At 41.3% G+C, this 57,671-nt stretch carries 44 protein-coding genes and 2 tRNA genes; 21 read left to right on the forward strand and 25 right to left on the reverse strand.

What is annotated here, in order from left to right:
- Positions 1–257: 257 nt before the first annotated feature.
- Positions 258–1,031: a queuosine precursor transporter gene (locus L0B18_RS00005; RefSeq protein ID WP_234567032.1), complete on the reverse strand. Its 774-nt coding sequence runs from the start codon at positions 1,029–1,031 to the stop codon at positions 258–260.
- Positions 1,032–1,111: 80 nt separating this feature from the next.
- Here L0B18_RS00005 and L0B18_RS00010 point away from each other — a divergent pair, with 80 nt between their 5' ends.
- Positions 1,112–1,777 (forward strand): hypothetical protein, encoded by a 666-nt coding sequence (locus L0B18_RS00010; RefSeq protein WP_234567033.1) that lies wholly within the window; start codon positions 1,112–1,114, stop codon positions 1,775–1,777.
- Between the two features lie 5 nt (positions 1,778–1,782).
- Positions 1,783–3,087, forward strand: coding sequence for an ABC1 kinase family protein (locus L0B18_RS00015; RefSeq protein WP_234567034.1), 1,305 nt, complete (start codon positions 1,783–1,785; stop codon positions 3,085–3,087).
- A 122-nt stretch (positions 3,088–3,209) separates the two neighbouring features.
- Here L0B18_RS00015 and L0B18_RS00020 read toward each other — a convergent pair whose 3' ends face one another.
- The 17 genes from L0B18_RS00020 to L0B18_RS00100 all read right to left on the reverse strand — a co-directional run bounded on the left by L0B18_RS00020 (position 3,210) and on the right by L0B18_RS00100 (position 31,569).
- Positions 3,210–4,685, reverse strand: coding sequence for a SusD/RagB family nutrient-binding outer membrane lipoprotein (locus L0B18_RS00020; protein ID WP_234567035.1), 1,476 nt, complete (start codon positions 4,683–4,685; stop codon positions 3,210–3,212).
- Positions 4,686–4,705: 20 nt separating this feature from the next.
- Positions 4,706–7,849 carry a SusC/RagA family TonB-linked outer membrane protein gene (locus L0B18_RS00025; protein WP_234567036.1) on the reverse strand — a complete coding sequence of 1,048 codons (3,144 nt, stop codon included), beginning with the start codon at positions 7,847–7,849 and terminating at the stop codon, positions 4,706–4,708.
- A 599-nt stretch (positions 7,850–8,448) separates the two neighbouring features.
- A complete protein-coding gene (locus L0B18_RS00030; protein WP_234567037.1) occupies positions 8,449–9,951 on the reverse strand; it encodes a hypothetical protein in 1,503 nt (500 codons plus the stop codon).
- A 2-nt stretch (positions 9,952–9,953) separates the two neighbouring features.
- On the reverse strand, positions 9,954–12,806 hold the full coding sequence (locus L0B18_RS00035) for a TonB-dependent receptor (RefSeq protein ID WP_234567038.1): 2,853 nt from the start codon (positions 12,804–12,806) through the stop codon (positions 9,954–9,956).
- A 116-nt stretch (positions 12,807–12,922) separates the two neighbouring features.
- On the reverse strand, positions 12,923–13,411 hold the full coding sequence (locus L0B18_RS00040) for a hypothetical protein (RefSeq protein ID WP_234567039.1): 489 nt from the start codon (positions 13,409–13,411) through the stop codon (positions 12,923–12,925).
- Between the two features lie 332 nt (positions 13,412–13,743).
- A complete protein-coding gene (locus L0B18_RS00045; RefSeq protein ID WP_234567040.1) occupies positions 13,744–15,489 on the reverse strand; it encodes a hypothetical protein in 1,746 nt (581 codons plus the stop codon).
- A gap of 21 nt (positions 15,490–15,510) precedes the next feature.
- A complete protein-coding gene (locus L0B18_RS00050; RefSeq protein ID WP_234567041.1) occupies positions 15,511–18,600 on the reverse strand; it encodes a SusC/RagA family TonB-linked outer membrane protein in 3,090 nt (1,029 codons plus the stop codon).
- A gap of 927 nt (positions 18,601–19,527) precedes the next feature.
- Positions 19,528–20,991: a SusD/RagB family nutrient-binding outer membrane lipoprotein gene (locus L0B18_RS00055; protein ID WP_234567042.1), complete on the reverse strand. Its 1,464-nt coding sequence runs from the start codon at positions 20,989–20,991 to the stop codon at positions 19,528–19,530.
- 41 nt (positions 20,992–21,032) lie between these two features.
- A complete protein-coding gene (locus L0B18_RS00060) occupies positions 21,033–23,384 on the reverse strand; it encodes a hypothetical protein (RefSeq protein WP_234567043.1) in 2,352 nt (783 codons plus the stop codon).
- A complete protein-coding gene (locus L0B18_RS00065) occupies positions 23,317–24,318 on the reverse strand; it encodes a carboxypeptidase-like regulatory domain-containing protein (protein WP_234567044.1) in 1,002 nt (333 codons plus the stop codon). The genes L0B18_RS00060 and L0B18_RS00065 overlap by 68 nt, the downstream gene beginning before the upstream one ends.
- Before the next feature lie 494 nt (positions 24,319–24,812).
- Complete coding sequence (gene alr / locus L0B18_RS00070; protein WP_234567045.1) at positions 24,813–25,988, reverse strand: alanine racemase; 1,176 nt, start codon at positions 25,986–25,988, stop codon at positions 24,813–24,815.
- Between the two features lie 90 nt (positions 25,989–26,078).
- Entirely contained in the window at positions 26,079–27,218 is a 1,140-nt protein-coding gene (locus L0B18_RS00075) for an amidohydrolase (RefSeq protein ID WP_234567046.1), read from the reverse strand.
- Between the two features lie 41 nt (positions 27,219–27,259).
- A complete protein-coding gene (locus tag L0B18_RS00080; RefSeq protein WP_234567047.1) occupies positions 27,260–27,760 on the reverse strand; it encodes a DinB family protein in 501 nt (166 codons plus the stop codon).
- 47 nt (positions 27,761–27,807) lie between these two features.
- Positions 27,808–28,452 (reverse strand): peptidoglycan DD-metalloendopeptidase family protein, encoded by a 645-nt coding sequence (locus L0B18_RS00085; protein WP_234567049.1) that lies wholly within the window; start codon positions 28,450–28,452, stop codon positions 27,808–27,810.
- Positions 28,453–28,458: 6 nt separating this feature from the next.
- Positions 28,459–29,532, reverse strand: coding sequence for an alanine racemase (locus tag L0B18_RS00090; RefSeq protein WP_234567050.1), 1,074 nt, complete (start codon positions 29,530–29,532; stop codon positions 28,459–28,461).
- Between the two features lie 148 nt (positions 29,533–29,680).
- Complete coding sequence (locus tag L0B18_RS00095; protein ID WP_234567051.1) at positions 29,681–30,130, reverse strand: GNAT family N-acetyltransferase; 450 nt, start codon at positions 30,128–30,130, stop codon at positions 29,681–29,683.
- Positions 30,131–30,132: 2 nt separating this feature from the next.
- Positions 30,133–31,569, reverse strand: coding sequence for a sodium:solute symporter family protein (locus tag L0B18_RS00100; RefSeq protein ID WP_234567052.1), 1,437 nt, complete (start codon positions 31,567–31,569; stop codon positions 30,133–30,135).
- A gap of 490 nt (positions 31,570–32,059) precedes the next feature.
- Here L0B18_RS00100 and L0B18_RS00105 point away from each other — a divergent pair, with 490 nt between their 5' ends.
- Positions 32,060–33,667, forward strand: a complete 1,608-nt coding sequence (locus tag L0B18_RS00105; RefSeq protein ID WP_234567053.1) for a histidine kinase dimerization/phosphoacceptor domain -containing protein — start codon at positions 32,060–32,062, stop codon at positions 33,665–33,667.
- Positions 33,668–33,685: 18 nt separating this feature from the next.
- On the opposite strand, the gene L0B18_RS00110 is transcribed toward L0B18_RS00105, so the two are convergent.
- A complete protein-coding gene (locus L0B18_RS00110) occupies positions 33,686–34,393 on the reverse strand; it encodes a M48 family metallopeptidase (RefSeq protein WP_234567054.1) in 708 nt (235 codons plus the stop codon).
- Positions 34,394–34,657: 264 nt separating this feature from the next.
- Positions 34,658–34,730, reverse strand: a tRNA-Met gene (locus tag L0B18_RS00115).
- A gap of 181 nt (positions 34,731–34,911) precedes the next feature.
- On the opposite strand from L0B18_RS00115, the gene rocD reads away from it, so the two are divergent.
- The 3 genes from rocD (at position 34,912) to L0B18_RS00130 (ending at position 38,690) form a co-directional block, all read left to right on the forward strand.
- A complete protein-coding gene (gene rocD / locus L0B18_RS00120; RefSeq protein ID WP_234567055.1) occupies positions 34,912–36,147 on the forward strand; it encodes an ornithine--oxo-acid transaminase in 1,236 nt (411 codons plus the stop codon).
- A gap of 136 nt (positions 36,148–36,283) precedes the next feature.
- Complete coding sequence (gene lat / locus L0B18_RS00125) at positions 36,284–37,612, forward strand: L-lysine 6-transaminase (protein WP_370647514.1); 1,329 nt, start codon at positions 36,284–36,286, stop codon at positions 37,610–37,612.
- A gap of 178 nt (positions 37,613–37,790) precedes the next feature.
- Positions 37,791–38,690: a c-type cytochrome gene (locus L0B18_RS00130; RefSeq protein WP_234567057.1), complete on the forward strand. Its 900-nt coding sequence runs from the start codon at positions 37,791–37,793 to the stop codon at positions 38,688–38,690.
- A gap of 100 nt (positions 38,691–38,790) precedes the next feature.
- Here L0B18_RS00130 and purL read toward each other — a convergent pair whose 3' ends face one another.
- Positions 38,791–41,028: a phosphoribosylformylglycinamidine synthase subunit PurL gene (purL, locus tag L0B18_RS00135; protein ID WP_234567058.1), complete on the reverse strand. Its 2,238-nt coding sequence runs from the start codon at positions 41,026–41,028 to the stop codon at positions 38,791–38,793.
- Between the two features lie 222 nt (positions 41,029–41,250).
- Between purL and L0B18_RS00140 the strand changes: the two genes are divergently transcribed.
- From L0B18_RS00140 to L0B18_RS00175, 8 genes are all read left to right on the forward strand, one after another.
- The gene (locus L0B18_RS00140) at positions 41,251–41,715 is read left to right on the forward strand and encodes an RrF2 family transcriptional regulator (RefSeq protein ID WP_234567059.1); all 465 of its coding nucleotides are present in this window, start codon (positions 41,251–41,253) and stop codon (positions 41,713–41,715) included.
- A 2-nt stretch (positions 41,716–41,717) separates the two neighbouring features.
- Entirely contained in the window at positions 41,718–44,180 is a 2,463-nt protein-coding gene (locus L0B18_RS00145) for a heavy metal translocating P-type ATPase (RefSeq protein WP_255695581.1), read from the forward strand.
- Positions 44,171–44,359, forward strand: coding sequence for a cbb3-type cytochrome oxidase assembly protein CcoS (ccoS, locus tag L0B18_RS00150; protein ID WP_234567061.1), 189 nt, complete (start codon positions 44,171–44,173; stop codon positions 44,357–44,359). Before L0B18_RS00145 ends, ccoS begins: the two co-directional genes overlap by 10 nt.
- Complete coding sequence (ccoN, locus tag L0B18_RS00155) at positions 44,359–46,563, forward strand: cytochrome-c oxidase, cbb3-type subunit I (RefSeq protein WP_234567062.1); 2,205 nt, start codon at positions 44,359–44,361, stop codon at positions 46,561–46,563. The genes ccoS and ccoN overlap by 1 nt, the downstream gene beginning before the upstream one ends.
- A 188-nt stretch (positions 46,564–46,751) precedes the next feature.
- Complete coding sequence (locus L0B18_RS00160) at positions 46,752–47,357, forward strand: cbb3-type cytochrome c oxidase N-terminal domain-containing protein (protein WP_234567064.1); 606 nt, start codon at positions 46,752–46,754, stop codon at positions 47,355–47,357.
- Between the two features lie 79 nt (positions 47,358–47,436).
- Positions 47,437–48,909 (forward strand): cytochrome c oxidase accessory protein CcoG, encoded by a 1,473-nt coding sequence (ccoG, locus tag L0B18_RS00165; protein WP_234567065.1) that lies wholly within the window; start codon positions 47,437–47,439, stop codon positions 48,907–48,909.
- A 1-nt stretch (position 48,910) separates the two neighbouring features.
- Positions 48,911–49,360, forward strand: coding sequence for a FixH family protein (locus tag L0B18_RS00170; protein ID WP_234567066.1), 450 nt, complete (start codon positions 48,911–48,913; stop codon positions 49,358–49,360).
- A gap of 120 nt (positions 49,361–49,480) precedes the next feature.
- A complete protein-coding gene (locus L0B18_RS00175; protein ID WP_234567067.1) occupies positions 49,481–50,149 on the forward strand; it encodes a sulfite exporter TauE/SafE family protein in 669 nt (222 codons plus the stop codon).
- Here L0B18_RS00175 and L0B18_RS00180 read toward each other — a convergent pair whose 3' ends face one another.
- Complete coding sequence (locus L0B18_RS00180) at positions 50,150–50,845, reverse strand: YjjG family noncanonical pyrimidine nucleotidase (protein WP_234567068.1); 696 nt, start codon at positions 50,843–50,845, stop codon at positions 50,150–50,152.
- Positions 50,846–51,064: 219 nt separating this feature from the next.
- Here L0B18_RS00180 and L0B18_RS00185 point away from each other — a divergent pair, with 219 nt between their 5' ends.
- The 4 genes from L0B18_RS00185 (at position 51,065) to L0B18_RS00200 (ending at position 53,000) form a co-directional block, all read left to right on the forward strand.
- On the forward strand, positions 51,065–51,652 hold the full coding sequence (locus L0B18_RS00185; RefSeq protein ID WP_234567069.1) for a LemA family protein: 588 nt from the start codon (positions 51,065–51,067) through the stop codon (positions 51,650–51,652).
- An 11-nt stretch (positions 51,653–51,663) separates the two neighbouring features.
- Positions 51,664–52,116: a TPM domain-containing protein gene (locus tag L0B18_RS00190; RefSeq protein ID WP_234567070.1), complete on the forward strand. Its 453-nt coding sequence runs from the start codon at positions 51,664–51,666 to the stop codon at positions 52,114–52,116.
- Positions 52,106–52,876, forward strand: a complete 771-nt coding sequence (locus L0B18_RS00195) for a TPM domain-containing protein (protein WP_234567071.1) — start codon at positions 52,106–52,108, stop codon at positions 52,874–52,876. Before L0B18_RS00190 ends, L0B18_RS00195 begins: the two co-directional genes overlap by 11 nt.
- Positions 52,877–52,928: 52 nt before the next feature.
- Positions 52,929–53,000: transfer RNA gene (locus tag L0B18_RS00200), tRNA-Gly, on the forward strand.
- Between the two features lie 349 nt (positions 53,001–53,349).
- Here L0B18_RS00200 and L0B18_RS00205 read toward each other — a convergent pair.
- The 3 genes from L0B18_RS00205 to L0B18_RS00215 all read right to left on the reverse strand — a co-directional run bounded on the left by L0B18_RS00205 (position 53,350) and on the right by L0B18_RS00215 (position 55,469).
- Entirely contained in the window at positions 53,350–53,997 is a 648-nt protein-coding gene (locus L0B18_RS00205) for an NAD(P)-dependent oxidoreductase (protein WP_234567072.1), read from the reverse strand.
- Between the two features lie 90 nt (positions 53,998–54,087).
- Positions 54,088–54,990 carry a helix-turn-helix domain-containing protein gene (locus tag L0B18_RS00210; RefSeq protein WP_234567073.1) on the reverse strand — a complete coding sequence of 301 codons (903 nt, stop codon included), beginning with the start codon at positions 54,988–54,990 and terminating at the stop codon, positions 54,088–54,090.
- 128 nt (positions 54,991–55,118) lie between these two features.
- Positions 55,119–55,469 carry a winged helix-turn-helix transcriptional regulator gene (locus L0B18_RS00215; protein WP_234567075.1) on the reverse strand — a complete coding sequence of 117 codons (351 nt, stop codon included), beginning with the start codon at positions 55,467–55,469 and terminating at the stop codon, positions 55,119–55,121.
- 112 nt (positions 55,470–55,581) lie between these two features.
- On the opposite strand from L0B18_RS00215, the gene L0B18_RS00220 reads away from it, so the two are divergent.
- The 3 genes from L0B18_RS00220 to L0B18_RS00230 all read left to right on the forward strand — a co-directional run bounded on the left by L0B18_RS00220 (position 55,582) and on the right by L0B18_RS00230 (position 57,573).
- On the forward strand, positions 55,582–55,950 hold the full coding sequence (locus tag L0B18_RS00220; RefSeq protein WP_234567076.1) for a DoxX family protein: 369 nt from the start codon (positions 55,582–55,584) through the stop codon (positions 55,948–55,950).
- Between the two features lie 26 nt (positions 55,951–55,976).
- Positions 55,977–56,720: a pirin family protein gene (locus L0B18_RS00225; RefSeq protein ID WP_234567077.1), complete on the forward strand. Its 744-nt coding sequence runs from the start codon at positions 55,977–55,979 to the stop codon at positions 56,718–56,720.
- 301 nt (positions 56,721–57,021) lie between these two features.
- Complete coding sequence (locus L0B18_RS00230; protein ID WP_234567078.1) at positions 57,022–57,573, forward strand: TetR/AcrR family transcriptional regulator; 552 nt, start codon at positions 57,022–57,024, stop codon at positions 57,571–57,573.
- Positions 57,574–57,671 lie beyond the last annotated feature (98 nt).

A 57,671-nucleotide genomic window follows, 5' to 3' on the forward strand; every position in this document is an offset into this window, starting at 1 on the left:
TAGTACACTCTGGAAAATCCTCTACCCAGCCCACTCAAACAATCTGTTTATGTCTGTCTTTCAATATTATAAAGAACAAAAACGGACATGAATTTAACCAACAAATGTTGGCATTTCATATCCGCGAAAGGATTATAAATATAGGGGTAGTCGGTGACCAATGTCAACCATTTTTCGAAAGAAATTTCGAAAAAATCTCTCTACTTATAGGGGGCAGAAGCTAAGTGAATAATATTCGTAGTGATACCTCTTAACCCCTATGATTGATAGAGTTTATACCCCTCCGGATCCTCATCATACTCTTTAAAGAGCCATACAGCTGCATATATTATGGGAGTATCGAGCAGAGCAAATAAAAATTTAAAGATGTAGGAGTTAATGATGAGTATACCTAATAAGGAAAGAGAGGTAATATTGTCGCCCAGATTTCCCGAGAAGTAAAGAATGCTGAGAATTGCTGTGCTATCAACAAGTTGACTGAACATGGTGGAACCATTATTTCTCAACCACAAATGATTGCCTTTGGAAAATCTTTTCCAAAAATGGAAAAGCCGGACATCCACGGTTTGAGCAATCAGATAGGCAATCATACTTGAAATGGTATTGGCAATCACAAATTCATAAACACCTTCAAACAGATTCAGCCCACCGCTTACTCCATATGTATTGGGAAACCAATGACCCACGCTTATCAAAAAAAGCATATACATATTCATAAAAAAACCAATCCACACCACAGTCTGAGCTTTTTTTCTTCCGAACAATTCAGAAATAAGGTCGGTAACCAAAAAAGTAAAGGGATAAGCAAGTAACCCAACCGGAACACTCATCGTATATGTTTTTCCATCCCTTACAAGTGATGGGGTTACGGACTGTAACCAACCGGGCATCTCAAAAGAAAAAATTGTAACGAACTTGGTTGTACCCACAATATTGCCCAACACCAAGGCCGTTAGAAAAATACCTGTGAGGCTTAAAAATAAAATATCCCGCTTGTGAGGTGTGGGAGTGCGAATAGATTTTAATAACATTTGAACCTTTGCGTAGTATAATTTGGTTATAAGCTACAAAACTAAGAGCCCTGTAATGTCGTTCAAATTTGTTTAGAATTATGGATAAACAAACAAAAAAGAAAGCAAAAATTGCGGAAACTGCCGCAAAAAGATATATAGAAAATTCCCGGTTTACTATCCAATCACTTACAAAGGAACTGGACATGAAATCCGCCGAGATATTTGAACTGTTCCCAAACCGGAAATCAATCCTTCTCTTTTTTTATGAATCCAGGCTTTTGGCTTATCGGGAGCAAACCAAATCCATTCAAGAATATTCAGAATTTACCCTGAGTGAAAAACTGAGCAATCTTTTTCTCACTCTTCTGGATCAGTTTATGGAGTACAGGGAGTTTGTTCTCAACTCTTATAATCAGTTTATTTCAAAAAACCCTTCCTGTACTTCTTTTGAAAGGGAGTTTAAAGCGGAACTACAATCGATTTTCCAATCTGATCAGAATCTCTCCGGTTCTTCCAGGTTCTTTGTAAATCGGCTTTTATACACAACCATTTATTATCATTTTCATGCGCTTCTTCTTTTTTGGGAGAATGATGACAGTGAAAAATATGAACAAAGTTTTGCACTGGTTGATAAATGGTGTTCTCTCATTGAAGAGCTTTTCTACAGCAAAGTTGTGGATAAAGGATTTGATTTCGGAAAATTTCTCTTTTACAACTCCCCTTTTAAACATGCAACTTCAAGTTTTAAAAGTAACGGAGATTAATCTTAATGGATGAGTTTCCTTCCTCAAAATACCAGCGGGGAAAAATCTTCGCCAAAACAGGTTTGAAAGTTGGCAAAAACTATGCCGCTCACTATTTAAAAACATTAACCGGCCGAAAATCGGAAAAAGCTGACGTAGACAGACGAACGGCTGAACAAGTGTTTGGCGAATTTACCAATCTGCGGGGAACAGCTCTTAAAATGGCCCAAACACTCAGCATTGATCAGGGTTTTCTACCGGAAGAGTTCTCTGAAGTAATGACCCAGGCTCAATACAAAGTCCCACCCATCAACCGATCTTTGGTTCGATCGATCATTCGAAGAGAACTGGGAAAATATCCTGAACAGATTTTTGATGAGTTTGATGCCCAGGCGATGGCGGCCGCATCTATTGGCCAGGTTCATAAAGGACGACTGAAAAACGGTCAGCCGGTTGCCGTTAAAATTCAATATCCGGGCGTTCGGGATACAATCTCTACTGATATCGCGCTGGCGGGTTCTCTTTTCAAAAAATTCGTATCGAACGGTGCTCATCTGGATGATTATATCGAAGAGATAAAATCGACCTTGCTGAAAGAGACAGACTACATTGCTGAAGGACAATCCATCAACCGGTTTCATGAGCGGTTTGCTTCCGGTGATATCATTACCCCTGAATGGATTCCTGGGTTATCTACAGAAAGGGTTCTCACCATGACCTTTATTGAGGGAGTTCACCTGTCGGATTTTCTTGACAAAACTCCCTCTCAAGAAGAACGAAACCATTATGGGCAGATTTTATGGAATTTCTTCCACCATCAAATCAAAGACCGCAAAGAAATCCATGCGGACACCCACCCCGGCAATTTTATTTTCACACCGGAGGGTAAACTCGGAGTGGTTGATTTCGGTTGTGTAAAATCATTCCCACAGGAGTTCTTTATCAACTACCTGAGATTATTGCCCACACATCTGCAACAAGATGAAGAGGAAATCATCAGGCTTTACAAAGAACTTGATGTGTTAAAGGATGAGCCGGATAGCAACAAATCTGAAAAAGCTATTTATGAATTCTGCAAAAACTATGGGTATACATTTGCACTCCCCTATATCGAAGATGAGTTTAACTTTGGAGATGAAGAGTACAAGCAAATACTGGCAGGCTACACAAAGAGTGCGCCAATTTTTAACGGTCCGAGAGGCAGTAAACATTTCATTTTCACAACCCGTGTTCATCTTGGCCTTTATCATTTTTTGATGAAGTTGAAAGCCACTGTTCAAACAAAACAGTCGAGGGAGATTGTGGAAGACATCCTTTCCATGTTTCCCTGAAACTACAGGGTATTACATTTCTCCACCTTGCAGCCCTCAACTCATAAAAAAAGCCACTGACTCAACATCAGTGGCTTCTCAATAAATTTACAGATAAGAGATAAAACTCAAACTGCAGGTGGTTAGTTTTGTGAATCCCACCAAACATTTATATCCAAAGATCCATATCCAACAGGTATTCCCGTACTTGATACGCTCTCAGCATTATTCTGAAGCTCAGAAGTTGGATAAGGATATCTCACGGGAATTTCACCAGAAGGTGTATACGGATCAACAGCCGGTTCCAATTCCGGATATCCAGTTCTTCGCCAATCATTGTAATTCTCGAGGCTCAGGAAATTCGCTATGTATTTCTGAACAATGATATCTTCCAATGGATTTGCTGAAGCAGCGAGTGGACCCAGTGATGCAATGTAACTATCCGCTGCTTCCTGAGAGACACCTAATTTGCTCATTGAAGCACGAATTGCTTCTTCATAAACATCTTGAGCACTGGCAGCTCCTTGAGCAATATAGGTTGCTTCCGCTTCAATAAATTTAGCTTCAGCATAGCTCGCCCATGTAAGAGGAGAGTCTGCATCGCTGTAAAAAGCACCGATTGAAGAATAACTACCGGCTCCATCTCCTTCTGAACCGTTAACATTACCAGCATACTCAACAGTATCCGGATCAAAACCTGGAACCAATCCGCTATTGTTAACGGCTCCCACAGGTCGGGCCTGAATGGGTAATCTCGGGTCATCAAGATCTTTCAGCAGGTTGATGTAATGATCGCTCAGCTGGTCTCTAGTGTCCCACTTTCCATCAATAGCAAATTGATACCATGGGTTTTCTTCTCCAGCATTATCGTAATACTCAAAGTCGGCATCATCACTATTGCTGTCGAAACCGTTAGATAGAGCTTGAAGGGCTAAATTTGCCTGTTCGGAAGCACTATGCCCCGGTGCATTTGTGAGACGAAGTTGATAACGAGCAATAAGCGTATTTGCTAATTTCTGCCATTTTACCAGATCGCCTCCATAGAGTAAATCATCGGAACCCGGAGCTTCAGGACTTTCCGAAGAAAGGTCGACCAAAGCTGCTTCAAGCAGACTTATAACTTCTGAATACACCAGTTCCTGGCTGTCATAAGCTGGGGTTGTATTTGCCGGATCAAATGCTTCGGTATACGGAATTTCGTTCCAAAGATCTGTTAGGATAGCAAAAGACCAAGCCTGTATGACTTTAGCAATTCCACTATATGCAAGATTACCGTTTTCTTCAGCCAGGTTTTCCAGTTCTCTGGCATTATTAAGAACAACTGTGTAACTGGAGTTCCAAAAGTTATTAGGACCTGACTCATCAAAATCATAATTATCTGATGAGGGAGGGAATCCACTCCAGGCGAGTTGTTGCACCCAGCGGTTGGTTGTTCGGGCTGGTTCATTGCCAATTGTCTGGTAACTAAATACCCCTAACAATGCTGAGAGCTGAAGATCTTCAGGCACCTCCGAAGGAGCCGTCGGATCGGTATTAACATCCAGAAAACCCTCGCATGCAGCAGAGAAAAAAAGTAATCCAGACAATAAAATTGTGATTTTTAGTTTAGATAATTTCATAATCAAAATCCTTAAAATGGTTAAAATGAAACATTGAGACTCAATACAAAGCTTTTTGAAGCTGGTGTAACCATGTGATAAAAGCCTTGTGCATTTCCTGCTCCAAGCAAACTACCTTCGGGATCTTTGTAAGAGAAATCACTGTCAATCCATAAATTTCTTCCTGTACCCGTTACGGTTAATGAACGTACAGGCAATTGGTCTATAATTGACTGTGGCAGAGTATATGAAAGGCTGACTTCCCGCAGTTTCAGGAAACTGCCGTCTTCAACAAAATTCTCAAATACACTGCCGTAATGTCCCTGATAGAAAGCTTGATCGCGAACTATCTCTACATCATTTGGTGCCCCAGTATTTGCATTCACTCCATCAAATACATAGGAAGTACCACGATCTGCTGTGGATATATGGGTGCCGTAAAAAACTGCATAATATTGATCCATGTTTAGGATATCTCCACCCTGACGCTTGTCTAAGAGAGCAGAAACATTAATCCCTTTGTAACTCACACTGGTTCTTAAGTTACCTGTCCAATCCGGCATCACATTACCAATCGCGCCAAGGTCCGCAGCTACCAAAGGCAGCCCATCATCACCAATGAGGAGTTCTCCATTATCATTACGCTGATAACGATTACTCCAAATCACTCCGTAACCATTTTTCGAATCTTCTATACGAATCTGGGGATCAGTGAAGCCACCGAGGAAAATATTTTCCACACCTGGAGCAAATTCAACAATTTCTGTGGTATTCTTAGCAAAATTCACATTAACATCCCACTGAAACTCACTGGTTTGTACAGGTGTAACACCAACGGAGAGTTCCACCCCATAATTTTTAATTTCTCCTGCATTTGCCAGGCGGCTTGTATAACCCGTACCTGCTGAAGTTGGAATATTGAAGATTTGGTCATTCGTACTTCGGTCATAATATGCCGCATCAATTCTGGCGCGTCCTTCAAACAAACGCAAATCCAATCCAATTTCATATTCAGTTGAAATCTCGGGTTTTAAGTCAGGATTTCCGATCGCTGTTTCCAGTCGATAACCATTTACACCTGCGTAAGGATAAACAATCTCACCTCTAACACCATCACCTGGATCAGCCTGAGTAAAGTAAGTTGCCAGGGAATATACCGGAGCATCGTTACCAATTTGGGAGATAGAAGCCCTCAATTTACCATATGAGAAGAAAGTATCTTCAAATACATCTATGGCGTCAGTGAAAACAAATCCAAGACTGGCAGAACCGTAAAAGTAGGAATTATTGTCACTAGGCAAAGTAGATGACCAATCATTTCTACCTGTTAATGTCAAATAAACGATATCCTGATAATCGAGAGTTGCATTTGCAAAAACACTCACCAATCTTCTTTCGCTAATACTTTCACCAGGAACTGTAGAGTTGGCATTCGAAACATGGAAATATCCGGGAATGTTCAACCCAGTACCAATCACTGATTTAGAATTATAATCTCGAACGTTAATATTATTCCCTACCAGCATATCGAGGGTAAAATCTTCCGTTACATCCAGATTGGCATTGACCAACAGATCAGAATTTATTTCTGAACGATTAATAACCTGATCGAACATACTTCCGTCTGGAGTTCCCCTGGTTCCAATGTTACGCATACCTTTTCGGGTATCTGTATAAGTATCAATACCGACCCGTTCTGAAATGTTTAACCAAGGCAAAAGATTGTAAGAAACTCTACCATTTGCGATAAAACGGTCAACATCACTTGTATAACCATTATTTTCAGAAAGCCAAAAAGGATTATTGAAAGAAGTGGTGAAGTTTCTTTGTGTACCATCTTCATAAGTCGAAGGTTGAGAAAGGTCGAAATTAATGGGTGTAAAATTTAAACCAAACAAATATGCCTGTGCCCCATTACCTTCAGCCAGCCACTCATTCGAAGTATTGACATAATTCACGCTGGTCTCAACATCCAGATTTTCACTTAGAGAAGCACCAAAACGTGCCATAAGATTTGTTCTGGTAAGCTCAGTTCCAGGCACGGTTCCTTCCTGATTCGTATTACTTACAGAAGTAAAATACGTTGTGTTTTCGGAACCACCGCTGAGGCTTAAAGAATTGTTAAAAGTTAAGCCGGTTTGATAAAAATCATCCCGGGGATCGAACGTTTCAATACGATCTACTCCAAGATCATTCAGCACTTCTTGCGGCACTTCATCTTTGTGTGGTCCCCAGCTACGTGTAGTTTGCGGGTTAGTGGATGGAGCACCAGGTTGAACATATCCGCCACGATCAAGGGGCAGTCCATTGTAGTAATACCCATCTACACCACCTAAATAATCAGTTTGGAATCCATCTGTATAGGTATCGGCCCAGCCTACTGATGTATTAAAATCTACAGTGGCGGCCTGTCCTTTCGTACCACTTTTGGTCGTAATAATAATAGCTCCATTCGCAGCTCGCGATCCATAAAGAGCTGTGGCACTAGCACCTTTAAGAACAGACATTGATTCAATATTATTTGGGTTCAAATCAAGTCCACGGTTTGAAGTTCCACCGGTAAACAATGTGGATCCTTCAACATTTCCATCAGAATCGTTACTGATTGGAACACCATCAACCACAAATAATGGCTGATTATTTCCCAACATGGATGCATTACCCCGAATAATAATTCGAGATGAAGCTCCCGGCTGTCCGCTTGAACTATTGATCTGAACACCAGCTGTTCTACCTGCAAGTGCATTAACAACATTCGCTTCCTGAGATGATGCTAACACGGAGCCTTCGACTTCCTGGGCAGCATAACCTAAAGATCGCTCTCGCCGCTCTACACCCAATGCGGTAACGACAAGTTCCTCAAGCCCGATCAAATCCGCTTCAAGTGAAACATCCAGTTGGTTTTCACCAGATGCAATTTGAACAGTTATATTTTGAGATATGTATCCAATGAAAGAAAAAGTAACATTGTATTCTCCTACCGGTATTGAGCTAATAGAATATGTACCATCAGCACCGGTAACAGTGCCTCTTTCTGCATCTTGAATAAATATATTAACACCTGGCAATTCATCACCGGAGCTTGACTCTGTTACCGTACCTGTTAGTGTACCTGTCTGAGCAAATACAGAAGATACAATAGAGATACTCAGTAACACTATAAGAAGTGGTAACTTATACTTCATATAAGACCTCATTTATTATTGTTGTGATTTAAATAAAAATATGTGCAGCAAGAATATTCAATGTTTCTATCTAAGAAGAATAACTCACAAAAGATGCTTAGAATGTCTTGGTTACTCTCCTCTATAACTTTGGTAGATTTTAAAAAGTCTCTATTCGCACACGAACTATTAAATTAGCGTTTGATGGAACTGATTTCAACTAATTTGCATTTTTTTTAATTGTTTTAAGGCCAACCATACGAACTTTATACCCCAAGGTGCCTATTTATTCAGAGCTTAGGAAGCGCACCTAACTACTTTATTGGTAGTGAGCAACATTGTTCAGAGATGAGAAAAAAGTATACAAAAAAATATATCCAGACATGCAGAGAAAACCGCTTTTTAACTAACCTTGGAATATAAAATTCATTTTACAACAACATGTATTCATTCAAAAGTTTGTTTTTTTGATGAAATTGGAAACCATTTTTCAGATGAGGGTTACACCAAGTTGTGAAACCAATCGTTGTTAAAATCAACGCATATAAATGTTACGCACTTCTTTTTTTGACAGCCAGGCATAGTTTGGTTCATCATTGCGAAAATGAATAGAAACTTATTCAAAAATTATTAATGTATGTATTTCCCAGACGGTTGTTTACATCAATAAGCGGAATGGCAGATGAAAAATTACGATTGAGTGATTCGATAAATAGATTAGCTAAAAGCGCCTGCCCTTTTGAATTCAGACTATATCCATCCGCAGAAATAATTCCCCGGGAATCAAAATTCAAAGAGTAGAAAACGCCATCATAACTAATTAAGCCTTCACCCACATCATCAATCAGTTTCTCGAAATCGATCAAATGAACACGAGAATTTGAATCCACCAATCCACGAATAATACTATTAAATTCATTTCGGCGATTCGATATAATCTGAGCTTCTGTCTCAGTAATTACATATTGATCCGAGATAGGAGTTATAGTCCCGAAAAAAGTATCTGTCTCCATAGATTCCTGATGAGCAATTTCAGCATTGTACAAAAAGTAATCATTAACACGCATTTGGCGATATTTGGGGATTACCACTCCATCCGGAGTTTGGGCATCCGGAAGGTATTCATCAATAATAACCTTTGCCCGGAACGTATTCCCACCATCTATATCAAACACAATCAGGCTCCTCGCTTCGGTATAATCTACAGTTTGATTATATGACCTGACATCTACATTAAACTGCCAATAATAACCCCAATAGGGATTAGTGTTATCTTCATCCGTAATTACCAACTTACCAAGTTCTTGCTCTGTGAAATGCCACGGGAGTGTATTAAAGTAGGGAAGCTTGAAGGGATCGGGAATGGTAAACAAAAACAATTCCGCTTCTGATTCTGATAATATTCTTTCCACAGCATTAGAAAGAGATTGTTCTGCAATGGAAAGAGGGGTTAAATCACTATGTTGAATATGATTGGCCGAAGGGTTTTCCTCTCCGCTTGCTCCGGAAAAAGCATAATTAAAAATATCTGCAAAGCCGGATTCCAACATAAAAATAGTGGGATTCTTTGATAGAGCAACATCAAGCAGGCTTTGATTGCTGGGCCATTCAGTAAATCTTTGGAAATAGATATTTTCTGAAACAGCACTTGCATTATCTATTTGAAAGGATTTAATACCGGGCAAACTAAAATTGTTTTCGCCGGATACACTCCCGGAAAATGGATGAATCTCTTCTCCCTCGGTTGGCATACGAGCGGGCCATTGAATTTCGGGGGAATGGTACTGCAATTGATATTTGCCGGGTACACCAGAAAATTGGCCAGATGCTTCGATATTATAACCATTTTCACTTTCGATGGATGCATTGGAATAGATATCTATATTTAATTCTTCTCTAAAAAGCTGACCAATCTGGGCAGGATAAGCATTCATCTGCGAGACATTATAAAGTGCCCCATCCATAAATCCTGCTGAAGCAGATCCGCCTACAATTGTAAAACTATCAATATTTATATTTCCCAGCTGTGCCTCAGGTTCTTCGGGTGCATTTGGAAATTCATAGGAACAACCAAAAAGAATCAACAAAAAGACAAATACTATACTCTTTTTTGAGCCATTCATAATCACAAACTTTTTGGATTAAATGTAAACGTGGCAAATAAAATACTGCCGATTGATGGCCCACCATACATATTATAGTACTCTCCCACACCAAAATTAGTAATACCTACCTTCAGAGAGCTTTTAAGGGAAGGGATACGCGCATTAACCTGAAAATCAAAATGACCATAGTTATCTATTGGTCCGTCCATAAACGAGCTTTCCCAGAAAAATTTTGTTCGGTATCGGTAAACCATTTTAAAACCAACATTGGGGGTAATTGATCTGTGCCCCCATTCGAAATTCATCTTGAACGGTGGTGTATTGAAACCGGGGGTAATGGGATCATTCGAGCTCTGGATAAGTTTCGCATATGATGCATTTAAGCCCGCCATAAATCCACCGGATGAATAATCGATATTGAACGATGCACCCTGCACAATTAATTGATCCTCTGCATTACTGTATACATAATACCGATCATTTTCGAGGCTGTTATTTATTTGCCCTGCGGCTACAAATAAGTCCTCAGAGGGACTCGTCCGCGTTTTCATGACACGTGTAACACCGATAAAATTATTGTAGAAACTGACATAATAGTTAAGATCAAAATAGAACTGTGGTGTAAACAGATGTCTGTAGCCAGCTTCTAATGTATTTACTACTTCGGGCTTTATTTCCGTTAGTTGATTCTCCCCAATAATTCCATCTTCCAATATGGAAAGATGCTTCAATTCTGCCTGGTTCCTGTTGTAGTATTCAGGACTGGTAGCTGTACTGTTTAAATCTGCATTTACTGCTTCTCTAAAATTTTGGATTGCATCCAGGCTTATTGAATTTCCCTGAAGATCATATTGATCAACATTTTCAGATAATCCGCCGATCAGGCGAACATCTCCCAAATCGTTATTAATAAATTGTTCTCTTACCCCCGGATAGCGGAATCCATGCTGATAGGATAGATTAAAATAATGCTTGTCATTTAAATTATAATTGAAAGCAACTTGTGGACTGACTCTCGGTTTAAAATTCTCATTCTTATCAATCCGTAGCGAGGAGCTTACTGTTAGATGGTTATCAAGAAATTTATTTTCTGCGGTTATAAAACCTCCAAATTCATAATTGGTGATTTTGTTGGAGCTTGTGTCTGGAAAAATAGTGCCGTACGATTCAAGATCGTAAAACCGAAAATTCCCCCCGATTTGCATCGCTGTTTCCGGTATCAGGTTCTCTACATCATAGGTAGATTCTACATAATAAAGGCTTGAATTGTCCTGAAAAGCCACGCCGTCTTCCCCAACCGTTTCAATCAGTTGGTCTACTTTTTCCTCAAATTCAGGTGTTCCCGGCTCAAACCGCGCCTGTATATTTTTATCTAATGACAATGTGACGCCACTATCTGCAAATCCCCTCGCTATAGCCAAATCTCCTTTACGGACTCCAAAAACAGGGACTCCACTTTCAAAAGCAATTCGAAAATCTCTGTACCAATCCTCATCCGCTTTAGCATCTTGCAAAAGTCTTTGGGCCAGGTAGGAAACATCGAACGAATTCCCCGAATTTTGCCAGGTTGAGTACGCTTTTACATTCAGTTTATCCAGCTCAAATTGGGCAATGGCTTGATACATACTGAACCCATCCAGCCGAATCCTGCTGTCTCCAGTATAGAGTGAATGTGTGTATCCATACTTTCCATCCAATTTTATTTGATAAGAAGGGTTAATTTTATACTGAAGGGATGTTGCAAGTTTTGTGGTGGAGATGTCATAATCCACAAGGTTATTTTCTTGATAGCCTGTACGGGTTACGGGTCCATAATCGGCCTCCGGAAGAATAACAACCCCCGACCTTACCTCAATCAAATCTTCATCAATATAAACCTCCTCATAAACAAAGTTTTCATCCCCATACGTGTTTACACCATTATAACCCGGCTGATCTACTCGCCGGTCATGGATTCCCCCGGTTCCAATATTATCATAATTTTTTGCCTGCCAGTCTGTTCCGCTTGTTATAGAACCTGTAACTTTAAAAGCAAATTTATCCGAAAATGCTTTTGCATAGCGGGCCTGAACATCCAACATTCCATTTCCTTCAGCGGCATAAAAAGTATCCCCGCCTACATCCAAATTATTTACACCGGCTTTTGTCTCTACAGAAAATCCCTCGGTATAAAACGGATCACGGCTTGTCATTAGCATCACTCCGTTCAGTGCACTTGATCCATATTGAGTAGACGCCGGACCCGGCATGATTTCTACAGAAGCCACATCCAGATCAATGAGTCCCATTAAATTTCCGACCGGGAAATTCAAACCGGGTGCACGGTTGTCAACTCCATCGGTTAACTGAAGAAATCGTTTGTTTGCACTGGAATTAAAACCTCTGGTATTTACGGACTGCATTGTCATACTTTGTGTTGCAACGTCTACTTCACGAACTGTAGAAACCAGATCAAAAACATCAAAAGAGGCTAATTGCTGTACGTCTACCGTACTTATTTTGTAAATCGTCTCGGTTTCTTCCAACTCCTCTTCAGACACCAGTTCGGCCGTTACGACAATATCTTCGCCAGAAATACTTGTAGGATTCAATTCCACATTCATATTCTGTCCTTCTTCACGGTTGTTAATAATAATATCTCTGTTTTCATACGAAATATGGCTAAAGCGCAGACGAAAAGGATATGAATAGTTAAACGTGAATCTGAATGAACCGTCTCTATTTGTAGAGGTACCGATATTTCGGTTATCAAGATGAGGGTTCTCCACCGGCAATACCTGGATGGCTACATCTCCTATTTCTTTTCCATTCAATTCATTAACAACCGTTCCAGAAATATGAACAGACATATTCTGAGCAAAGGCAGCAGTCATACTGAAACTAAATAAAAGGAGTAGAGTAATTTTTTTCACAAATTGGTTAACTGCCATTAAAGTACTGTTAAACTCAGTTCAAGTAATCATTTGCACTGATTGCTAAAATGAGATATTTACAATGGAATAGGCCTAATTTTAGCCGGGTAATTTGAAGAAGTTTTTATATGAACTTTCGTTGAGTCTACTCGCATAAATTGAAGTTTGCCTAAAGCGTACACTAAATCCGGATTTAAGATTTTATAGGTATGGTCATGCTCCATCATCAACTGTTCCTCTTTGTTAATGTCATGCAGATACGTAGCGAGTAAATAGCCGATATTTAATGAAGGAAATGGGTTTGTGTTGTCCCTTTGGCTTTGTTGAGCACCTCTTGTAATTCTTGATGCGGGTAGCGTAAGCTTCTGCTCATTTACTTCTTCAAAAGCTTTTACATGACTGAATCTCACCCCGTCAATTTCTATCCAGTCCCCCTCTTTCAGATTTTTTACATTTAAAAAGTCAATTTCAACAGCAGCATAATCTTGGCCCTGCTGAATACAACTTGCTGTAACGACAAAAAAAATGATTGCAATACAGATATGTGGAATATTTTTTCTAAGCATAGTCTTCTCGCATTCCATAGAAAACAAATTTAACAAATAGTCGATAGCACCGTTCACGGTCAATTAAGATGATAGAAAAGATTTAGCGGACTGATGATTTGAGTGTTTGCAAGACATTATCGTGCAAGAGAATGATGTATTAGTTTCTTATACCTTAATATGATATGTATGACCTAACCCAGAAGACTTCATACATCAAACAAATACTAAGATTATCAGCTGAAGTATTTTTCCTGTAATCACTTAACTAAGGAAAAAGGAAAGCCCGGTATCTTTTCAATAGATGCCGGGCCTTTTATAACTCTCAGAGCTAATTTTTAGAAAATATACTCTTAATTATTGAGTGCTTTTTTGCCAAGTGATACAGGTGAAGGAATTCCCCCGTTTTTAACAGGCAGTAAATAGTCTCCCTGTTTTTTAGCTTTGGAATTTGCGACTCGCAAATTAACAGCGCTCGATCCAAACGCAGTTTCAGCTAAGTTTTTCCAGCTGTTGTCGCCGGAAGCCGATCCTGTCTGGCCGGCAAAATTTGGACCTCCAAATGTATAATTATCCAGCCCAAGAATTTCCAGCTCACTTCCGGGAACCGGGAACATCGTTGCGGTTCCTTCCTGGAGCATATCGTGACGTCTCATAAAAAACCACTGAATTCCAACACCACCTAACATATCCAATTCAACAGAGTATTCTCTTAACAAAGCCCACTGGAATTCGGCAAGACTTTCACTTCCGTCCATAAAATGGCCGCCGGAAAGACTATTTTGTCCAATATATCCAAGCTGTACAGCCGGTAACTGGAATCCATCAAGATCTGTCAAACCTGTACCAGCAGGTGAATCATTCAATGTCTGAGCTGCTGCACTTGCACTTCCACTCATAAGCTGAGCTTCTGCTCGCAGGTAATCCACCTCACTGGATGTCATAAATATGATTTTATATTGTGAGGGCCACCAGTCACTATTAGCGAACATTCGAGCACTAAAGTAATTCGTGAACAGGTTAGCATTCCTTGTTGGATTAAGATACCCGGGATTAGTCGTGTATTTGAAGTAGTCAATACGCGGATCATCTGTAACTGCAGGAGGATATGACGCCTCACTTGCACTTGCATTTTCAGCAGGGTAAATGACCGGATAGGATGGATCCAGCATATGAGGAATTTTAACATCAGTCGGATTATATCCCGCCCCTGTATCAAAAGTACCCGTTACTACAAAGTTCAACCAGTCAACAAAATCGTTAGTATACTCGCCAGATGAACCAATGTTTGACGCAGAAAACGTGTTGATGGAGGACTGAGAATTTGGCCCGCCCAATCCGGCTTCGGCATAAGCAAGAATACGGCCCCAATCGAGAGATGCAGCTTCGCTGGCTGTTCTGGCCTCGCCGGCAGCAATTCTTGCTGCTATGGAATTTGCGATATCCAGAAACTCAGCTTGTGTCCATGAATCTGCCGGGTTCGGCATTGAGTTGAAAACAAATGTTGATGATCCACTTGCCAAACTGATCGCTTGATCAATATCGCTCAGAGCGCCGTCAATTAATACAGTGTAAGGCTGGAATTCAGCTTCATCTGTAGTAGCGTCGAAGTTCTCATCCAAAAAATATGACTGATCATAAATCATACCCAGATATCCTCTTGAAAGGCCACGAAGGAAATAAGCCTGGGCACGGATGTCATCCGACAACTCTTCATTTGCAATGAACAAATTTGCAGTTGCTATTGCTGAGTTAAATCCACCAAAGTAAACAGAAATAGCCGTACTTGCGGAGTACGATGTGGTATTATCCAACCTTAATCTGGGCTCTTCGGAAAAGTCCCAATAATTGTTAAAGGCATTCGTGCCAGTTGACTGATCAGCAAGATTGTGAATGTGTACTCCCCAGTCGCTCACCATTGCCGTGCTTGCATCGAAAAACCCACCGGCCAAAAGTTTAACCTGGTTTGCTTCATCACTTTCCACAGCTTCTGTGGTGGGGTTATTTAAGTTATCTACCGATAGATCAGCACAACTCGAGAGTGCGAGTAACCCCGAGACCATCAGAACGAATAAATACTTGAGTTTTGAATTATTCATAGTGTTATACATTTAATTTGTTTAGAATCTTACTTGTACAGAAGCACTGTATGTTCTGAAGTTTGGATATGCAAACTCATCTATCCTGAAGTTTGTAGAGTTTGATCTCAGAGCAACTTCAGGATCGTAACCTGTGTATTCCGTGAATGTGAGCAAGTTTCTTCCTACAACGGATACTTTAATATCACGCAAATACTCTCCTAATGATCCCAGTGTTTGGTTTGTGAAAGTATAAGAGAGTGACAGTTCCCGAAGCTTCACAAATGAACCATCTTCTACGAAATGGCTTACCGCTTCGGATCCATTATACAGACCATCTATGGCAAGCAGATATTGCGGATCGTAACCTTCCTTTGTATAGTCTTCAAGGTCTTGGTGGGTGTTACGATTATACAGCAGTTCACGTGTATAATTATAAACTTTGCCCCCCTCGGACCAATCCCAAACCATAAATAATCCCAAATTCTTGTAGTTAAAATTACCGGACAGTCCAAGCTGGAAGTCAGGTTGGGTTGAGCCAATATTAACCACTTGAGGATCACCATTTTCGTCAACCAGATACATAGGACGTTCGAGTTCAGTTCCCTGATTCTCAGTAAGAACAACGTGGCCAAGACTATTCACTGTAAAATCAGCCGGGCTATAACCACCAGGAATGTTTACAACCGTTCCGTCTACTACTGTCAGTTCATCAAGGGACGAGATGAATTTGTTTCCATACATCGCACCGTATTCCACACCTTCTTCAAATCGGAACAGATCGATAGCAGCGCCTTCGTCGCCTCCAACCCCTCTGGTAAATGGAGCTATACCACCCAGATCTGTTACAACTTGTGAAGTTGTTGAGAATGACAAGTTAAAACCGGCCTGTAAGTCCCGGGTATTAACCAGATTTCCCGATAAGCCAAGTTCAAGGGTTTTATTCTCAATCTCACCAACATTCTGCCATTGATGTGAAAATGGAGATGTACCCGTAAGTGGTGCCAGTAAATAATCATTGGTAATGTTTGCAAGTGCGTAATTAGCTACGAAATTGTACTTACCAAGGAAAGCAACATCAACACCCAACTCGAGTTCAGCCACTACAGATGGCTTAATCTCTGCATTTCCAAGAACATCTGGCAGAAGTACAGTACTTCCGGCCTCGTACGTTTCATACTGAGCTTCAAATGGAGGTCGGTTCCCCGAGGTACCATAGGAAGCCCTGAGCTTTAACTCATCAATATTGTCAATCTCAATGTCTTCTGAGACACGATAAGCAAGTGACCCCCGGTAGTAGACATTGTATCTCTCATCTTCACCAAATGCAGATGACCCATCGCTTCTGACCATCCCACCTACAATAATTTTGTCTCGATAATCAAATGTAGCATCAAGAATAAGATTTTCTACCCTTTCTTCCTCAACGAGATTGCCAATATTAAATGTGGATGCATCAAGAGCTCCAAAGCTTCGAATTCCACTTACAGAATAGTTATATCCTGAAAAATTATATCGCTCATACTCTCTGTCTTCGTAGAGATATTTACCGATAAGGTTGATATTGAAATCGTCAAGTTGAAAGTTACTCGCAGCCCACAACTCCGTAATGGCAGTTCTTTGGTTAATATCTGTTCTTCCCTCATAACCATTGTTATATGCCTGACTCGGGGTCGGTGTTTGATAACCTACAGGAGTTGATACTGTATTCAACTGATAACGCTGATCAATTGACTGCCGGGCATTTAATGATAGCCAATCTGCTACCTGGTAAGAAAGGTTCAGCCCAACAATATATCGCTCACGATTGATGTCATCCTGGAAGTTCTCTGCCACGTAAAGTGGATTTTGTTCATTACTTCCCAGACTATAACCTGTCGGATCGTTTGTGTAGGTTCCATCAGCATTTCGTTCTGTAAAATCGATGGCTGGCGGTGCAGAAAGTGCAGAGTAGAAAAAGTTCGATCCCTGCCCCTGTTCGCTAATATCAGGATATTCTGTATTTACATACGAACCACTGAAAGCGAGCTTGAATTTCTCATCATATAAATAATCAGCATTGAGCCTTACTGACTGCCTGTTGTAATCATTAAGGTTTTTAACGATACCACTTTGTGTCATGTCCTCAAATGATAAGAAATAGTTAAAATTACCTGAGGAGTTGGCAACATTTATATAGTTTGTATTGTAAGGCTGCCCAGTGTATATGGCATCCGTGTTATTGTAAGTTACAGGGTAGTCGTTGTCGAAAACTCTGTCCTCGTCAAACGTACCATAACCAGGCCACGATTCAACATATTTCCCATCAGACGTCAAGACAGCATCATTAACCCAGGGATGTTTATCAGTAGTTGGAAAATCTTTCGCAATTTCAGAAAATCCATATTCAGTGCGAACCGTAAAAGTTGGCTTATCGATACTTCTGCTGGCTCTTTTTGTAATAATCTGAATTACACCATTTCCTGCAAGTGATCCATACAGGGATGATCCGGCCGCGCCTTTTACAATCTCAATGCTTTCAACGTCCTGCATATTAATATCTGAAAGGCTTCCATCTGTAATTACACCATCAACAATAATCAGGGGACTCTGGTCACCGTTTATTGATGTTGATCCTCTCAACCGAATAGAGGCAGCAACAGAAGGGTCACCCGAGGCCTTAACGATTGTTACTCCAGGTACTTTAGCCTGAAGTGCCGACCCTACATCGGGGGCTGGAACCTCTTGCAGGCTTCTTTCACCAACTTTGGAAACTGAAAAACCGAGCTTGGTTGTTTGAGTTCCTGAACCCACACCAGTTACGACCACTTCTTCAAGACCAAGAACATCTTGTTCAAGAGAAACGTCATGCGTGATGGAAGAGTTACCCACCTGAATTTGAGAAGAATAGCTTTTGTACCCAATATAAGTGACGGTAATATTATATGTACCTTCTGGTACATTTGGGATTTCGTATTCACCATCGATATCAGTAGAGGCACCCAGTTGCAAGTCCTCTATTATAACATTAACACCAGGGAGTTCTTCACCGGTCCTGGAGTCTGTTACAGTACCCGATACACTACCCTGAGCAAACGCAGAAGTTGAGTATATAAAGGCACATATTACTAATGTAAGTAGCTTATAGTTCATATAAGACCTCATTTGTTGTTGTTTTGGTTAAGTGATAAGTAAGTAGCTGTACTTAAGATGATTAATCTCAATTCTTAGAGAGTTGTCAAACCACAAAGATGCCTCTGAGAAGAGTTCCTGAGATTACAAAGATGCCAATAATGTTTTGGTTAATGTCCTAGCTGGCGATACTTGTTGACTTCAAAGCCTTCATTCGTACTTGTCGGGTTAATTTAGTGTTTGAGAGAACCCATTTCAACTAATTTGAAAATTTTTTTAAATAAGGGAGTCACATATCACTAAACACTTTAAGAGTAACAGTATATTTGTTAAAATTTTGGCGAAAAAAACCCTATAAACTTAAAAAAAATAGTTATTTTCAAAACCGCCTCGTTTTAAATTTTTTTACTTGAGTTTAATTTCAAAACAATTAATAGGCTGCTTATTGGCTAAAATATTTGAATTCCCCTTATCCCATCTTGCGCTAATACGTAAGAAAAAGCTTTTAAAAAAACGCTCCTTACTCTTGATTTAATAATGCATCTATCATTCTTAGTGAACTGACTACTTCCCTCTTATTTTTTGGCGAATAGTATATCCATTTATGTAAGAATATATTCTATAAATGAGGAATACTTGTTCTCGTCCAAATCAGGTGGTAGAGACAACAATGTCGTCTTCATTTCAAAATTGATGATTGGCTTTGTGGTACCCGTAAGCGATACTGTGTTATTGAGATAAGGCACATGCACGTCCACAAAGTATAAATAAGAATAGGAGAGCTATCTTCCGGATAAACAAAACTGGAGCTTACCCTTCATTTTCAGATCATTAGATTACGGTTATATAAAAAGTATCACATCAGATTAGACCCATCTATAAAAAAAGCCTCTCTGAAATATTTTCAAAGAGGCTTTATCAGTTTAACTATTTGTAATAGCTGGTAAATCAGTTTACATCCCACCATAAATGTCTGGAAGGAGTATCAGCTCCATTTGCAGAAATAGCCGCCTCATAATTTTCGGTGTTTATCTCCTCTTCTGAACTGGGATACATATGACGAACAGGTATTTCATTATCTGGACTAAGAGCACGATCATGTGGTTCTAATTCCGGATAATCCAATCGTCTCCATTCTGCCCAAGCTTGGTATCCATTAGGGTAGAATGCAACCCATTTTTGATTACCAATTTTTTCTTTCCAATCTGCAGAACTGTATGCAACTTCAGGTTGTGAAATAAAGGCAGTGAAATTAGTTTCATTGTAAACTTCCCACTGCATCCACGACGCTTCGATAGCCGCGTTGTAATATTCTTCAGCACTACCGGATATCCATCCTCGTTCTACAGCTTCAGCTTTTGCAAAATTTAATTCCGCAAGAGTGATAATCGGCAAAGGAGCATTTTGTATCCCAACTCCAGGACCACCTGCTCCGATTGCTGAACCGGGAAAGGAAATGGATGAGTTTAAGATATCTCCTGGGTTCGGCGAATCATAGTCCATACCAATAATTTCATCGAATGTTACCTGACCGTCATTATTGCTTGCAACTGGTGCCGGATTCGCATATTTCAAAACACGATAATCATCCAAATTCAGCATGTAGTTAGCTAAAACATCTGAAATGGCATAATCAGTACGAGTTCTGAAACGACCATACCAAGGATTTTCGTTATCAGCATCAGCAAGATATGGATACATAACATCTTCGGTGATTAATCCATCATTCACTGCGTCGGTAAATTCCTGAGCAGCAACATCCGGGTTCACATCAGCCATTCTCAGGGCGATTCTAGCGCGTAAGCTGTTAGCAAACAGTGCCCATGAAGTCATTTCTCCATCAAAAACAATATCACCAGTTGGCCCAGGACCGCTATCCATCTGGCTCACTGCTTCATTTAATTCTTTCAGAAGATCCATATAAATAGATTCTTGGGAATCATATGAGGGAGAAAAATTTTCTCTACCCTGTAACGCCTCAGAATAGGGAATGGCTCCCCATCTGTCTGTCATCATATGATAAAAGTATACCTGTAAAATGCGGGCCGCAGCAATTTGATTGGCATTACTGCCTGCTGCTGCTGCTTCCTGCATTGTGTCTTCATTTGAATTTTCTTCAATGATGGTTTGCAGGTCTTTAAGAGGACCATAGTACCAGGAGTTAAAATCAAAGGTAGCAGATGAATATCGGGAATCATCCTCGTATTGAGTTTCTGCCATCAGTTGAGTCCAGATCACCCCGGTTGTTGCTCCAACCACATCACTAATCTCACGTTCAGCATTGGTGAGCAATAAATCTGTCCTGACTTCTGAAGGGTTGTTAGAATCCACATTAAGGTTTCCGAAATCGTCGCATCCCATTACCAGGCCAAATACAGCCAGCATGAGTGCTGCTTTTTTTAGTAAAGTCATAACTTTATTTCTTTTAAATTTCATAAGTATGCCAAATTGTTTTAGAAACCGACATTAACATTAAAACCTATCGACCGTGTGGCTGGCAGGCCTCCTCCAGTCCACCATCCGAATCCATTCCCATTGTTCTGAACAATAGACGGGTCATAGCCATCTTCACTTGCATAAAGCATAAGTGCATTCTGAATATCCAAAGCGATGCTGGCATTTATAATCGGAAGTGATTCAAGAACCTGCGAAGGAATATTATAGGTCAATTTCACCTCTCGAAGCTTTATAAAGCTCGCGTCCTTAAGCCACACTTCCTTATTCTGATACTGTTCGTAGAAGAAGTCAGAGGCGTTTCTCAAATAAGCAACGTCATTTCCGTTTTCATCTACACCTTCCGTCAAAGCACCTCCTGAGTTAGATGCTGCTTCATTTAGAGGAACAGAAGTAACCTGTTCTCCACTTGAATTCAACACAGGATCACGTACAGGATTTCCAAGTGTATTGTCTCCCACAGTACCTTGAGCTAAACCTGTTGATGTGGCCCACATCTGGTCTGCGGAATAAAATTTCCCGCCTTTCTGGAATTCAACAAATGTATTGAGAGAGAAGTTTTTATAGGTTACTCCTAAATTAAATCCACCTGTCCAGTCCGGAAGGATGTTGCCAATATCTTTATTAGATTCGAGAGCATAGGATCCGTCTTCATTCACAATTCGCTTTCCGGTTCCCTCATGAATGGAATATCCGCCATAGCCACCTGTGGTAACAACATTCCCCCACTCTTCATCTTCTGTAGCATATAATGCGGCACCAAAAGACGCGCTCTCTAATATTCGGGTTGTAATTCCCTCAGCCAATTCATTCACTTCAGAATAACTTGATGCCCAGTTCAGGTCCAGCTCTACAACAAAATCCTGTGTTTGAACAGCTGTAGCGCCAAGAGCTACTTCCAATCCGGTAGTAGTAAATTTGCCTGCATTAACTATAGACTCATTAAATCCACTTGATCCGGGTACTGTTAACTCAAGAATTTCGTTCTTTCGAACAGAGTTATAGTAATTAACATCTGTTCTCAGACGTCCTCCTAAAAACCTCAAATCAATCCCAAATTCATAGTCTGAAGAAACAGAAGGTTCAATATTAGGATTATTCAAAGTGTTCGGAATAGATTGAGTCGGCTGACTGCCGTAAGGAGTCGAAGAGTCGTATGTTGTAAACACCTGATATGGATTCAGATCATTTCCAACCTGAGCAATAGAAGCACGTAATTTACCAAAGGTTAGAATATTTTGATTTCTGAAGACATCAAATTCAGTAAACACCAAACTTCCAGACAAACCGTAATAAAGGTTTGAATTATCATCTGCGGGTAATGCTGAAGACCAGTCGTTCCGCAAAGATCCATCAATGTAAATTAAATCTCTGAAACCAAATGTAGCAGTTCCGAAGAGACTATTCACCTGCTTCTCTTCATTATAGTTTGATACATCTGGTCGGTTTACAGACGCATCAATATTGAAGAAGTTTGGAGTTGAGAGCCCTCCAACAGTTTGCTGAATCAGCGCACTGTATTTCTCAGTACGAATATTACCTCCCAGATACCCGCTCAATGAAATATCACCGAAGTCTTCTTCATAGCGTGCACCGGCCTCGTAATTTATTTCTCGCCGCGAACGTTGAGCTACGTAGTACCAATCCTCTTCCAGCCCTCCGGTTGCAATACGGTCTTCTGCGGTAAAGCTATATGTATCGAGATGCAATTTACCAGTCACCTCTATGTTGGAGCTGACATTATAGCTCATAGAATAATTCCCATATATGCGATCCCGATCATCATTCGAAACGTTTTCATTTGCTGCAAAAAACGGACTATCCCAATAAAGAGGAGTCGGATCACTTGGCGAACGAATATTCCAGGTCATTGGCAGGCCTTCACTTGTTCGGTAATCCCGAAGCTTATCTATATCTAATTGGCGCTGGAACCACTGATTGAAAGATTGCACCCCATTTCCCTGGACAGCAGAATAACCAAGTGCCGGTCGGCCATCTGCACTCGTATTGACATAATTAAAGGAAATTCTTGAGGTGAATTTGTCGGAATGACTTAATGCTCCACTGAAATTAACACCATTTTTATCGAGCGTCGAATTCGGAAGCACACCACTTCGGTTTGTATTTAATAACCCTACACGATAAGAAGCATTGCTTGATCCCCCGGAAATTGAGAGGTTATTCGTCATTCTGACCCCTGTTTCAAAATAGTCTCGAACATTATCCGGATTGGCTTCTAGAGGAATTTCTGTCCCGTAATCATCCTGTCCATCACCAGTAAAGTCATGATGATACCATGACCACCAAGGACGATACATTTGCCCATCCATTCGGGGCCCCCCAGCTTTCATCAGCTGCGTAGTTTAACCCTTTAACCATTTCACCGGTTTCAGGATCTTCCCAATCTACCAAGCTCTGAGAATATCCACCTGCATACTCATCCTGATAATCGGGGAGTATAGAAACATTTTCAAAATATGTACTATTTGAAAAGTTTACCCGTATGGGTTGATTCTCGCCCATTTGCCCCTTTTTCGTTTCAATCAAAATAACACCGTCTGATGCACGGTTTCCATACAATGCTGCTGCAGCGGCACCTTTCAGAACAGATACTGATTCAACATTATTCAAATTTAAATCTGATGCCAAGTTCCCTAGATCACGACCTGTAGTAGACCCACTTTGATTTACGACAAAAGAACTATTATCAATAGGAGTACCATCTACAACAAAAAGAGGTTGTCCGTCTGAAAGACCATTCGTACCACGAATTCTAATTCGTTCTGAACCGCCAAGATTAGCGCCTGAACTACCCACAACCTGAATGCCGGCAACTTTCCCGGCAAGTGCACCAATAATGTTATCCTGGCTTACCTGAGCAATTCGGTCACCGTTAACTTCCTGGATAGAATATCCAAGCGAGCGTTCTTCCCGGTCCAAACCAAAAGCTGTTACAACAACATCATCCAATGCCGTAATGCTGGATGTTAGTTGGATATCAGCGGTTACATCTGTAGAGCCAACCTCAATTGTGGTTTCATACTGATTGTACCCTACAAAGGTAGCCATCAGTGTATAGGTACCGGGTTCAACATCCGAAATTTCGAATTCACCATCGATATCGGTTGCATCCCCTTGTTGGGTTTGTTCAATAAATACATTTACACCGGGAAGTGAATCTCCGGTATTTGCATCAGTAACTGTTCCTCGTACTGTCACCTGACCATATGCATCAAATGAAAAGAGAAAGGCAAATACTAATACAGAGAGTAGCTTATAATTCATACAAGACCTCGTTTGATGTTTTAGTTAAAGGAAATAGAAGGGCAACTCCTTAATAGAATGGAAATATTAAACTATGCAGAATAGTCACTCTTTTAAGATGCCTAAAAATGTTTAGGTTAATGCCCTCGAGAATTAATCCTTTTTTTTGGATAATCCTCTAATGTCCTGGTTGAAAGAAGGTATGCTTTGATTAAATCCATTTCAACTGTTTTATATTTTTTTTAACAAATACATCAAAAATGCATAACATTTTTTTAACGTTGACAACAATCACTAAATAAACTTTAAGAAAAAATCATAAACCAAATAAAATCAATTGTTTAATTGCTTTTTTTATTTTTTTGGAAATAGCTTTCAAAAAATGAAATTAGCCAAACACCTCGCTACTTAGCTAAAAATAAATCTTCATGATTCTTCACAACTGTGCTTGGATTTAAAAAAATCGGGTTCATTTCCCGATACTTCTAAATTTTTTACCTGGAAGAGATTGAAAATCAATTAGTTTTAGTAATTCGGGGAATCGTGGTAGGCAACCTCACAAGTACTTCATAGTTTAAATTGTTGGTCATCTCTCCAAAAGAAGCCACCGTTATTTCATCATTCCCCTGTTTTCCAATTAAAACAACTTCATCTCCTTTTCGGGCTTCTTCTATGTGGGTTACATTGATGGTAATCATATTCATATTTACAAGTCCAACCACACCCGCACGCGTTCCTCTTGTCAATACATAACCGGCATTTGTCAGGTTTCTTCCAAACCCGTGGGTATACCCGATTGGAACGGTTGCTATTTTCATTTTTTTCCCGGCGAGATATACATTTCCGTACCCGATAAAATCTCCGCTGTCAATCCACTTTATATTCATGATTTCGCTTTTCCAGGTAAGTACTCTTTTCAGCGGATCCTCTCCCTGTTTCAGATCTAAAGACTTCATATTATGCATGTATATTTCCCGGCTTGGCCAAAATCCATATTGGGCAATTCCTACTCTTGCCATGTCGTAATGCATATGGGGTTGAGATAAATAGGCGGCCGAACTGGATGCATGAATCACAGGCAAAAAACCAAGAATTTCCTGCGCAAGCTTGATAGCTTTTTTTAATTGCTTATCCTGGTTTTCAATTCGGTAATAATTGGCTACACTTTCTGCGCCGGCGTAATGCGTACAGATTCCTTCCAGGTTAATTTCTTTCGGGTGTTTTTTGACGCTTTCGAACACATGTTTCCATTTCGACTCTTCAAACCCGGTGCGGTTCATCCCCGTTTCTATCTGAAGATGAACTCTGGCTTTTTTTCCAACCTTCCCGGCACTTTTTATAGCAGAATCAAGACGGTCTAATTCAAACAGATAAAACTCAATATCATTCTCGATGGCCCATTCCAGTTCATCATCCCGAATCATTCCCATAATCATAATGTCGGTGTCGGGACGCGTTTTTCTTTTGTGTGCCAAACGTGCTTCATTCGCACTGAATACCGAAAAGTGATTCATTCCACATTCTTCTGCCATGGGCAAAAACTGGCTGATGCCGTGGCCATAGGCATTCCCTTTAATAACTGATGAAAGTTTTACGGAATTATTCGCCCTGTTTTTAAGGAACTGAATATTATTTTGAAGTGCGCCTTTGTCGAGTTCGATGACCGACGGCTGTAGAAATGATTCTTTCATAAACAATCTTAGAACTTATTTGTGACACAAATCACCTTGGCGAGCTGAGCGCTGAATACAATGGCAATTCCTGATTCGGCCTCCAAAAAACTACAATGATGAATAATAATCAACTATTCCTCGAAACATTCCGGTTCCCACCCCGATCAACCCGTCATTAAAATCATACTTTTCAGAATGCAGTGGAGGCCTGTATTCTCCGGCTCCCAAACCAAAAATCGTAATTGGAAACTGCCGGCGGAACTCTCCAAAATCCTCACTCCAGGGAAATGGCTGTTCCAGGTTTTGATATTTAAATCCTTTTTTTTCGCTAACCCATTTAACGATTTCAACTCCATCACGGCTGTTTACCGTAGCCCGAAAGGGTTCAACTTCTTCCAAAGAAATCTCCCCTTCAAAAGATTCTCGAAGGCCATCAATCATTTCCTTGATTCGATTTACTCCCTTCTCTAGAATCTTGTCTGATTCCGAACGGATTGTGAACCCAATGCTGGCACTGCCCGGACTAATGCCAAACGCCCTTTCTCCCATTTTCATGAATGTACAAACCAGCTTATTTCCCTTACGATCTGACCGAAACCACTCCATTTCCTGCTCCATTTTCTGAACCAAGTTGGCTACCGTTCCCGACGGATTCACCCCCTTTTCCGGGTAAGCTGCGTGACTAAATGAACCTTTGATGATAACCTCAATTCCAACGGAACCGGCAGCAAATGTATCCTCTTTGCAAATAATGGTTTTTTCGGGGAATCCCGGCAAATTGTGAAGCGCAAAACCATGATCGATTTCAAGGTTTTGAAATCTGGAATCCTCTAAAACTCTTGCCGCTCCCTCCCCGGTTTCTTCTGCAGGTTGAAAAAGGAGGTAGACATCAACATTCTCGGGACGATTTTCGCTCAACATTTTTGCCAGCCCGATTAAAATTGTCATATGTCCGTCATGACCGCAGCCATGCATGACATTTTCATTTTTAGACTGATAGGGCAATCCCGTCTCTTCCCGAACTGAAATGGCATCCAATTCAGCCCGAAATAAAATAGTTTTTTGGGGCTGACCGCTTTTACATCTAAAATGAGCCAAAACACCAAAACCACCAAGGTCCGTAAATATTTCATCTGGATAGAGCTTCTGAAGTTCTTCCTGGATTCGGGCTGCGGTTTTCTCCTCTTTCCCAGAAATTTCCGGATGTTGATGAATTTCTTTTCTGAAGTCAATCAGATCAGGGTTCATAAAAACGATATCTGTTCTTAAGTGATAAGATTGTTAGCAATTTAATTGCCGTTCATTTCGGCAAACAACTTTTTCAACACCTGTATTTGCCCGATGTGATACGTATCATGAGCAGCGATGCCGGTAATCAATTGTGAATATGTCCACTCTTTCTTAGACGGACAGGTATCATCCAGTTTTTGGGGCGGAAATTTTATAATCTCTTCCACCAGTATTTGATGTGTTTTTTTGAGCAGATCTTTGTCTTTCTGCCAGCTTTTTTGGGTAAGCTTTTCAGGAACCTCTGGGAAATTGGAAGGACTCCGGTCAAATCCCTTAGGAAAATCCGGATTCAACTTTCGAATGATGGAATATTTCCAGTAAGCCATGTGCAAAACCAGGTTCCAGATCGAATTGCGATCAAGCGTTGGTTTCCAGGCGGCCTGGTTCGCATCCACCCCTCTTAAGCATCCCATTAATGTAGGGCCGCCGTGCCAGGGCTGAAACCCTTTCGGCGGATCTAATAAATCGAGTACATCTTTTATGCGTGGATGAAGTTCCATGTACGAAAATAATGAATGGGTTTAGTTCAACCAATAGCGACAAAATCTCAATAAATATCTCCAAGTAAGATTCGTGGATCCGGATACTTTTCTCTCCCTTCGATCAAATCCTTTTTGGCAACAACTCCGGGCATATCGGCTTTACCGGGATCTTCAATACATAATTGATAATGAAGATGAGGCGGCCAGTTTCCATTTTCTGATTCATCACCAATCCAGCCAACTTGTTCGCCGGTTTTTCGTTTTTGGCCTACTTTAAACGTTTCAAGACTTTTTTTGGAAAGATGACCGTAAAGCGCGAATAATTCCTGTCCTTCAATGACATGTTTAAGGATGAGAGTTCCGCCGTAATTTCCTTCTTCACCAAGATATTCGGAGTAAACAATTTCTCCATTCATGACCGAATAAACCGGTTCACCCGCCTGTGCCCAAATATCAATTCCCATATGAATATTTCTCTGGTTTTGATAAAGAGGTGCCTCGTACATTATTTGCCGGGTTTCCAGGTAACCACCTACCCCCCAACCACCGGATTTAATAAAAGCGGTAAGCGAATCCCTGTCAAACCCTGAGGAGAGATCCATAATCCTGAAATCATCCGGCAAGTCCATGACCGGGTGAGTGTTCATCTTTTTAACTGCCGATTTTATAATGCTTTCGAAACCAAATGATGGCAGTTCAGACAGCTCCATAGTTCGTTAATCTTCTACTTTTTTTTCGATATAGTCGGAGCTCATCAACCCAAGCGCGCCCATATATTTAAGTTTAAACCGAATGGTGTCGCCAACTTTATACCCGTTCGGATTTGATCCTACATCCAATATAAGCATATCTGAACTGGCATCAGAGATGGTAATGTTGTCGTCTACCGGAACCAGATAATTCGGTTGGATATCGAGGACACCAATATCGATAATGGCTCTGTAAGACGTTTTACCAACATCTTCTTCAACTACTTTTGTGGTCCGTCCCTGCGGATTAACACCTAATTCGCCCATCGGCACTTTTGGTTTTTCTGACAATTCAATGATTTGGGTATAAAGTTCAAGAACCCTGTCACTCATCCCTTCAATAACGCCGTCAGTAAATAAATTCTTCCCAAAGAAAAGAGCTTCTCCAACTCTAAAGTGATTGATTCCACTCGGAAGCTGATTTCTTAACAGCAATGGAATGGTAACCGTAGTGCCGCCTGAAACCAGTGGAATTTCTTTTTTAAATCTCAGTTCGATGATCTGTTTATAAAGTGCCAGCTGAATCAATTTGTCGCCGTCGGGCATTACACCGTGCAGGCAATTCAGGTTTGTACCCAGCCCAACTACTTCAATTCCCGGCAGGCGAAAAACTTTCTCATAAAAGTTGATCAGATCCTCACGCATCACTCCTTCCCGAAGATCCCCCATTTCAATCATGATGATCACTTTATGGACTTTATCTTGCTTTTCTGCTTCTTCTGATAATTCATGAAGAGTCGCAAGTTCGGTATTCAGGCTAATGTCGGCATACTTCACCACATCTCTGACAATATCTTTTGGAGGCGGTTTGATGTAGATCGTTACCGTCTCAGGATCAATCCCTTTTATAACTTTCAGGTTACTGATCCTGGAGTCGTGCATTTCACCAATTCCCAAATCAATCACCTCATTCAGAAAAGCACGATTACCACAAAATAGCTTGGTGGTAATTCCCCATTTAATGTCATTTTCCTTAAATAGCTGATCCAGGAATTTAAAATTATGCTTTAGTTCCTCTCTGTAGAGTTTTAAATAGGCCATATTGCTTCGTCATTCAGGATGCAAGAAACAAGAGTACGGATTCAGGATGCAAGCTTTTGAATGTTCTGAAACTTGTATCCTGTAGCTTGTATCTCATACCACATGAATTGATCATTCGATTCTCATTTTTGGGTTTGTGATCGGTCCTTTATTTGCTGCTTGAATACCGCATTTCCTGGTACTTGTTGATAAAACCAAATTTTTCGTATAAAAATTTAGCCGGATTGTCCGGCTCCACGTGCAAAGCAATGTCCCCTTTCGCTGCATCAATGGTTCGTTGCATCAACTCTTTCCCTACCCCTCTTCCCCGGGTTTTCTTATGTACGGCTATGTAAACAAGAATATTTTCGGGGATATACTCGCTCATATTGGTTTTGTTGATAATGACAGCTCCCAAAATCTCGCCCTCATCATGGGCCATCAGGATAAAACCATCCTGGCCGGGATTGTCCCCATAAGCATAGCCGATACATTTTAAGATAGCGGATTTTGCATCCCCATACTGATCTAAATGCTTATGTAAAAATTCCGCTATTTCATTTCTGGAAAATGGAGAGGTTCCATCATCTTTAACTGAAAGTGTATAGTGAATGTTCATAATTATTTTTGATTTTTTTGAGTCAGCAAACTCACTGTTATAAAAAAGATTGCGGATGTAGTAATACCAAATACATTGGGATCCAGATTAAAAGGTAACCCTATCTCCAGATAGCGCAAAAAAAGCGTAGTTGTACCCCCGGAAATCATGGCGCTCATTGCCCCTGCTGATGTACTTTTCCTCCAAAACAGCGCTCCGATAACAGGTACAAACAAACCTGAGACCATGAATGAATAGGAATCAAGCATCAGTGACAACACGTTTTCCATTGCGGCAGCCAACAATAGTGCAAGCACCCCGATAATGAGCGTGACAATTTGCGACAGACCAAGAAACATACTGCTATTTGGATTGAATTTTTTAAACCGGCCAATGATATCGGTTACAACATTACCTGAGGATGCCATCAGACAACTATCGGCGGTTGAAAGAATTGCCGAGAAATAGGCGGCCATCATAGCACCTAAAAAACCTACCGGTAAAACCGTTCGCAGCAGCATCGGCAAACCCGTTTCAGGATCGGTCTGGGCAATATTTTGAGCTCCGAGGTAATCAAACATTCCCTGATCGGCAGCCACCCGTGCAAATAAACCTAACAAAACTCCAAGAAATGCCATTACCGGCCATTCAAACAAGCCGGCAATGTACCATGCTTTTTTTGCGGTTTTTTCATCTTTGCAGGCATAGACTCTCTGATAAAGGGTCATTCCCACAAACCATATTGGGATAATCGTCACCGTCCAATAAACGGCATCCTGCCAGGTAAGATTAAACAACGAAAGCATTTCGGGCGAGACCGTGCTGCGAACGGCCTCTATTCCTCCAATTTCTACGTACGCGAAAGGAACGCCAATAAAAATCAGTCCTGTCATGAGGATGCTCCATTGAATGGTATCGGTATAAATCACCGCTTTTAATCCGCCCATTACTGTGTAAATGACGGCCACAGCTCCCATAATATACAGCGCTGTGTCCAGCCCCAAGTTCGAAAACGTACCGCTCGCCAGCTTGGCGCCGGCAAGCATTTGAGAGCTTGTGAATCCCGCATAACCAACGGCAGAAATAATTGCGGCAATTAACGCAACGTTTGGACTGTAGTAATGCTCAAATAGTTGAGGAAATGTATAGGCTTTATCAAAAAACGGGTTCTGTTTTATCTTGGGGATTAAAAAAACGGCGGCAAGCCATGCGCCTATTAACCCTGTAAAAAGCATCCAGGAACCGGAAATCCCCATTGTAAAACCGAGTCCCCCTAACCCTATGGAAAAACCGCCACCCACATCTGTAGCAACCACCGAAAGGCCGATGTGATAACTACTCATATTTCTGCCCCCTACATAGTAGTCATCGCCTCCCTTGTTCTTTTTAAAAAAGAAGTACCCAAATCCGAGCAGTCCTACGATATATACTAAGAATAATCCTAGATCAATGACGTGCATGAATTAGCCGTGGCTGGATGAAGTGTTCTCGCAGGTTGTTCTTTTTGATTGATTTAGCATTTTTCAGCAGATAGTAAAGGTACAAGCTTAACTAACCAGCTTCAAACCAGATTTGGTTTTAAAACCATACAAAGGCTGTAGTTTCATGAGAGTCTTCAAATCCATTGGCGTCCTTGAGCAAATCGTATAGCTGGCGTTCATTATCGTAAACGCGCAGCAAACCTCTTTTTTGATTCTTCTAAAAACATCTGTGCATGGACTTTTGTTAAATTTTTTTAAAATTAATTGATCAAAAATCCATAGATTATTTGTATTCTTAAATATTAAGAATTTGTAATTATTATAAGATAACCTTGTTTGGACCAGTATAAATTTAGTTGGCGACCCTGACATCTTATTGATTACGATTGACTCAAATATCTTTGTGAAAATTTCGGGGGCTGAATTCACAATCCCATTTAACTATGTTAACACTTATATCTGGTAAGGTATGAGCATAAGTAATAGAAACTACTCGTGGCGGCCTGTATCGTTGGACTTTTTAACATCCAACTACAAGATCAACGATGCAAAGTTATTCGCTCCATTAATTGTCTGGCTTATTGTAATAGCCGGTTCTCTCTTTCTTACAGCCGATCTGATGAATCGGGAATGGCTTACACTTACAACGGACAGAGTTGAAATTATAAATTTCTTTATCCTGAATCCGGCTCTTATCCTTGGGATGCTTTTACTTTTTTGGTTTGGGTTTGAGTGGGGTTTTATTCCGGTTTATCTCTGTACGTTTATAGTAGCCTATATGTCTGAAATTACCGTGCTGTGGGCTTCCCTCATTGGAATGTCTTTCATTTTTGGGATGGGATTTTTTGCACTTGCATATCACAGTATTCGCATCCCTTACACTCTTCGCAGCTTTAAGAGTATTGCCGCATTTATTGTGATATCGTTCATCGCTGCACTTGCAAGCTCTATGGGATCGTTTATCTGGAGTTTCTTTTTACAGCTTTCTGCACAAGATACGCTCATTGTATGGAAAAGCTGGTGGACGGGTATCTTTTTCCAATCCATTCTGGTATTAGGACCTCTTCTATTCATTCTATCCCCTTGGGTGGAAAGAAAGAAAAGGTCAACCCTCAGTCTGCCTCCACAAAAAGAAGTATCGCCAAAATGGATCTATGGCTCTGTAGTCAGTGTGGCTTTAACACTGGCTCTTTTTATTTTCTCCGGGTATTTATTGGGAAGGCTGAATGTTCGTGAAACTGTTGGCAACAACAATATGGTATTGGTTTCTGATATCATGGGCTCTCTGGAAGCCTTTCAAATCATTACATGGACATCAATCGGCCTGATACTGGTTACTGGTTATGCGGCAATATATTTACTCCACAGTTGGAATAATAACCTTCGGGAACAGGTTGAAACCAGGACGTCTGACCTGGTTAAAAGTCGTGAGGAATTGAAGGTTTCTCTCAAAGAAAAAGATATTCTTTTTAAAGAAATTCAACATCGTGTAAAAAATAACCTTGCACAGGTTCACGGCCTCCTCGAACTCCAGGAAACAATGAGTGAAGACGAACAGGTGGCGGAATTGCTGAAGATTTCTAAATCAAGGATTCGCACGATGTCTCTGGCGCATGAGGCGCTTTACAACAACGAGAATTTCTCAAAAATCAGTCTTAAAGATTATATCGAGAATATTGCGGAGGTCACACACCGGTCCTTCAGAGACAGCAATAAAATCATCAATCTTTCCTATGAAATTGAAGACATTCATCTGGATATGGCCAAAGCCATTCCCCTGGGATTGATGATAAGTGAGATTCTGATCAACGCACACAAACATGCATTCAATAAGGCGAAGGATGGCGAAATAAAGATTTTCACATCTATTCAGGACGATAGAATGTATATGGATATCAGTGATAACGGATCGGGCCTTCCAAAAGATGTAGATCTTCGAAGAAGCAATTCACTGGGTATGACACTCGTCAATAATTTTTCAGATCAATTAAAAGCTGAATTGAAGATAGGAAGCAATAATAAGAACGGTACACGATTCGAATTCTCTATTCCGCTTCATTCCATCATAAGTGATTAGAAGAATTGTACTTCTGATTTAAGGCAATCTCTTTTTCAATTCCTCTTCCCGGTTTCTCCAATCCGGCATGTGCTTGTCCAGAAAAGACCTGAAGCGATGGTTGTGTAATCGCTCCCTCAGGTGAACCATTTCATGCAGCACCACATAGTCTAACAAATCTTCAGACCTTTTTGCCAACTCCAGATTCAGCCAAATGCGCCGGGCTTTTGTGTTACAAGTTCCCCATCGGGTTTTCATCTTTTTTACGCCCCATTCTTTTACCGCTACATCCAGTTCAGGCTCCCAACGGGCAATCAGTTGAGGAATCTTATCTTTTAACATTTCGCGATACCATTCTCTCAAAACTTTTTCTCGTTTTTCCCGGTTGCTGCCCGGCCGCACGTACAATTCCATAAACCCGTTATCCCGAAGCAATACGCCCGGTGTTCTATCTACTTCAAATAGATGTAAGCTATACTTCCGGCCTTGCACATAGTGGCTTTCTCCATTTACATATTCAAGCTTCGGCGTTCGGACTTGTGATTGAACCTTCTTGATTTTTTTCCTGATCCAATCTTCCTTTGAAATGACAAATTGCTGAAGGGATTCCGTAGAAACATTTTTTGGAGACGATAATCTTACCATTCCATCAGGTGGGCAAACCCGCAAATAAATGTTCTTAATGTTTTTCCTCTCTACCTCAACAGTAAATTCAGCAACTTTTATTTGATCTCTGGCTTTTCTCATTCACTCAACATTATGCAATCCATCACAATGATTCTCTTTCATTCTTTTTGATAACAAGATCATCATTTTTAAAACTGCCGAAATTTCATCTTCTGTACCATTTCGTTGCAATCTCTCAACTGCTTGAAGAGTATGAATAGATGGATGAAGAGATTTTAAACAGAATCAAATTGAGGGTTACGAACAACAAAGGAGAATTTATTTCAACCTGATTTTACAAAAAAAGGCCCAACTGCGAAAACAATTGAGCCTTATTCTAAATAGTGGCGGGGGCAGGATTCGAACCTGCGACCTTCGGGTTATGAGCCCGACGAGCTACCAGCTGCTCCACCCCGCGATGTGAATTTCATCAAAAACGAAATCGATTTTCAATGTCTCATTTCGTTTTCTAACGAGATTTATAATATACAACTCTTCACCTCTCCATGTCAAGAAAAAAACTTAAAATTAGTATCGAACACGGTTGGTTAAATTACTATCTTAAAAGCTTGTTTTGATAATTGAATGCATGTTTACATATGATTTCTTCTAAAGAAGCTATTGCCCTCGAAGAAAATTACGGAGCTCATAACTACCATCCCCTTCCTGTTGTGCTTGCAAAGGGTCGAGGTGTGTTCGTTTGGGACCCGGAGGGGAATCGATATTTTGATTTTCTTTCTGCCTATTCTGCCGTAAATCAGGGCCACTGCCATCCGCGTATTATCGGTGCTTTAAAAGAGCAGGCAGAAACATTAACCCTCACTTCCCGGGCTTTCTACAATGACCAACTCGGCGTTTTTGAAGAGTTTGTAACTGACTATTTTGGATTCGAAAACGTACTGCCCATGAATACCGGCGCCGAAGCTGTGGAAACGGCTATAAAGATCTGCCGAAAATGGGGATATGAGATAAAGGGAATCCCTCAAAATGAAGCCAAAGTTATTGTCTGTACAAACAACTTTCACGGGCGAACAACAACAATCATTTCGTTTTCAAGTAATCCTGAAGCGCATGACAATTTTGGCCCCTATACACCCGGCTTTATAAGCATTGAGTATAACAATCTTGATCAACTCGAATCGGCCCTGGATGATGAATCCGTAGCTGGTTTTCTTGTGGAGCCAATGCAAGGAGAAGCAGGCGTTTTGGTTCCGGACGATGGTTACCTGAAAAAAGCTTCTGAACTTTGTAAAAAGAAGAATGTGCTGTTTATTGCAGACGAAATTCAAACCGGAATTGCCCGAACCGGAAAACTTCTGGCTTGCCATTACGAGGATGTAAAACCTGATATGTTGATTTTAGGAAAAGCAATTTCCGGCGGTGTGTATCCTGTCTCTGCGGTATTGGCGGATAAACAAATTATGAATGTCATTAAACCGGGCCAGCACGGTTCAACCTTTGGGGGAAATCCCATTGCTGCCCGAGTAGCTATTGAAGCGCTAAAAGTTGTAGAAGAAGAAAACCTGACAGCAAATGCCTTTGAGCTTGGAGAACTTTTCCGGCAGGAAATGAATGAGTTGAAAACGGAATGTGCCCTCATCAAAGAGGTGAGAGGGAAAGGATTGTTGAACGCTGTGGAAATCAATGATGGACCGGACAGCTCAACCGCCTGGGATATCTGTGTTCTGTTAAAAGAGAACGGACTCCTTGCCAAACCGACTCATGGAAATATTATCCGGTTTGCCCCACCGTTGGTTATAAATAAGGAAGAGCTTGGTCAGTGCATCCAAATCATCCGAAAAACCTTTTTAAACTTTACAGTAAACAAGGAATAACATTCTATTAGAGAAGAATTTACAAGCGCAATTTTCTCTATTCATTTAAGCTATTTGCAGCCTAAAAACGTTATAGCCTATTGAGGCAATACCTCTTATTTGGTAGCTTGCAATTGAAGTAGAATAAATTGCTATGATGTCTGATAAAAAAAACATTACCCCCACTGATGTACATTCTGTATTAAGAAAGCACCTTCTGATAGATGGATATGATTTAGTTCTTGACCTTGAAGAAAGCAGCGGCGCCTACCTGCACGATTCTAAATCAGGAAATCAATATCTCGATTTCTTTACTTTTTTTGCCTCCAATCCTCTTGGGATGAACCATGAGCGAATGGCCAGTGACCCTGATTTTGTTTCCAAGCTTGGCCAGGTTGCCATCAACAAACCTTCCAATTCGGATGTTTACACCGAAGAGATGGCCCATTTTGTTGAGACTTTTTCGAGAGTGGGAATTCCGGATTATCTGCCCTATGCTTTTTTCGTTTCCGGCGGTGCACTTGCCGTAGAAAATGCACTGAAGGTAGCGTTTGACTGGAAAGTCCAAAAAAATTTCGAAAAGGGTTATAAAACTGAAAAAGGCCACAAAGTTCTGCACCTGAACAAGGCCTTTCACGGACGAAGCGGATACACACTTTCTCTCACCAATACAGATCCCAATAAAGTAAAATACTTCCCAAAATTCGACTGGCCCAGAATCGACAATCCCACCGTTCAGTTTCCTTTGACAGAAGAGCACCTTCGGGATGCTGAAGAACGTGAGAAAAAAGCACTCGCACAGGCCCGGAACTATTTTGAAGAATTTAAAGATGACATAGCCTGCATTATTCTGGAACCGATTCAGGGAGAGGGTGGCGATAATCATTTCCGGAAAGAATTTCATCAGGGGCTTCGTGATTTGGCCGATGAATTTGAAGCTCTCCTGATTTATGATGAAGTACAAACGGGCGTAGGCTTAACCGGCAAGTTTTGGGCTCATGAGTATTATGTGAAGCCGGATATCATCGCATTTGGGAAAAAAGCTCAGGTCTGTGGTATTCTTGCCGGCGAAAGAATTGACGATATCGAAACAAACTGCTTTCATGTGTCATCAAGAATCAATTCGACCTGGGGTGGCAACCTCGTGGATATGGTTCGTTTCGACCGAATTCTTGAAGTCATCGAAGAAGAAAATCTGGTAGAACATGCTGCAAAAACCGGAGCGTATCTGCAGAATCAAATTACTGAGTGGGCAGATGATTATAAAGAATTGAGTAATCCAAGAGGCAAAGGGTTGTTTTGTTCTATTGATCTTCCGGATACCAAAACCCGTGATGCACTGAAAAAAGAGTGCTTTAAAAATCAGCTCCTGATTCTTGGATGCGGAACAAAAACAATCCGGTTCCGCCCCCCACTTACCATCCAAAAAAATCACATTGATGATGGAATGGATATTCTTAAAAAGAGCCTTAAAACAATTCTCTGATTAGGGACTTCCTATTCCATCATTGGCATCCAACAACTACCTGTTAATATTGGTTATATAGACTCTCTCTAAATTACAATCCTAACCAATCCGGACACTTGTATCTTAAATTTCTTGTTGTTACTATCGTCTGAGTTTTTACTCAATTTTACAGTCAGATTATAGATGGGGTTGGATTATGAAATTACTCAAGTGGATTGGGGTAACCTTGGGGACTTTAGTGGCATTACTGCTTCTTTTTGTTGCAGTTACTTTTTTTATCACTGAACAACACTTCAACAAAGTTTATGATATTGAGCCTGAAATGGTTGAAGTTTCTACCGACTCTTCAACCATTGCGCATGGAAGGCATGTAGCTACCGTTCGTGGTTGTTTTGAGTGTCATGGAGATAACCTGGGTGGGGCTGTTTTTATAGATGATCCTGCTCTTGGTAAACTCATAGCAACAAATATTACGACTGGCCAGGGAGGCATTGGCAGCGACTATTCTGATGGCGACTTAATCCGGTCTATTCGTCACGGTGTAAAAAAAGACGGTAAGCCCGCCATGTTTATGCCGTCTCATGAATATAATCCGATTGACAAAAACGATCTGTCAGCACTCATGTCTTATATCAGAAGTGTTGAACCGGTGAATAGCAATTTACCGGAAACAGAAGTCGGGATGCTGGCACGATTCCTATATATGTACGGCGGTATGCATCTTGTTCCGGCCCGTTTGATTGATCATAACAATCCTGTTCCTGAACCGATTGAAAATCGAACGCCATTACAAGTTGGTGAATACCTCGCTGTAACCTGTACAGGCTGCCATGGAGCAGGATTTGGCGGCGGCGCTATTCCCGGTGTTCCACCAGACTGGCCGGAAGCCTCAAACCTCACCCCCGGAGGAAATCTAGCTAATTGGACAGTTGATGACTTCAAATCAACTATGCAAACCGGGGTTACCCCGGAAGGGAAAGAACTCACACAACCTTACATGCCCTGGCAAATGTTGGGATCCATGACAGACGAAGAACTTGAAGGTCTTTTCACATATTTGCGATCTCTTCCTATAAAGGAAACCGGAACACGATAGTTCGTTTTATCAACAAGAAATCTTCCCGTTCCAAAACCAACAGCATGGTGATTACAAACAAAGACTGACGGGTTTATCCTTAATGATGTACCAAAGGGAGCTACACATTCATGGCTTCAGGAATGGCTCCTTCGTACTTCTTGCTCATATCATCAATGTCTAATGAAAGGATATCGTCAATTTTAAGGGCTGAGCCTGTAACAATACCAAGTTTAGTAACAGGTATGTCTGCACTTTGGAAATGATCGATTACACTCTCAACCTGCGACGCATCACAAGAAACCACAACGCCGGATTGTGCTTCACTAAACAGAATTTCATGGATTGATCCCTCAAAAGAACCAAGGGATACTTCTGCTCCTTTCTTTCCAAAAAGAGCCATTTCTGAAAGTGTCACGACCAGGCCGCCATCGGATACATCATGAACGGCCGTTACATTTCCGGATTGAATGGCTTCTAAAAGTGCTTCCTGAAGATTTGCTTCGAAATCCAGATCGATATCTGGCGCATCCCCTGTTGTAAGATGATGAATGGTGTTCAAATATTCGCTGCCTCCAAGACCTTTTCGTTTAGCGCCGACGTATAAAATCACATCATCATGATTCTTAAAACCGGGCGTCATTCTGTGTTTCTCAACGTCTTCCACAATTCCAAGCATTCCGATCACAGGAGTTGGGAAAATGGCACCTTTTGGATTTTCATTATAAAAACTCACATTTCCACCTGTGACGGGTGTATTCAATCTCCGACAAGCATCGCCCATTCCGCCCAGAGCTTCCTTAAATGTCCAGTATACTTCGGGTTTGTAGGGATTTCCAAAATTCAGGCAGTTGGTGATAGCCACCGGTTTACCGCCACTGCAAACTACATTTCGGGCTGCTTCGGCCACGGCAATTTGCCCGCCTTTTCTGGGATTCAAATATACATATCGTCCATTGCAATCGGTTTTTACTGCCAACCCTTTTTTGCTTCCTTTGATTCGAACCAGTCCCGAATCGGAAGCGCCAGGTGCATTGACGGTATTTGTCCGAACCGTGGTATCATACTGTTCATGAACCCATCGCTTGGATGCAATATTTGGAGCATTCAGCAAATCCAGAACAATGGTTTTAAAATCATCGGAATGTTGAAGTGAGTGAGTATCAAACTGCTGAACAGTATCCAGGTATTCAGGCTTTTTCGCTTCACGTATATACTGAGGAGCTCCGCCACCCAACACAAGAGAATCTGCGGGCATATCTGCTTTCACTTCCCCGTCTTTCCAGTAAGTTACGCGATCGCCTTCTACCACTTCGCCCACAACAACGGCATTCAAATCCCATTTCTCATAGACGTCAATAATTTCTTGTTCGCGGCCTTTTTCAGCAACTATGAGCATGCGCTCCTGGCTTTCACTTAGAAGAAGTTCATAAGCGGTCATACCTTCTTCGCGCATAGGTACTTTATCGAGATCCATCTTCATTCCCTGTCCGCCTTTCGCCGTCATTTCTGAGGATGAGCACGCAATTCCTGCCGCTCCCATATCTTGTATCCCCACAACAGCGCCGGTTTTCAGAGCCTCAAGACTTGCTTCCAGGAGGAGTTTTTCTGTAAACGGATCACCCACCTGAACGCTGGGACGCTTGGCTTCACTCTCTTCACTAATATCTTCTGATGCAAACGTTGCCCCGTGAATTCCATCTCTTCCCGTGCTCGATCCCACAATCAATACCGGATTTCCAATTCCTTTGGCAATGGCGGATGCTGTTTCGCCTACTCTTACAATCCCAACGCTCATTGCATTTACCAACGGATTTCCTTCGTAGGCCTCATCAAAATAGATTTCACCGCCAACAGTTGGAATCCCAAAAGAGTTACCATAATCAGATATTCCGCGAACAACGCCATCCAGAAGATATCGAACGCGTGGGTTTTTCATATCCCCAAAACGGAGTGAATTCAGAGAAGCCACCGGTCTCGCTCCCATCGTAAAAATGTCCCTGTGGATTCCACCAACACCGGTTGCCGCTCCTTCGTAAGGCTCAATAGCAGAAGGGTGATTGTGGCTTTCAATTTTAAATGCACACGCCAACCCATCACCGATATCCACAAGACCTGCGTTCTCTTCACCGGCACCTACCAGAAGCTGATCTCCTTCGCGGGGAAGTTTTTTGATTTCAAGAATGGAGTTTTTGTAGGAACAGTGCTCGCTCCACATCACGGAGTAAACACCCAATTCCGTAAAGGTTGGCGTTCGGCCGAGATAATCTTTGATCATCTCAAATTCTTCTTCTGTTAGCCCGTGATCTTTTACTAATTCAAGATTAACTTCGGGTTCCTGAATGGTTGTATTCGACATTCCGATTGGAGTGATGGATTTACATTAATTTCGAAAGTTAAAAGGTACAATTATTTAAGAAAAGGCTCTAACCTGATATGACCCTTTTTCACTTTCAAAAAGCATTCGCCTTGTTGTTTAGATCGCATCTAAAATACCGCTTCGTATTGCTTGTGAATTTAAAAGGCAGTAAAATCTAATGCCAATATTCGAATTTAAATATGTGATTTAAAAATTATCTCCATGCGGCTCATTTCCCAAGGTGCTCAGTACGCCATTTCAGCCATTATTGCGATATCCAAGCACACCGGAGAGGGAGCTGTTTCAGCTTCTGATTTATCAAAATCTTTAGATTGTCCCGCCGCCTACCTTTCCCAAATATTGGCAAAGCTAAAAGAACCCGGCATTCTCAATTCCAGAAGAGGTTTGAATGGCGGTGTTTATTTGGCCAGATCCATTGAACAAATCAGCATGATGGATGTCATAGCGGCGATAGATGGCACCGAATTTTTCGACAAGTGTTTTATGGGCATTGATGGATGCGGACACATTGAACCCTGCCCTTTCCATGAATTTTGGTCCGTTGAGCGAAAAAAAATTGAACAGTGGCTACGAAATACAACCTTTGAGTCTATTGATAAAAACATGACTCAAGCCTGGTTTGATCTTCGTTTGCAATTTTCGAATGGAGTACCGTCTTTTAAATGATGATGGAAGTGAAAACAGCAATATCAAAGGAGATTTGCTTTCACTGTGGAGAGCAATGCGACGAATCTTCAATTCAGTTGGAGGATAAACACTTCTGCTGTACCGGATGCAAGACCGCTTACCAAATTCTTGACCAAAGCGGCCTTTGTAATTATTACGATCTGGAATCGAATCCCGGCATCAATTTAAAATCTTCCGTTGCACGAGCCCGATTTGATTACCTGGAGGATGAAGATGTTATTACTCGAATTTCTGACTTCAAAAGCGAAAACCAACTCTCCGTTACTCTTAGCATTCCCAATATTCATTGTACTTCTTGTGTTTGGCTGCTTGAGAATCTCCAAAAACTTGATGAGGGCGTACTTAAAACCACAGTCAACTTTCTGAAACGGGAGCTTTCACTTTTAATCGATACGAAAAAAACGTCCCTCAGAAATGTAGTTGAACAACTCACAACGATCGGATACGAACCTGAAATCCGGTTAGATAAGCTTGACTCAAAATCACCCAAAACGCATCGAAACCGAAGTTTATGGTTAAAACTGGGGGTTGCCGGATTTGCTTTCGGTAATATTATGCTTTTCAGTTTCCCGGATTACCTGGACATGGATAATACGGGCTTGGGTTTTCAATTCAGGGTTTTCTTTGGCGCACTGAATATCATCCTGGCTCTGCCTGTTTTAATTTACAGCAGCAGCGATTATTTAAAATCGGCATTCGCGGCTTTGAGCCAACGCGGCGTAAATCTTGATGTTCCAATTTCTATTGGCATTGTTGCCTTGTTCAGCCGAAGCGTCTACGAAATTGTGACCGGTATTGGAACGGGTTACATGGATTCCTTTACCGGGTTAATCTTCTTTCTTTTGATCGGCAAACTGATCCAACAAAAAACATTTGACCGCCTTTCCTTTGATCGCGATTACCGCTCTTATCTTCCCATTGCTGTGAACGTAATCAACCCAACGGCTGGTGAAAAATCTATCTCACTGGACAAATTAAAGGCCGGAATGGAAATCCGGTTGCGAAACCAGGAATTGGTGCCTTGTGATTCAATCCTGCTCTCCAAAAAAGCGTACATGGATTACAGTTTTATTACGGGAGAATCTGAGCCGGTTCAGGTGAACCAGGGAGATTTAATTTATGCCGGGGCAAGACTTACCGGAACATCTGCTTCATTGCGAACCGAAGAGGAAGTCAAAAATAGTTATCTCACAAAGCTTTGGAATCATGAAGCTTTTACAAATACAAATAAAGAGTTAAAACTCACCAGCTTCGCTGATCGGATCAGTCCATATTTTACAGTTTCCGTTCTTGGAATTGCCGCATTTGCAGGAATGTATTGGTTCTCTGCGGCCGGTGCGGAAATTGCGCTATCTGTCTTTACTGCTGTTTTGATCATTGCATGCCCCTGTGCCCTGGCACTTTCCACACCGTTTACACTTGGCTCCACTCTGAATATTCTTTCGCTGAATGGTCTCTTTGTGAAAAACTACCTTCTGTTGGAAAACCTCTCCAAGGCAACCGCTTTCGTATTTGATAAAACCGGGACACTTACCAACAAGCACGAAGCCAGTATTGATTTTCATGGTACAGATCTATCCGGTGAGCAAAAGGAACTGGTTCTTTCTGCATGCAAACAATCCGTTCACCCGGTCAGCCGTAAAATTGTTCAATCCCTGGAAGAAGATTCGCTTCAGTTGATGGCGCCGGATAGTTTTTTCGAGGTATCCGGAAAAGGAATTTTCGCGTCTGTTTCAGGGCATCTGATTTGTATCGGTTCGCGCAATTTTATTGTTGAACAAACCAATCTAAATCCGGGCGATATCCCTGATGCAAATTTTAGCGGAACCGTTTCACACCTCGCCATTGATAGCAGTTATCTCGGATATTTTGGCATCCGGTCCGGTCTCAGACATGGAATGGCCGAACTGCTGGAAACTTTAAAATCATCCTTCCAAACATATTTAATTTCGGGTGACAACGAATCTCAGCGGGATGAATTTTCACGCCACTTTACAGATATCGAAAAATCCCTGTATTTCAACAAATCCCCCGAAGACAAACTGCAATTTGTTAAAGAACTTCAAAGTAACTCCGAGAAAGTAGTGATGGTCGGGGATGGATTAAATGATGCCGGAGCTTTAAAACAGAGTGATTTCGGAATTGCTCTTTCTGATGACATCAGTTCTTTTTCTCCCGCTTGCGATGCAATTTTAGAAGGAAGTACATTAAAAAGGCTGAACACGTTTGTCCGTTTTTCGCGATCCAGTATGAAGATTATCCTCGCGAGCTTTGTGCTTTCACTTCTGTATAACACAATCGGTTTGGGATTTGCAATATCCGGGCATTTGTCACCATTGGTTGCCGCAATTTTGATGCCTTTAAGCTCTATCAGCGTAATGGTTTTTACTTTTTTAGCGACTCGCTATTCAGCAAATAAACTGGGGCTTGTCATATGGAAGTAATATTTATGCTTATCGGCTTCAGCTTACTCGTGGCCATCATATTTATTCTGCTATTTATTTGGGCGGTAAAAAGTGGTCAGTTCGATGATCAATACACGCCGTCCATCCGGGTACTTTTTGACGAAAAAAAATCAACCAATCAAAATCAAACAACTAACCAAAAAAATCGGGATGAGTAATGTCATCATTAGAAACCTTTCATTACGATAACGAAATTGTCCGAAAATTTGGGATCGCAACCATTGCCTGGGGGCTCATTGGATTCCTGGTCGGACTTACAATCGCTCTGAAGTTAATCTTTCCGGAATTTCTCGGCTTTATACCGGAGTTGTCTTACGGACGCCTTCGGCCGCTGCATACCAATGCGGTGATCTTCGCCTTTGCCGGAAATGCAATTTTCTACGGGGTCTACTATTCACTGCCGCGTTTGTGTAAAACACCGATGTGGAACAAAACACTCAGCCAGATTCATTTCTGGGGCTGGCAGGCTATTATTACTTCTGCGGTGTTAACCCTTCCGTTCGGGATTAACACAAGTAAGGAGTATGCCGAGCTTGAATGGCCAATTGATATTGCGATTGCACTGATCTGGGTGGCATTTGGCGTCAATATGATCATGACGATTATGAAGCGTCGTGAAAAGCATATTTATGTAGCCATTTGGTTCTATATCGCAACATTTGTAACCGTGGCCGTGCTTCACATCGTTAATTCCTTTGAAATGCCGGCTACTCTTCTGAAGAGTTATCCGCTTTATGCCGGAGTTCAGGATGCCCTTGTACAATGGTGGTACGGACACAATGCCGTGGCCTTCTTCCTGACAACTCCCTTCCTGGGAATTATGTATTATTTCATCCCGAAAGCGGCAAACCGACCGATTTTCTCATACCGATTATCTATCGTCCACTTTTGGTCGCTGATTTTCATCTATATCTGGGCTGGCCCTCACCACTTGCTGTATACATCTTTACCGGGATGGGCCCAGGCATTGGGTACCGTATTCAGTGTGATGCTTATCGCACCAAGCTGGGGGGGTATGTTAAACGGTTTGTTAACCCTTCGCGGAGCTTGGGACCGTGTGCGGGAAGATCCTGTACTGAAATTTCTGGTCGTGGGTGTTACCGCGTACGGTATGGTGACCTTCGAAGGTCCGATGCTTTCCATTGCAAACGTAAACGCCGTGGCACACTATTCTGATTATATCATCGGCCACGTGCATAATGGTGCACTTCTGTGGAATGGCGGTCTGACTTTTGCAATGCTCTATTACATCACACCAAAAATTTACAGAACCAAGCTGCACTCGGTTAAGCTGGCCAATGTTCATTTTTGGTTCGCTACGCTTGGCGCGATTTTTTATGTGATCCCCATGTACTGGGGCGGCATCACACAAAGCCTGATGTGGAAAGAGTTTACTGCTCAAGGTCTTCTTCAGTATCCAAACTTCCTTGAAACTGTGAACCAGATTATTCCCATGTATGCACTTCGGGCAGTGGGTGGAACACTGTTTATTATCGGAGCAGCCGTTGGTACTTTCAACCTGATCAAGACTGCGAAACAAGGCTCTCTGTTGAAGGATGAAGCAGATGAAGCGCAACCAAGAATTGAGCCTGCTGTGGAACCCGGCGAACCAGAACCATGGCACAGACGCCTTGAGGCGCGTCCCGTTCAGTTTACAGCTATCGTATTGGTTGTGATTTTGATTGGAGGCATCATCGAGTATGTACCAACGACATTGGTCGAATCCAATATTCCCACAATTGCAAGCGTGAAGCCTTATACACCGCTCGAAATTGAAGGACGTGATATTTACATCGCTGAAGGCTGTAATGGCTGCCATTCACAAATGATTCGTCCTTTCCGGTCTGAAACCGAACGATACGGAGAGTATTCAAAAGCCGGTGAGTTTGTGTATGATCACCCATTCCTCTGGGGCTCAAAACGAACAGGGCCCGACCTGCATCGTATTGGCGGTAAATATCCGGATTCATGGCATATTCGCCACATGTATGATCCTGCATCCACATCCCCCGGTTCTATTATGCCGGCTTATCCGTGGCTGTTTACCCAGGATATCAACAAGGAAACCATTCCGAATCGTATCAATGCCCTGAGAAGTGTTGGGGTACCGTATGCTGAAGGATATGAAGACGATGCCATTGGTGATCTTGAAGCACAGGCTGAAGAAATCACCCAGGGTCTGAGCCAAAACGGATTCGATCAGATTGAAGGAATTCAGATCACTTCCGAGAAAAGAATCATTGCATTAATTGCTTACCTGCAACGATTGGGCATCGACATTAAAGGAGAGGAAAGCCCATGGGATGCATTACCGTCAAGCAATCAGATTCAGGCAGACAATCAACTTCAGACAGAAGATTAAGCCATGTACAAAAACGTATTACGTGCTATTGAGGACATAGGGATATACCCAAGTATATCCCTCATCCTGTTTTTTACATTTTTTGTAATTATGGTTTTTTACCTCATAAAAAAAGGAAAACACTATTGGGATGATGCAGCGAATCTCCCGCTGGAAGACGAAAAAATTAACTCTAACCAATCAGATCAATGAAAGTATTAGACGATGAGAAGGATCTGTTACTCGATCATGAGTACGATGGAATAAAAGAACTCGACAATCACATGCCGGTTTGGTGGCTCTGGTTGTTTTATTTTACAATTGCCTGGGGAGTCGGTTACCTGGTGTATTATTATATGCTGGGCGGACCATCACAGGTAGAATTATATGAAATGGAAATGGCTGCCGCTGAAGAGCAGTATGACCTGAACAGCAGTGGCGGCGCACAACCTGAAGAGGCCATGAATTTTGATTGGGCATATCTCGACGACGAAGCGCGAATTGCTGAAGGAAGAGAGATATTCATGAGCACTTCCAATCTCTGTTTTACCTGTCACGGGAATAGCGGGGAAGGACTCGTTGGCCCAAACCTTACCGATAACTTGTGGATTCATGGCTGTACACCGGCAGAGGTTGCAAGCAGTATCATGGCAGGATATCCCGAGCAAGGAATGCTTCCCTATGGCAGCGGTACTCCTATGGAACCCGAGAAAGTTCAAAGCCTTGTGAGTTTTATAGCATCTATACAGGGAACCAATCCAGCTAATCCCAAGGCTCCGGACCCAAACCGTGCTCAACCATGTACCATCGAGTAGAGTATTATCGTTACTTAAATAGTTGCAATGATACTCTTTTTGAATCGTATTAGTAGGCCTAAAATCAAGAGCTATAACCATGGCAACATTAGAAGAAGACAGAAGAATTGATAAAAACCAGTTTCGTGATCACCTCGCCACAGTTAATGTAGAAGGGAAGCGAAACTGGATCTATGCCAAAAAACCAAGTGGCCGGTATTATAAAGCCCGTAATATTGTTGCAGTACTATTACTGGCTTTTTTCTTTTCGGGCCCTTTCATCACCATTAATGGCAATCCTCTTTTATTAATCAATATACTGGAGCGTAAATTTGTCATTTTTGGGGTAGCATTCTGGCCGCAGGATTTGCACCTGTTGGTTTTTGGAATGCTGTCATTCATTCTTTTTGTCGTTGTATTCACAGCTATTTTTGGAAGGCTTTGGTGCGGCTGGGCATGTCCGCAGACAATATTTATGGAAATGGTTTTCAGGCGAATTGAGTACTGGATTGAAGGAGATGCATCCGATCAAATCCGCCTCAACAAAAAACCATGGAATTTTGAGAAGATCTGGAAGAAAACTACAAAACACGGCATCTTCTTCGCACTTGCCTTTATCATTTCCAACCTGTTTCTGGCTTACATAATTGGTAAAGATCAGCTATTTCAAATCATTACAGATCCACCCTCTCAACATATGGCGGGTCTTTCTGCGATGGTTGTCTTCAGCGGTGTATTTTATGGCGTATTTGCCTTTATGCGCGAGCAGGTGTGCCATTTTGTTTGTCCTTATGGGCGAATGCAATCGGTGATGCTGGACAATAACTCCGTAAATGTGATGTACGATTACAAACGCGGAGAAACACGGGCGAGCGTTAAAGACCGTTTTAAACTTGAAAACCGCAAAGCTACACTTGAAGATCTGGGGTTTAGTGCAGATCAATCATTTGGAGATTGTATCGATTGCTTCCAGTGTGTGAAAGTGTGTCCGATGGGAATTGATATTCGAAATGGGACACAACTGGAATGCGTGCATTGCACCGCCTGTATTGATGCCTGTGATGATGTGATGGAAAAAATTAACAAGCCAAAGGGCTTAATCCGCTATTCATCAGAAAATGCTATCCGTGAAGAAAAGCAAAAAATCTTAACACCCCGTGTTGCCGGGTATTCCAGTATTCTTGTGGTGTTATTGATTACCTTCATCACCATGCTGACTCTTCGTCCCGATACCGAAACCAGCATTCTCAGGGAACCAGGAACACTGTACCAGGAACTGCCCGATAATATGTACAGCAATATCTATAATCTTAAAGTGCTGAATAAAACCTTTGAGGAATTGGATTTTGAAATCAGGCTGGAACAACCGGCGGGAGAAATTGTATCGCTTGGAAATGTAGAAAGTGTACAGCCTCAAAATTCTGCTGAGGGCCGGTTCCTTGTTAAACTTTCCGAAGATCAGCTTACCGGATTGCAAACAGAACTTACTTTTGGTATCTATTCTGGGGGAGAAAGATTAGAAACAGTTTCATCCGGATTTTTAGGTCCGTCAAACAGTAACAGGAATGAATAGCATGAAAAAATTTAACTGGGGAACCGGCATCGTTTTGGCCGTCACCATTTTTATTATCGCCACTCTCAGTGTGGTCAGTTATCTCATCTCTCTCGATTATTACCTGGTTTCCAATAACCATTACGAGGAAGGAGTAAATTACCAGGAAACCATTGACAATAAAACCCGGGCACAGAATCTCGAAAATCCGGTAGTGGTTCTGTTTGATGAATCATCCACTTCGATTAAAATTATTTTCCCGGATGAAGCGAGACGAGAATTGCTATCCGGAAATATAACTTTCTACCGCCCCAACAATCCTGAACTGGATAAAAAATACAAACTAAATCTTGATGGGGACGGACTTCAGACAATTCCCGTTGGCGAATTTGAAAAAGGCCGGTGGAAACTATCCGTTGAGTGGAAATCTGACTCTCTCACTTATCTCGAAGAAAAGAATATTTTTATCTAAACAGCGAGCGTTCAGAATGAAGATGAAATGTATTTTCAACTCCATTCCGCCCAAAAAAGGTTGAAGCTGAGCTAAATGAGTACTATCAGCAAAATGACAAATTCACGTTAAACAAATCCCATGGAACTCTGGACCGGTTTCACATTAGGCTTGCTTGGCAGTTTTCATTGCATTGGCATGTGCGGGCCGATTGCTTTGGCTATTCCGGGGCACAACAGTTCCGCCGCGGCATCTTTCCTGCGAGGCATTCTATATAATTCGGGACGAATATTAACCTATGCTGCCATTGGCTCCATTTTTGGAATACTTGGGATGGGTGCAACCATCACGGGGTATCAGCATATTCTTTCTATCATACTCGGTATTTTGATAATTATCTTCGCACTTTTTCCCCATATCAAGCTTCCCGGGAAGATGAATGATATTTATTCCGGTTTCACACAAAAGCTCACCGCACAGATTTCCAGACTCTACAAAAACAAGTCCGGCTTTTCTGCTTTCTTTATCGGTTTGCTAAACGGTTTTTTACCATGTGGTTTTGTGGTTACAGCTTTAGCAGCAGCTCTTATCACTCCTTCAGTCTTTCACAGTGCGGCTTACATGACACTCTTTGGCCTTGGAACCCTTCCCGTGATGCTAATACTGAATATGGTTCCGAAATTCATTACGCCAAGGCTACGATCCAGATTACGTCCATTCTCCATGTATTTTGCAATCATTATCGGGTTGATACTGATATGGCGCGGCTACTCTATGATGAGCGGCGGCCATATGATGATGCATGGATAATCAGATATGCAGAATCTTCAGCAAGTCATCAAAATTGTCGAATTGAAAATCGGCTGACTGCCCCTCTTCAATTTCTGAAACCAAAGCTGTAAACCAGGCTGTATTCCAACCTGCATTTCTTCCACCAATAATATCGGATGAATAAGAATCGCCCACGTACAAGATGGATTCCCGGTCTACCCCGGCCCGTTCAGTCGCCACATCAAACACACGGGGATGTGGCTTCATCACCCCAATTTCTTCCGTAATGATAAATAAATCGGTATGCCGGCCAAGGCCCATTTTCTCAATTTTTTTCTGTTGGGTTTCCAGGAACCCATTCGTCACAATTCCTATTGGAAAGGTTTGGCTCACTTTCTCCAGCGCTTCTTTAGCTCCGTCCACCCATTCCCAGTGATTGCGGTAAAACTGCATATATGCCGAGCCAATCTCATCGCTTCGGCCTGTTGAAACTCCCAACTGAACCATGGAATCATGAAACCGCAACCGCTGAAGCCCATGGCGATCAATATCCCCTTCCTGGTAACGAAGCCATAACTGGTGATTAATGGATTTATAGGTGTTCAGCCAATCATCCAAGGTAATTTCCTGCAGTTCGGGAGTGGAATGATACAGCTCATTATGGGCGGCTGCTTCTGCAGAATTATGATCTAAAAGAGTATTATCGAGATCAAAAAAAACAAAGCGGGGATTCATCAGTAACTATCTACTTCTTTCTTAAAATTAAACTCTGTAATGATACGTGTTCTGCCTCGAACAATCACATCAAATACAACCATTAGATACTTTGATTTTAATCCAAACTTAAAACATCTTCCCCCAGGAATAACAAGTTTTCAAAACCTTCGACTTGAATCCTTCATCGATTTCTTTCGTATATTTGGAGAGTTTTAACATCAAAAAAATTGAATATATATGAACGCAAAAGTTTGGATTGCAATTATCATTGCCGTTTTACTGGCCCTATATGGAATTAGCGTTAACAACAGCCTGGTGGAACAGGAAGAGAGCGTAAACCAGGCATGGGCACAAGTTGAAAATCAGTATCAAAGACGAACTGACCTGATTCCCAACCTGGTAAGTACGGTACAAGGAGCTGCAAATTTCGAGCAGGAAACACTTACCGAAGTGATCGAAGCCAGAAGCCGTGCAACATCCATCAACGTTAATCCATCTGAGTTGAACAACGAATCCACCATTCGCCAGTTCGAACAGGTACAAAGTCAATTAGGCGGTGCTCTTTCAAGGCTTCTCGTTAGCGTGGAACGTTATCCTGAATTGACAGCAACCCAAAACTTTCGCGATCTTCAAAACCAGTTGGAAGGAACCGAGAACCGAATTGCCACGGAACGGATGCGTTTTAATCAAACCGCACAGGAGTACAATACATCGCTGCGAAGATTTCCAACAAATGTGTTTGCCGGTCTTTTAGGTTTCGAACGCAAGTACTATTTCGAAGCCACAGAAGGTGCCGAAACTCCGCCAGAAGTCTCATTTGATTAATTATTTAAAATATGCCAGCAAGAGAATTTTTGACGGAAGAGGAAGAAAAGCGAATTATCAAATCCATTACCGATGCCGAGGAGTTCACCACCGGTGAAATTCGGGTGCATATCGAATTCAAATGCAAGAAGGATCCCCTGGACCGGGCAAAGGAAATTTTCCAGGAGCTTAAAATGCATGAAACCGAAGCCCGAAATGGAATCATTCTCTACATCGCAACAGATGATAGAAAAGTAGCCATTTTTGGTGATGAGGGCATTAGCGAACAAGTGGAAGATGATTTCTGGCAAGACGAAATCGATACACTGATTGGCGAATTCAAACAGGGGAATTTCGAAAAGGGAATTGAATCGGTTGTGAGTGATATTGGCGAGAAGCTGAAACGGTTTTACCCAAGCGATGGAACCGACCCCAACGAATTGGATAACGAAATTACATTTGAGGATAACAGGGATGATGACTAAACCCATGTTGACCCGGCTAAAAATACTTGTACTTACACTATTAATCGCAACTCCCCTTTCGGCACAGGATTTTCCATCTCCCTCGGGACATGTAAATGATTTCGCAAACCTGCTGAGCAACCAGGAAGTTTCAAATCTTGAGCAAAAACTCAGAACCTATCGCGATACAACGTCGAACGTGATTGCGATTGCCATTGTAAAAAGCCTGCAGGGACTGCCCCGCGAAGAAGTTGCCACCACTATTTTTAACGAATGGCGAATGTGGGAAGGCGAACGACAAAACGGAGTTTTAATCCTGGTTGCGCCCGAAGAACGCCAAATGCAGATTGAAGTTGGCTACGGACTGGAAGGTGCCGTTACCGATTTACAGGCCGGACGAATTGTAAGTGAAATTCTGAGGCCCAACTTTCAACAAGGCAATTTTTACACAGGACTACAACAGGCCACAACCGTACTGATGCAGCTTGCGGCCGGGGAATACGATGCTGTTGATCGTGCCACTGACGGTTCAGGCAACTTCAGTTTCATAGTGCTTATTATCATTTTCGTCATCATTTATACCCTGGTACGTGCCAGCAGTGGTGGAACAGGACCCGGAGGAAAACGGCGACGGACACTTGGCTCCGGCGGCCCAATCATTTGGGGAGGTGGAGGTTTCAGTGGCGGTTCTGGCGGATTCGGAGGTGGAGGCGGATTCGGCGGCTTTAGCGGTGGCGGCGGATTTGGATCCGGCGGCGGCGGTGCCGGCGGAGGTTGGTAGCTTTAAAAATAACTGTATCCCATTTCAGGTTTTTTTGATAATATTCGTTGATGCGGGAGTAGCTCAGGGGTAGAGCGTCAGCTTCCCAAGCTGAAAGTCGCGGGTTCAAATCCCGTTTCCCGCTCAATCTGTAAGTTATTGGTAAACAATAGATTGACATGACTTTATCATCGATGAAGAATAATATGATCTAATATCAATATCACAGAATCTGTCTTCTATACTTATATCCGGACGTTAATGTTTGTCTTCTCCATAAGTACGGCTTTGTATTTGTAATCAGCCATAACATTTATCACCGTTTTCACATCAACCGAATGGGATTCAATTCGTAGAATATTATCGCAATCCTCCAAATCAAAATTGATCTCTGATTCGGGAAACTCCTTTTTTAAGGCTTCAATAAGCTTGTTTGAATCCTTGTGATTATTAACCGTTGTTTTAAAAACTGCAATCAAATTTATTGAGCCTTATTAATAAGCAATAACCGGTTTCTTGTGTATGAATTGATCAGAATCGATCTGCTGTACAATGAAATCGGCAAGATCGGCTCGACTGATCTTCGAACCTCCTTTCGGGCAATGCCTTTCCCGGACTCTATATTTACCCGTAAAACCTTTGTCTGTGAGATACGGCGGACGAACACAAATCCAGTCAATATCTTTGTTCTCTTCAAGAATCGTTTCCCAGCGCACCTGATCGTAATAAATTTTGTTGTAGGTAGGACGAATGATGCGATGGTAAAAGAAACTATCCGTGCTCGGATCACTCATATCAATGATAGCCGATGTGATGGTGATGAGTTTTTTTAAACCGGCTTTCCGCATGGCATGCAGAATACTTCTACCTCCTTCAGAATAGATCTCCGTATACTTATTTTGAGTTCCTGTCCCCAGAGCCGAAATGACAACATCACTGTTTTCTAAATGATGAGAAAGATTATCCACATCAAACAGATCTCCTTCAATGATAGTGATTTGATCATCAGCTATATTCAAACCCTCAAGAGATAATTTTGAGGGAGTTCGAACCAATGTATTTACATGGTGATTCTCACGGACTAATTGTTTGAGTATTTCAAAACCCGTACCTCCCGTTGCGCCCAATAAGAAAATATTCATTTTATCTGTAATGATCTTTTTACCGTCTGTTCCACTGAAAAGAAAGGTATGAAAACAGAGCCCTTTCACATGGTACAAACTCACATGTTGTTAGGACAAATCGTGCATAACCGAGGTTCTGTATTCAGATGGAGTTTGTCCGGTTACCTTTTTAAAAACACGAGAAAAATAGGAAGGATCATCGAAGTTTAGTTCAAAGCCAACTTCAGAGACATCCTTCGATAGATCCCAAAGTAAAAGCTGACTCTGGAGAATCCGAATTTCAGTGATCACCTCTTTCGTTGATTTATTAAAGATATTATTCACACACCGGTTCAGATAATTTTCCGAGATAGCCAATTTCCCGGCATAAAAGGACACACTTTGCTCCTCCTTAAAGTGATTGTAGACGAGCCGCTTAAAATCAATAGCCACTTGTTCAGTACGAGTAAGGGCTCTTTTACTGTCAGAGAGGTCCAACACTTTATAAAGCAATGCTTGTAATAATCCATGCGTTACCCTTCTGTTTGGTTGATTTACTTTGAGTTCTTTTTCCATCAGATGAAGAAGGGAGTGAATCCAGTGACTCTCTGTTTTTTCTAATTTCAAAACGGGATGAATCGTGAACAGGTTGAGGGAATCTTTTTTCTTATAAATCGTATTTACCGTTTTCTCTTCAACCAATAAAAAATATCCATTAATATTTTTGTGAATGGATTTAATAGCGGTGATGGTTCCGTTTGAAATCCATAAAATAGCCGGGGCTTCAATCTTGAATGTTTGTGTTCCTATCTGCTGTTCGAACAAACCGGATTGTAAGTAAACAAGAAAATTGTAAGAAGGCCGAAATAAAGGAGTGGGTGTAATCAGGTGTTTCGAAACGTTTCGAAGAGGATAAATTTGGATGGGTGTTTTCTGCCAATTAAACCGTTTTGCATCTGCTTCAATAAAATTGTGAACAAAATCTTTTGATGATATGGAATTTATTTTTTGATCTGATTGGTTGTTTAACATTTCCAAAAATCTTCCACGGTTTGAGTGTTAAACCTAGTTTTTTAAATATAAAAAAGTGTGGTTCTACGCTTTATAATTGGGATCTTGAAAATCATCCACTTATCCACGAACTAAGTTTTGAATGTCAACTATCCCATAATTCGTTCCCGGTGTTCCTGACCCCATTTGCTTAATTCGTTAATGACTCCAGCAAAGGTATACCCATACTCTGTGATGGAGTATTTAACCGTTATAGGTTTTGTATCCTGCACTTCACGATCTATTAACTTATTGATTTCCAGTTCTTTAAGCTCTTTGGAGAGCATTTTCGCGGAGATACCCTTTATCTCGTCTTTCATCTCATTAAATTGCCGCGGACCCGTCAGAAGAAGTGTGATAATTGGAATTTTCCATTTGCCATTAAGCAAATCCATAACATCACGAACGGATCGAAGTCGACGACTACATTCGTCTTTTTTTAAAGGGGATTTATCATTCATATCTATATAGTTACAAATAGTTATTAGATTACATGCAGTTAATTAATTACTATCATTTATTCATTTTAACTTTACAAAACAAAAGTAAAAATGCAATTTAATTAACCTCCAGATGAACAAAACAAAAATAGCCTACTGGGCATCAACTGTAATATTTAGTGCCATAATGCTCTTATTGGCCATTAATTATTTTATAAGTCCGGATATAGTTCAGGCTTTCGAGCACCTTGGCTTCCCCGATTACTTCAGAGTTGAGCTTGGGATTGCGAAAATGATGGGAGCTATACTTTTGCTACTACCATTCAAGGGAAGAATTAATGAGTGGATATATGCCGGCTTTACGATTAACCTGATTTCCGCTATTATTGCCCATATTGCTTCTGGCGATTCTGTTTCTACAACAATTTTAGCCTGGGTTTTACTTGTACTGTTAGCTGTTTCTTATGTAACCCATCATAAACTTTCTAGGGATGTCAGCTAAATTCACCTGATTTAAAAAATTGAACAATGATTTATATAGCCAATCCCACGGAAAGACGACTTATTGATCAAGGCAAGTTCATCGTTAAATCGAATAAACCCGGCATAAAGCTGGGTAACCCAAAGGATCTCGGAGTCGGTCCGTTGGGACAAGTGGATCATGCAACGCTGAAACCCGGTGCTATCATACCTATGCATTCCCATCGGAATGATGAAATACTTTCATATATGCGAAAAGGCACAATGTTTCACAGAGATTCCAAGAACAACGAAGTGCCGCTTGATCATACCCACATGATGGTAATGAACGCCGGAAGCGGCATTATGCACGAAGAGGGTGTACCTTATAAAAGTCAGGAAGAGGTAGAGATGCTGCAAATCTTTATCCGTCCCAAAGCAGATGATTTGGAACCAAATGTCGAGTTTGCCGAATTTGATGCAATGGACAGCGTAAATGAATGGCGGCTAATCGGTGGACCTGAAAGCAGTTCTGCTCCCCTTATTGTCAGAAGTGAGGTATGGGTATATGATACCCACCTGGACCAATCAAGTATTGAAACGCCAAACCTGGATGGTCGTACCAGCTATCTATATGTTTTTGATGGATCGGTAACGCTAAAAAATAACCAACCTCTTGAGAAAGGTTCGGCAGTACTTTTCCAGAATGAAGAGGATCTGTTTGAACTAAAGACAACCGAAGAAGCAGATCTTGTTTTCTTCATTCTGGATGAAAAAAGTACCTATACACGTTCAGGAGCCTACAGCGGTTAAATGTGGCCACAGCCCGCCGTTCATTGGAAACTGTTATGTTATAAAAAGACTAGGCTGGCTTAACCAATGTCTTTCGCAAAGAGAATGGATGATGGTTAAAAGATGTGTAAAAGAGTCTGATATTACTGTCACTCATTGACATATTTGTCAATATTCGCGAGGTTTATTTATTGAGGTTCTTTTGTTGTACAGGCTTTATAGCCGTATTAAAAAGAACATCTCATGAGGAACTGATATAAGTTTTACCATGTATGTTTATCCTTTATCAGTGGAGAACTCTTTAAAAAAATTAAATAAACCAATGGAATACACGGAAACATCTTTAGCTATTTTGGAAGCGTCCAGGAAACTGTTTGCCGCTAAAGGATATAAAGCAGTAACAACAAGGGAAATAGCGGCTGAATCATCAGTTAATGAGATTACCATTTTCAGGCATTTTAAAACCAAAGACAATCTTTTTAAGCAGGTATTCGAACACTATATATCCAAACCGAGTTTTTCCAAATTCATAAATGAAGATGAAAATGATTTAGAAGTGTTTCTGTATAGTATTGGAAATTTCATCCATACATTATTTAAAAAAAATTTAGACCTGTTTAAAATTGAGTTAGCTGAGAGAGAGAAAATCGAAAGCATGAATCTGATAAATAGATTTCCGGACGAAATAAAAAACAGAATGATTGAGTACTTGGTTGAAAAACATGGCCAACCACGTTCAGCAGCACTGACCTATTCGATTTGTTTTATGACCTCTGTCTATGGTCTCTGCATGAATTTATATTTTCTGAAAACATTCACTCCTATACCGGATTTTGAAGAATGCCTCGATTTAATCGTTGATAAATACAAGTAATTTTTTTAAAATAATGTAAGTAAGCACTTGCATTATTTTGTATTTAAATGAAACCCGGATATTGATTTTTTTGCAGTCATACACCATGATCTTATAAG

Source organism: Rhodohalobacter sp. 614A (assembly GCF_021462415.1).
In the GTDB taxonomy this organism is placed as follows: Bacteria; Bacteroidota; Rhodothermia; order Balneolales; family Balneolaceae; genus Rhodohalobacter.

Excerpts from the sequence above, each read along its gene's own strand:
- L0B18_RS00005 (WP_234567032.1), bottom strand. The coding sequence starts at position 1,031 with ATGTTATTAAAATCTATTCGCACTCCCACACCTCACAAGCGGGATATT.
- L0B18_RS00010 (WP_234567033.1), top strand. The coding sequence starts at position 1,112 with ATGGATAAACAAACAAAAAAGAAAGCAAAAATTGCGGAAACTGCCGCA.
- L0B18_RS00015 (WP_234567034.1), top strand. The coding sequence starts at position 1,783 with ATGGATGAGTTTCCTTCCTCAAAATACCAGCGGGGAAAAATCTTCGCC.
- L0B18_RS00020 (WP_234567035.1), bottom strand. The coding sequence starts at position 4,685 with ATGAAATTATCTAAACTAAAAATCACAATTTTATTGTCTGGATTACTT.
- L0B18_RS00025 (WP_234567036.1), bottom strand. The coding sequence starts at position 7,849 with ATGAAGTATAAGTTACCACTTCTTATAGTGTTACTGAGTATCTCTATT.
- L0B18_RS00030 (WP_234567037.1), bottom strand. The coding sequence starts at position 9,951 with ATGAATGGCTCAAAAAAGAGTATAGTATTTGTCTTTTTGTTGATTCTT.
- L0B18_RS00035 (WP_234567038.1), bottom strand. The coding sequence starts at position 12,806 with ATGACTGCTGCCTTTGCTCAGAATATGTCTGTTCATATTTCTGGAACG.
- L0B18_RS00040 (WP_234567039.1), bottom strand. The coding sequence starts at position 13,411 with ATGCTTAGAAAAAATATTCCACATATCTGTATTGCAATCATTTTTTTT.
- L0B18_RS00045 (WP_234567040.1), bottom strand. The coding sequence starts at position 15,489 with ATGAATAATTCAAAACTCAAGTATTTATTCGTTCTGATGGTCTCGGGG.
- L0B18_RS00050 (WP_234567041.1), bottom strand. The coding sequence starts at position 18,600 with ATGAACTATAAGCTACTTACATTAGTAATATGTGCCTTTATATACTCA.
- L0B18_RS00055 (WP_234567042.1), bottom strand. The coding sequence starts at position 20,991 with ATGACTTTACTAAAAAAAGCAGCACTCATGCTGGCTGTATTTGGCCTG.
- L0B18_RS00060 (WP_234567043.1), bottom strand. The coding sequence starts at position 23,384 with ATGAAAGCTGGGGGGCCCCGAATGGATGGGCAAATGTATCGTCCTTGG.
- L0B18_RS00065 (WP_234567044.1), bottom strand. The coding sequence starts at position 24,318 with ATGAATTATAAGCTACTCTCTGTATTAGTATTTGCCTTTCTCTTTTCA.
- alr (WP_234567045.1), bottom strand. The coding sequence starts at position 25,988 with ATGAAAGAATCATTTCTACAGCCGTCGGTCATCGAACTCGACAAAGGC.
- L0B18_RS00075 (WP_234567046.1), bottom strand. The coding sequence starts at position 27,218 with ATGAACCCTGATCTGATTGACTTCAGAAAAGAAATTCATCAACATCCG.
- L0B18_RS00080 (WP_234567047.1), bottom strand. The coding sequence starts at position 27,760 with ATGGAACTTCATCCACGCATAAAAGATGTACTCGATTTATTAGATCCG.
- L0B18_RS00085 (WP_234567049.1), bottom strand. The coding sequence starts at position 28,452 with ATGGAGCTGTCTGAACTGCCATCATTTGGTTTCGAAAGCATTATAAAA.
- L0B18_RS00090 (WP_234567050.1), bottom strand. The coding sequence starts at position 29,532 with ATGGCCTATTTAAAACTCTACAGAGAGGAACTAAAGCATAATTTTAAA.
- L0B18_RS00095 (WP_234567051.1), bottom strand. The coding sequence starts at position 30,130 with ATGAACATTCACTATACACTTTCAGTTAAAGATGATGGAACCTCTCCA.
- L0B18_RS00100 (WP_234567052.1), bottom strand. The coding sequence starts at position 31,569 with ATGCACGTCATTGATCTAGGATTATTCTTAGTATATATCGTAGGACTG.
- L0B18_RS00105 (WP_234567053.1), top strand. The coding sequence starts at position 32,060 with ATGAGCATAAGTAATAGAAACTACTCGTGGCGGCCTGTATCGTTGGAC.
- L0B18_RS00110 (WP_234567054.1), bottom strand. The coding sequence starts at position 34,393 with ATGAGAAAAGCCAGAGATCAAATAAAAGTTGCTGAATTTACTGTTGAG.
- rocD (WP_234567055.1), top strand. The coding sequence starts at position 34,912 with ATGATTTCTTCTAAAGAAGCTATTGCCCTCGAAGAAAATTACGGAGCT.
- lat (WP_370647514.1), top strand. The coding sequence starts at position 36,284 with ATGTCTGATAAAAAAAACATTACCCCCACTGATGTACATTCTGTATTA.
- L0B18_RS00130 (WP_234567057.1), top strand. The coding sequence starts at position 37,791 with ATGAAATTACTCAAGTGGATTGGGGTAACCTTGGGGACTTTAGTGGCA.
- purL (WP_234567058.1), bottom strand. The coding sequence starts at position 41,028 with ATGTCGAATACAACCATTCAGGAACCCGAAGTTAATCTTGAATTAGTA.
- L0B18_RS00140 (WP_234567059.1), top strand. The coding sequence starts at position 41,251 with ATGCGGCTCATTTCCCAAGGTGCTCAGTACGCCATTTCAGCCATTATT.
- L0B18_RS00145 (WP_255695581.1), top strand. The coding sequence starts at position 41,718 with ATGGAAGTGAAAACAGCAATATCAAAGGAGATTTGCTTTCACTGTGGA.
- ccoS (WP_234567061.1), top strand. The coding sequence starts at position 44,171 with ATGGAAGTAATATTTATGCTTATCGGCTTCAGCTTACTCGTGGCCATC.
- ccoN (WP_234567062.1), top strand. The coding sequence starts at position 44,359 with ATGTCATCATTAGAAACCTTTCATTACGATAACGAAATTGTCCGAAAA.
- L0B18_RS00160 (WP_234567064.1), top strand. The coding sequence starts at position 46,752 with ATGAAAGTATTAGACGATGAGAAGGATCTGTTACTCGATCATGAGTAC.
- ccoG (WP_234567065.1), top strand. The coding sequence starts at position 47,437 with ATGGCAACATTAGAAGAAGACAGAAGAATTGATAAAAACCAGTTTCGT.
- L0B18_RS00170 (WP_234567066.1), top strand. The coding sequence starts at position 48,911 with ATGAAAAAATTTAACTGGGGAACCGGCATCGTTTTGGCCGTCACCATT.
- L0B18_RS00175 (WP_234567067.1), top strand. The coding sequence starts at position 49,481 with ATGGAACTCTGGACCGGTTTCACATTAGGCTTGCTTGGCAGTTTTCAT.
- L0B18_RS00180 (WP_234567068.1), bottom strand. The coding sequence starts at position 50,845 with ATGAATCCCCGCTTTGTTTTTTTTGATCTCGATAATACTCTTTTAGAT.
- L0B18_RS00185 (WP_234567069.1), top strand. The coding sequence starts at position 51,065 with ATGAACGCAAAAGTTTGGATTGCAATTATCATTGCCGTTTTACTGGCC.
- L0B18_RS00190 (WP_234567070.1), top strand. The coding sequence starts at position 51,664 with ATGCCAGCAAGAGAATTTTTGACGGAAGAGGAAGAAAAGCGAATTATC.
- L0B18_RS00195 (WP_234567071.1), top strand. The coding sequence starts at position 52,106 with ATGATGACTAAACCCATGTTGACCCGGCTAAAAATACTTGTACTTACA.
- L0B18_RS00205 (WP_234567072.1), bottom strand. The coding sequence starts at position 53,997 with ATGAATATTTTCTTATTGGGCGCAACGGGAGGTACGGGTTTTGAAATA.
- L0B18_RS00210 (WP_234567073.1), bottom strand. The coding sequence starts at position 54,990 with ATGTTAAACAACCAATCAGATCAAAAAATAAATTCCATATCATCAAAA.
- L0B18_RS00215 (WP_234567075.1), bottom strand. The coding sequence starts at position 55,469 with ATGAATGATAAATCCCCTTTAAAAAAAGACGAATGTAGTCGTCGACTT.
- L0B18_RS00220 (WP_234567076.1), top strand. The coding sequence starts at position 55,582 with ATGAACAAAACAAAAATAGCCTACTGGGCATCAACTGTAATATTTAGT.
- L0B18_RS00225 (WP_234567077.1), top strand. The coding sequence starts at position 55,977 with ATGATTTATATAGCCAATCCCACGGAAAGACGACTTATTGATCAAGGC.
- L0B18_RS00230 (WP_234567078.1), top strand. The coding sequence starts at position 57,022 with ATGGAATACACGGAAACATCTTTAGCTATTTTGGAAGCGTCCAGGAAA.